Source organism: Candidatus Nanopelagicales bacterium (assembly GCA_041393815.1).
Classification (GTDB): domain Bacteria; phylum Actinomycetota; class Actinomycetes; order S36-B12; family JAWKJK01; genus JAWKJK01.
The window spans coordinates 632,806-690,270 of the sequence record JAWKJK010000002.1; the positions used below are offsets into that span (position 1 = coordinate 632,806).

The following is a 57,465-nucleotide window of genomic DNA, read 5'->3' on the forward strand; positions in this document are numbered from 1 at the left end:
ACCACCTCCGGCAGCACCGCATCACCCGGCAGCCGTACGCCCTCCAGCACCAGTTCCGACGTCACGGAGGCACGCAACGACAGCTTCTTGTGGATCTCGTTCGCCGTGAACCCGGGGGTGTCGGTCGGCACCACGAACCCGCGGATGCCCTCGTCGGTTTGCGCCCAGACCACAGCCACGTCGGCGACGTTGCCGTTGGTGATCCACATCTTGGTCCCGTCCAGGACCCAGTCGTCACCGTCGCGCTTGGCCGCCGTGCGCATCCCGCCCGGGTTGGAGCCGAAGTCGGGCTCGGTCAGCCCGAAGCATCCGATGGCCTCGCCGGATGCCATGCGGGGCAACCACTCCTGCTTCTGATCCTCCGACCCGAACGCGTGGATCGCGTACATCGCCAGCGAACCCTGGACGCTGACCAGCGACCGGATGCCGGAGTCGCCGGCCTCGAGCTCCAGGCAGGCCAGGCCGTACGCGGTGGCGGAGGTGCCGGCGCAGCCGTACCCCTCCAGGTGCATGCCCAGGAGTCCGAGCTCGCCCATCTCGCGGGCCAGCTCGCGGGCCGGGATGCTGCCGGACTCGAACCAGTCGGCCACGGCCGGGCGGATCCGGTCGTCGACGTACGCGCGGACGACATCCCGCATCGCGCGCTCCTCCTCCGACAGCAGGCCGTCGATGTCGAGCAGGGCGAAGGGGTGCTGCGGGCGGGACACGGATGACCTCCGGGGGACCGGTGCGGGTGGGTGCCGCGGGGAACGCTACCAGCGGATTGGATCCAATGTACAGTTACGCCCGTGACCGTCGACGCCGCTGATCCCGACGCCTCCGTCCCGCACGAGGAAGCCACCGCCGGCCCGCTGTCCGGCCTCCTGGTCGCCGACCTGTCCCGCGTACTGGCCGGTCCCTACGCCACCATGCTGCTCGCCGACCTCGGCGCCGAGGTGGTCAAGGTCGAGCGCCCCGGGGCCGGGGACGACACCCGTGCCTGGGGCCCTCCGTACGGGGCCGACGGGCAGTCCACCTACTTCCAGTCCGTCAACCGCAACAAGCGGTCGGTGGCCCTCGACCTGCGCGACGGGGACGACCTGGCCCGCGCCCGCGAGCTCGCCCTGGCGGCGGACGTCCTCGTCGAGAACTTCCGTCCCGGCGCGCTGGACCGGATGGGGCTGGGCTACGAGGCGCTCGCGGCGGAGAACCCGCGCCTCGTCTACTGCTCGATCAGCGGGTTCGGGCGCGGCGCCGGGGCGGACCTGCCCGGTTACGACCTTCTGGTGCAGGCCATGGGCGGGCTGATGTCGATCACCGGCCCCGGGCCGGGAGAGCCCACCAAGGCCGGGGTGGCGGTGGTGGACGTGCTCACCGGGCTGCACGCCACTGTGGGCATCCTGGCCGCGCTGCGAGAGCGCGACCGGACCGGGCTCGGCCAGCGGGTCGAGGTCACCCTGCTCACGTCCCTGCTGTCCGCGCTGGTCAACCAGGCGTCCGCGTACGTCGGCGCCGGTGTGGTGCCGGGCATCCTGGGCAACGCGCACCCGTCGATCTCGCCGTACGAGGTCTACCCCGCGTCGGACCGACCACTGGTCGTGGCCGTGGGCAACGACGGGCAGTTCCGCGCCCTCGCGGGGGTCCTCGGGGTCCCGGGGCTGGCGGACGACGAGCGGTTCGCGACCAACCCGGCCCGGGTGACGCACCGCGCGGCGCTGAAGGCCGAGCTCGACGCGGTGCTGGCGACGCGGACCGCGGACGAGTGGCAGGCGGCGCTGACGGCGGCGGGGGTGCCGTGCGGTCCCATCAACGACCTGGCGTCGGCGTTCGCGCTGGCGGAGCGACTGGGTCTGCAGCCGGTGGCGTCGATCGCGGACCCGCGGCGGGACGAGCCGGTGCCCACGGTGGCGCACCCCGTCCGGCTGTCGCGCACCCCGGCGACCTACCGAACGGCGCCGCCCCGGGTGGGGGAGGACGGGTGAGCAGCCCGGCCCGCGCCGCCGCTCCGCGGGCGAAGGCGTTCCGCCGGCCTCCGACCGCGCAGGAGGCCGTACTGGGTGCACTGCGGGACGAGATCGCCACCGGCGTGCTGGCCCCGGGGGAGCGGATCGTCCAGGACGCGCTGGCCGAGCGGTACGGCGTGTCCCGGGTGCCGCTGCGCGAGGCGCTGCGGATCCTGGAGGGCGAGGGCCGGGTGGTCTACCACCCGCACCGCGGGTACGTGGTGGCGGCGCTGTCGCTGGACGACCTGCGCGAGGTCTACCGGCTGCGCGAGCTGCTGGAGGCCGAGGCGCTGCGGTCGGCCGTACCGCGACTCACCGATGCGGATGTGGGGGCCCTGGCCGGCGTGCTGGCGGAGGTCGAGTCGGCCGACGACCTGCGCGACCTGGCCGAGGCGAATCGGCGCTTCCACTTCGCGCTGTTCGAGGCCAGCGACCGGCCGCGGCTGGTCCGGCTGCTGCACCAGCTGTGGGACGCCACCGACGCCTACCGCGCGGTCTACTTCGCCCAGCCGGCCGCGCGCCGTCGGGTGGACCGGGAGCACCGGGCCCTGCTGCGCGCCATCCGGGCCCGTGACGCCGACGCCGTGGTGGCCGCGCAGTCGGCGCACCGCGAGCACTCGGTGGCCGCCCTCGCCGCGGTCCTCGCCGACCGCGGCTGAACCCGTGTGGTGCCGGTTGCGCGAGCTACAGCTCGCGCAACCGGCACCACAAGACGTGGACGGGTACGGCTAGCCTCCGCGGTATGGGAGTGCTGGTGCGGGAGTACCACGACGACGACCTCGAGGCGGTCGTCCACCTGTGGGACGTGACCTCCGCCGAGCAGGGCTCGGTGTTCAGCGTGGCCGAGTGCATCGCGGCCGTACGCGCCGACGAGCCGGCGGTGGTCGCGGTCAGGGACGGCCGGATCGTCGGTGCGGCGCTGGCGTCGCTGGACAACGAGCGCGCCTGGGTGCTCCGCATCGCCGTGCACCCCGACCACCGCGGCGAGGGGATCGTGTCCGGTCTGCTGGTGGAGCTCGAGCGGCTGAGCGTGGACCAGGGCGCGCGCCGGATGGCGTACGTGCTCCCCGCCGAGGAGCAGCTCGCCGACGGCCTGCTCAACGCGGGCTGGAAGCGCCGGCCGGCGGCCGCGTACTTCGAGAAGGTAGGCGGGCTCGGCCCGGGCGAGCAGGGCCTGCTGGAGTCCCTCGGCGGCCGGGTCATCCCGACCGGCGCGTGGGACCGGATCGCCGGCATGGAGGAGGAGAAGACCCTCATCGACCGCCGGGTCGTGCTGCCGCTGCGGGAGCCGGAGCGGGCCGCCGCGCACGGAGTCCTGCCGCCTCGCGCGATCGTGCTGTTCGGGCCGCCCGGCACCGGGAAGACCACGTTCGCCCGTGGCATGGCATCGCGGCTGCAGTGGCCGTTCGTGGAGATCTTCCCCTCGCGGCTGGCGGCCGACGAGGGCGGTCTGGCCAACGCGCTGCGCCAGGTGTTCGCGCAGGTTGCCGACCTCGAGCGGGTGGTGCTGTTCATCGACGAGGTCGAGGAGATCGCACCGATGCGCGACGGGGTGGCGACGTCGCCGGCGCACGGGGTCACCAACGAGCTGCTCAAGCTGATCCCGGCGTTCCGCGAGCGCGACACCCGGTTGCTGGTGTGCGCGACGAACAGCGTCCGCTCGCTGGACTCGGCCTTCCTGCGACCGGGACGGTTCGACTATCTGATCCCGGTCGGACCGCCGGACGCCGACGCCCGGCGCGCGCTGTGGGCGCGGTTCACCGCCGGCCGGGAGGACGTGGACCTCGACGTGCTGGTGCGCGCGACCGAGGGGTTCACCCCGGCGGACGTGGAGTTCGCCGCCCGGTCGGCGGCGCAGTCCGCGTTCGAGCGAGAGGTCGTGCACGGTGAAGCCGCTGGCCGGCCCGGGGCGACCACGGACGACTACCTGGTGGCGATCCGGCAGGTCCGGCCGACGGTGACGGCGGAGATCCGGCGGGACTTCCAGGAGGACATCGCGCGCTACGCGCGCACGTGACCTCGTGAGCACCGCGCGCTACGCGCGCACGTCGGACCAGAACGCGTCGAGCAGGTGGTGCGCAGCCTGCCGGTGCCCAGCGTCGTGCAGCCGTGCGCCGGAGGTCATCTCCGCGACGACGTCGGGCGCCGCGCCGAGGCCCTCGGCCATCCGGCGCAGGACCGGTTCGTCGACCTCGGGATGGAACTGCACGCCCCAGGCCGTCCCGGTGCGGAACGCCAGCGTGCACCGCGGGCTGCTCGCGAGCACCTCGACCGCGGGGGGCACGGTGAACTCGTCCTCGTGCCAGACCATCCACGGCCCCGTTGGCACCGGGTCGACCGCGTCCACGTCGAGCCAGCCGCGCTCGGTCACGTCCAGCCGGCGTACCTCCCCGCCGACGCACGAGGCGAGCAGCTGCGCGCCGTAGCAGATGCCCAGCAGCGGCGTGCCGTCGCTCAGGGCTCGCGCGACCAGGTCCCGCTCGCGCCGCTGCGACTCGACCACGTCGGCATCCGCGGGAAGCGCGACCGACCACGGAGACCCCATGAGCACCAGCAGGTCTGCGCCGTCGAGCGACTCCGGGGTCGGCAACGACTCGCGGTCCAGCCGTTGCACCGCCGAGCCCCGCGCGCCCAGCCAGTCCCCGAGGTGCCCGAGCTCGTGCGCGATCCAGGTGTGCGCGACGACGACGGCGCGCATCCCGTCGTCCGCTCAGCCCCGGGTCACGGGTTCATCGTGTAGACGCCGTCGTACGACAGCGCCTCCCCGACGAACGCGTGCTCGAGCGACGGCTCCACCACCGGGCGCGCGACCAGGGCCAGCGCCCCCTTCTGCTGCTCGGGAGTCGCGGAGGCGCGACCGTGCAGGCGCACCGCGGCGTCCGACACGTCCTGGACGAAGACCGCGAAGATCCGGTCGACGTGGTCCTCGGTGAGGTCGGACAGGTCGCTGACCCCGCCGGTGCGAGCGCCGTCGGGAGCGCCGTCGAGCGCCAGCGCGGCGGCCTCGCAGACCAGCTGGGCGTAGACGACCTGGGTGAAGATCTCGCCCAGCGACAGCATCAGGTCCAGGTCGGACTGCTGCTCCTTCGACGGGGGAGCCGAGGTCACCAGGCCGGCGAAGGCCTCGATCTGGTCGAGGAACACGGCGACGTTCGCCAGGTGCGAGAACCGTGCGAACGCGGGACGGAAGTCCTCGAACCGAATACTGCCGAGCCCGGATGCAGGGCCCTGGGCGAACAGGTATGCGTCGTCCGCGGGGTCGCGACGGACCGGCACCGGCTCGTACGAACCGGCCAGACCCATGGTGGCGCCGAAGTAGGCCGGCAGGAACTTCAGCACCAGCGCGAGGTTCACGTGCACGGTCCCCTCGAGCTTGGGCAGCGCGCGGATGTGCGCGACCGCCTGCTCGAAGTACATGTCCTTCTCGAAGCCGCGCGCCGCGATGACCTCCCAGAGCAGGTCGATCACGCGCTCGCCCTCGCTGGTCACCTTCATCTTCGTGATCGGGTTGAACAGCAGGAAGCGACGGTCCTCCGGGGACGCCGAGCGCAGGTAGTCCGCGCTGCGGGCGGCGTACATCTTCATCGCCAGCAGGCGGGCGTACGCGTCGCCGATCATGCGGCGCACGTGCGGGAAGTCGGTGACCCGAGTGCCGTAGAGGATCCGGTTGTGCGCGTGCGCGACGGCCTCGTAGAAGGCGTGCTCGCTGATGCCGATGCTGGCCCAGCCGAGGTTGACCTTGCCGACGTTGACGGTGCCGAGCGCCGCGTCCCAGGCCGGCTTCCCGATGTGCAGCAACGCATCCGGAGCGACGGGGTAGGCGTCGAGGGCGAACTGGGCGACGAACATCTGCGAGTGCACGACGTTCTTGATGAGGCGGTACTCGTCCCGTGACGGGTCAACGAGGAAGAACACGTACTCGCCGGGGTGCTCGGGGTCGTCGTCGGCGAACCGGCCGAAGACCGACAGGCGGCCGGCGGCGTTGCCGTTGCCGATGTAGTACTTCTCCCCGGTGGCGGTCCAGCCCCCGTCCTCGCTGCGGGTGAGCACCATGTCGGTGGAGTAGATGTCGGCGCCGTGGGTCCGCTCGGACAGCCCGAAGCCGAAGATCGCCCCGTCGGCGAGCAGCCGGCCCACCTCGGCGCGGGCCTCGGCGTTGTCGCTGATCCAGACCGGCCCGAGGCCGAGGACTGTCACCTGCCAGGCGTACCAGTGCGACAGCGAGTAGAAGCCGAGGATCTCGTTCAGCTCGTTGATGCGCGCGGTGTCCCACGCGGCGTCCTCCGCGCCGATGGCCGCGCCCACCGACGCTGGGGTGCCGAAGCGGGCGAACAGGCCCTCCTTCGCGAGGAAGTCCAGGAAGTCGGTGTACCAGGACGCGGCGTGGTACTCGTCCTTGACCTCGGCCAGGCCCTTGGCCTCGAAGAAGTCGACCAGCGCGCGCAGCTGGCGGCGCGACTCGGGGTCGAGGTGCGTCGGGTCGTACGTGGCCGGGTCGAACAGCAGCATTCCGGGCTCCCTCGCGTCGGTGTGCAGGGGATGTTACCGACCGGTAACAGCAGTCGTCCCGTGGACCCCGCTCCTGGCCAGGGACACGCCGCTGGCCAAGGACCTGCTACTGGCCCAGGAACCGGCCGAACGCGCGGGCCCGCAGGCTCGGCCGGCCGGTCCTGCCCTCCACGTCGTCCGCGGTGCCCATCGCCCACAGCCCGGCGTTGGCCCCCATCCACCGCAGCGGCTCGGGCTCCCAGCGCCGCGACCGGTGCCCCACCCACGGCAGCGTCGTCAGGTCGGTGTCGCGGCGCAGGATCAGGTCCGCCAGGGTGCGGCCTGCCAGGTTCGACGTCCCCACCCCGTCCCCGACGTAGCCACCGGCCTGCGCCACCCCGGTGACCGGGTCGAAGCTGCAGGAGGAGTACCAGTCCCGGGGCACGCCCAGCGGTCCTCCCCAGGTATGCGTGACGGCGTGCGGCCGCAGCACCGGGAACAGGTCGCACAGGACCTGCCACAGGCCGGCGTAGACCGCGGCGTCGCGGTCGTGCTCGGGTCGGATCGACGAGGCGAAGTGGTACGGGGCGCCGCGGCCGCCGAACGCCAGTCGGTCGTCGGCGGTCCGCTGGCCGTAGATGATCAGACGGCGGCCGTCGCTGAACGTCGGCCGGTCGGAGAGGTGGATCCGGTCCCACACCTCCGCCGGCAGCGGCTCGGTCGCCAGCATCAGCGAGTACACCGGGAGCAGGTCGCGCTGGTAGCCGGGCAGCGTGGCGGTGTAGCCCTCGGTGGCGCGCACCACCACCGGGGCGCGGACGTCGCCGTGCTCGGTCCGCACGATGCCGGGCTCCAGGGACGTCACCCGGGTGGACTCGTGGATCACGCCCCCGCGCCGCTCGACCGCGTCGGCGATCCCGCGGACCAGCCGGGCCGGGTGGATCGCTGCACAGTGCGGCGTGAAGACCGCGCCCAGGACGTCGGTGGCGCCGACCCGCTCCTGGGCCTCCTCCGGGCCCAGCAGCGCGTAGTCCTGCGGGCCGAACCCCCACGAGCGCCACTCCTCGACCTCGGCGCGGGCCTGCTCGCGCTGCAGGCCGGTCCGGGCCAGCACCACGGTGCCCGCCTTGGCCCACTGCACGTCGAGGCCCTCCGCGTGCGCGACCCGGCCGACCTCGTCGACCGTGTCGTGCATGGCGCGCTGCATGCGGACGGCCGCGTCGCGCGAGGAGCCACGGGCGATCTTGGCCAGGCTGGCCGGGAACAGCGCCGAGCACCACCCGCCGTTGCGGCCGCTGGCCCCGAAGCCCGCGGTCTCCGCCTCCAGGACCACGACGCGCAGGGTCGGGTCGAGTCCGAGCAGGTAGTACGCGGTCCACAGCCCGGTGTAGCCGGCGCCCACGATGGCCACGTCCGCGTCCCGGTCGCCCGGCAGCGCGGCGCGGGTCCGGACCGGGCCGGGCAGGGTGTCCCACCACAGCGACAGCCGTCGCAGCCGGGTCTCCTCGGTCACGTCGCCTCCGCTCGTCGCAGCGGGTGGTCCAGCACGTAGTCCGGCACCGGCCGGACCGGGTCCAGGTCGGGGGCGTCGACCGGATCGCCCGCGACGGTGCGCAAGGGCAGCACGCCCGCCCACACCGGCCGGCCGAGGTCCTCCGCCGCGTCGTCGGGCGGACCGGCCGCGGCCTTCACCGACGTCTCGGTGAGCGGGAGGCGCACGACCAGGGTGGCCGCGAGCTCCTTGCGGCTGGGCCCGCGGGCCTCGTCGACCCGGCCGGGCAGGAGACGGGCCGACAGCGTCAGCAGGGCCGCGACCTTCTCCTCCTCGGGCACGGGGACGGCTCGCCCCAGCACCATCGCGCTGCGGTACTGCATCGAGGACTCGAACAGGCTGCGGGCGTAGACCAGCCCGTCCAGCAGGGTCACGGTCACGCACACGGGGTCACCGTCCGCCAGCCGGCGGAACAGCCGGCTGCCGGTGGACCCGTGCAGCAGCAGCGTGTCGCCGTCGCGCGCGTAGGCGCACGGCAGCGCGTACGGCTGACCGTCGTCGGCGAGCGCGACGTGGGCGACGAGACCGGCGTCGAGCACGTCGTAGAGCGCCTGCCGGTCGTGGACGGCCTTCTCCGGAAGCCGTCGTACCCGCGTCCGGGCCGTGGAGCCGGGTACGACGGCGTCGACGGACGCCGTCGACGCGTCGGGGGTGGGGGCGGTCACGCGCGGGGAGCCCGGCGTCCGGCTAGAGGATCTTGAGGGCGCCCTCGAGGACGCTCCGCAGGATCTGCTCGATCTCGTCGAACTCCCGCTGGCCGATGATCAGCGGCGGGGCCAGCTGGATGACCGGGTCGCCGCGGTCGTCGGCCCGGCAGTACAGACCGTGGTCGAACAGCGCCTTGGACAGGTAGCCCCGCAGCAGGCGCTCGGACTCGTCGTCGTCGAACGTCTCCTTGGTCGCCTTGTCCTTCACCAGCTCGATGCCGTAGAAGAACCCGGCCCCGCGTACGTCCCCGACGATCGGGAGGTCCAGCAGGCGCTCCAGCGTCGAGCGGAACGCGCCCTCGTTGTCCCGGACGTGCTGGTTGATGCCCTCGCGCTCGAAGATGTCCATGTTGGCCAGCGCCGCCGCAGCCGAGACCGGGTGCCCGGCCCAGGTGTATCCGTGCAGGAACGCGGTCGTCCCCGTGCGGAACGGCTCGAACAGCTTGTCGCCCACCACCATCGCGCCCATCGGCGCGTAGCCGGAGGTGAGGCCCTTGGCGAAGGTGATGATGTCGGGCTCGACGCCGAAGCGGCGGGTGGCGAAGTAGTCGCCGATCCGGCCGAACGCGGTGATGGTCTCGTCCGCGACGAACAGCACGTCGTAGCGGTCGCAGATCTCGCGCACCCGCTCCAGGTAGCCGGGCGGCGGCGGGAAGCAGCCGCCGGAGTTCTGCACCGGCTCGAGGAACACCGCGGCCACCGTGTCGGGGCCCTCGAACTCGATCGCCTCCGCGATCCGGTCCGCGGCCCACCGGCCGAACGCCTCGATGTCGTCGCCGTGCTCGGTGGCGCGGTAGAAGTTGGTGTTGGGCACCTTGATCGCCGACGGGACCAGCGGCTCGAACGGCGCCTTGGCCCCGGGGATCCCGGTGATGGACAGCGCTCCCTGCGGGGTGCCGTGGTAGGCGACCGAGCGGCTGATGACCTTGTGCTTGGTGGGCTGGCCGGTGAGCTTGAAGTACTGCTTGGCCAGCTTCCACGCGCTCTCGACGGCCTCGCCGCCACCGGTGGTGAAGAACACCCGGTTGAGTCCGCCCGGCGCGACGTCGGCGAGCCTCTCGGCCAGCTCGATGGCCTTGGGATGGGCGTACGACCACAGCGGGAAGAACGCCAGCTCGCTGGCCTGCTTGGCCATCGCCTCGGCGATCTCGGTGCGGCCGTGACCCACCTGGTTGACGAACAACCCCGCCAGGCCATCGAGGTAGCGGTTGCCCTGGTCGTCCCAGATGTACGCGCCCTCACCGCGGACGATGACGGGGACGTGGTGGCCCTCGTCGTAGACCGAGTGGCGGGTGAAGTGCATCCACAGGTGGTCGCGGGCGCGGTCGGCCAGGTTGTCGTCGCCGGGCTCGGTGACGTACTGCGGAGTGACGGTCATCGGGTTCCCCAGGTGTAGATCTGCTTGCGGAGCTTGAGGTAGACGAAGGTCTCAGTGACGCGGACCCCCGGGATGGAGCGGATCCGGCGGTTGACGATCTCGAGCAGGTGCTCGTCGTCCTCGGCGACGACCTCGGCGAGGATGTCGTAGCCGCCGGCAGTGATCACCAGGTAGTCGATCTCGGGCATCGACTCCAGCTTCTCGGCGACGATCTCGATGTCGCCCTCCACCCGTACGCCGATCATCGCGGCGCGCGGGAAGCCCACCTGGAGCGGGTCGGTGACCGCGACGATCTGCATCACGCCGGAGTCGAGGAGGCGCTGCACCCGCTGGCGCACCGCGGCCTCGGACAGGCCGACCGCCTTGCCGATGGCGGCGTAGGGGCGCCGGCCGTCCTCCTGCAGCTGCTCGATGATCGCCTTGGAGACGTCGTCCAGCGGCACGGAGCCGATGCGTTCGCGGGATGCCACCCGGGCATCGTGGGGGATCGATCGGCGGAAAGCAAGCGAATCCGTAGGTTGAAGGGGGATATTGCGCGGATTCGGTGGCAATCTACCGTCAGACCTGTCGAGAACGGCACCTGAATGGATAGGGTGACGGCCGCGCCGACCGGCGCCCTCGACCCCACACCACCGACCGGGAGTCCCGCGTGAGCGACAAGCGCGCCGTACGCAACTTCGTGGGCGGCCAGAGCGTCGACGCCGTCGACGGCCGCACCACCGACCTGTTCAACCCCACGACCGGCGAGGTCTTCGCGTCCGCCGCGCTGTCCAGCGCCGAGGACATCGACCGCGCGTACCAGACCGCCCTGCGCGCCTTCGAGGGCGACGGGGAGACCAAGGGCTGGCGCGACTCCACCCCGTCGGAGCGCCAGAAGGCGCTGCTCACCATCGCCGACACGCTCGAGGCCCACGCCGACGAGCTGGTCGCGCTGGAGAGCGAGAACACCGGCAAGCCGATCCCGGTCACCATGTCCGAAGAGATCCCCCCGATGATCGACCAGATCCGCTTCTTCGCGGGGGCGGCGCGGGTGCTCGAGGGCCGGGCTGCCGGGGAGTACATGGAGGGCTTCACCTCCATGATCCGGCGCGAGCCGATCGGCGTCGTCGGCCAGGTGACGCCGTGGAACTACCCGATGATGATGGCGGTCTGGAAGTTCGCCCCCGCCATTGCCGCGGGCAACACGGTGGTGCTCAAGCCCAGCGACACCACGCCGGTGTCGACGGTACGGATGGCCGAGCTGATCGCCGAGTCCGGCGCGCTGCCCGACGGCGTCATGAACGTGGTGTGCGGCGACCGCGACACCGGTGCCGCGATGACGGCGCACAAGATCCCGCAGATGCTGGCCATCACCGGCTCCGTGCGGGCGGGCATGAGCGTCGCCGAGGCCGGCGCCCGCGACGTGAAGCGGGTGCACCTGGAGCTGGGCGGCAAGGCGCCGGTCGTCATCTTCGACGACGCCGACCTCGAGGCCGCCGCCGAGTGGCTCGCCGTGGCCGGCTACTTCAACGCCGGCCAGGACTGCACCGCGGCCACCCGCATGCTGGTCGCCCCGGGCGTGTACGAGGACTTCGTCACCGTGATGTCCGAGGCCGCCAAGGGCACCGCGACCACGTTCGAGGAGGGTCCGGCCGGCGAGGGCCTGGTTCCCCCGGTCAACAACGTGCACCAGATGGAGCGGGTCCTGGGCTTCCTCGACCGCGCCCCCGCGCACTCCGAGATCGTCGTCGGCGGCAAGCGCCTGGGCGACCGGGGCTTCTACGTCGAGCCGACCGTCGTCGCGCACCTGATGCAGGACGACGAGATGATCCAGAACGAGATCTTCGGGCCGGTCATCACCATCCAGAAGTTCTCCGACGAGGACGAGGCCGTGCGCTGGGCCAACGGCGTCAACTACGGCCTGGCATCGTCGGTGTGGACGAAGGACTTCGGCCGGGCGATGCGGATGGCCAAGCGGCTGGACTTCGGATGCGTGTGGATCAACACCCACATCCCGCTGGTCGCCGAGATGCCGCACGGTGGCTTCAAGCACTCCGGCTACGGCAAGGACCTGTCGATGTACGGGTTCGAGGACTACACCCGGATCAAGCACGTCATGGCCAGCCTCGACAGCTGACCCCCGGTCGGGCCGGGGCCCCCGTCCCCGGGTTCCCCGGCCCTTCCCGCGAGTGGAGGGTTGTGGTCGAAGTCGATCGATCGACTTCGACCACAATCCTCCACTCGCGCGTTGGAGGGACGCGTGGGGGGTCTGCGACGTGCGATCGTCCCCTGCGACCGGCCCCAGGGGCTAGGACTTGGCGAGCAGGTGCTCGCGGACGGCGGGCATCACCCGGTCGCCGTACGCCTGCAGGGTCGCGTCGTTGTCGTCGTGCTGCAGGTACAGCGCGAACTGGTCCGCCCCGAGTGCCTGCAGCTCCTTGAGCCGCTCGACCTGGGTCTCGACCGGGCCGATCAGGCAGAAGCGTTCCACGATGGAGTCCGGCACGAAGTCGGTGTGGGTGTTGCCGGCCCGGCCGTGCTCGTTGTAGTCGTAGCCCTGCCGCCCCTGGATGTAGTCGGTGAGCGCCTGCGGCACCGCGGCGCCGTCCGCGCCGTAGCGCGCGACGATGTCGGCGACGTGGTTGCCCACCATCCCACCGAACCACCGGCACTGGTCGACCGCGTGCGCGTGCGACTCGGCCGAGCCGTCGGTGACGTAGGCGGGTGCGGCCACGCAGATCCGCACCGAGTCCGGGTCCCGGCCGGCCTCCGCGGCGGCACGCCGCACGGCGGCGATGCTCCACTCGGCGATGGCGGGGTCGGCCAGCTGCAGGATGAAGCCGTCGCCCACCTCGCCGGCCAGCGCGAGCGCCTTGGGGCCGTAGGCGGCGACGTAGATGGGCAGCCGGCTGTCGGGGTTCCAGGTGAACCGCAGGTGCGAGCCCTTGTACTCCGCGGCCTCCCCGTTGGCCAGCGCGTGGATCACGCCGACCGCCTCGCGCAGCTCGGCCAGCGTGACCGGCTTGCCGTTGGTCACCCGCACCGCGGAGTCACCGCGCCCGATCCCGCACACCGTGCGGTTGCCGTACATCTCGTTCAGCGTCGCGAACACCGACGCGGTCACCGTCCAGTCCCGCGTCGCGGGGTTGGTGACCATCGGGCCCACCGTCACCTTGCGGGTGGCGGCGAGGATCGCGCTGTAGATGACGTACGGCTCCTCCCACAGCAGGTGCGAGTCGAACGTCCACACGTGCGAGAAGCCGAGCAGCTCGGCCTGGCGGGCGTACTCCACGACGCGCGCGGCCGGCGGGTTGCACTGCAGAACGACGCCGAAGTCCATCGCCGGCCTCCTGGGTTCGGATGGGTTCAGATGGGTTCAGATGAGGTACTGCGACAGCCCGCGCCGCAGGAAGCGGCCGTGGCCCTTGCTGCCGAGGTACTCCCCGCCATCCACGACGACGCGCCCGCGGCTGATCACGGTGTCGACGTGGCCGTCGACCTCGAACCCCTCGTAGGCCGAGTGGTCCATGTTCATGTGGTGGGTCTTGCCGTAACCGATGCTGGTGTGGCCGTTGGGGTCGTAGACCACGACGTCGGCGTCGGCCCCCGGCTGCAGCGCGCCCTTGCGCGGGTAGAGCCCGAACATCCGAGCCGGTGTGGTGCAGCAGATCTCGACCCAGCGCTCCAGGCTGATCTCGCCGGTGACCACGCCCTGGTAGATCAGGTCCATCCGGTGCTCGACCGTGCCGATCCCGTTGGGGATCTTGGTGAAGTCACCCAGACCGAGCTCCTTCTGCTCCTTGAAGCAGAACGGGCAGTGGTCGGTGCTGACGATGGACAGGTCATTGGTGCGCAGGTACGTCCACAGCGCGTCCTGGTGGCCCTCGGCGCGCGCGCGCACCGGGGTGGAGCACACCCACTTGGCCCCTTCGAAGCCCGGCTGCGAGAGGTGCTCCTCCAGTGAGAGGTACAGGTACTGCGGGCAGGTCTCCCCGAACACGTTCCAGCCCTTGTCGCGCCCGACCTGGACCGCCTCCACGGCCTGACGGGCGGACATGTGCACGACGTAGAGGGGCGCTTTGGCGATCTGCGCCAGCATGATCGCCCGGTGGGTGGCCTCCTCCTCGGTCTGCCACGGCCGGGTGATGGAGTGGTAGCGCGGGTCCGTCTCGCCGCGCGCGATGGCCTGCTCCCGCAGCACGTCGATCGCGATGCCGTTCTCCGCGTGCATCATGACCAGCGCACCGTTGTGGTGCGCCTGCTGCATGGCCCGCAGGATCTGCCCGTCGTCGCTGTAGAGCACCCCGGGGTAGGCCATGAACAGCTTGAAGCTGGTGATGCCCTCGTCCACCAGCTCGTCCATCGCCTTGAGCGAGTCGTCGTCGACCCCGCCCATGATCTGGTGGAAGCCGTAGTCGATGTGGCAGTTGCCTTCGGCCTTCGCGTGCCACAGCGCGAGCCCGTCCTGCACGCGCTCGCCGGTGTTCTGCACCGCGAAGTCGACGATGGTCGTGGTGCCGCCCCACGCCGCCGCCCGCGTGCCGGTGTCGAAGGTGTCGGAGGCGTACGTGCCGCCGAAGGGCAGCTCCATGTGGGTGTGGCAGTCGACCCCGCCGGGGATGACGTACTTGCCGGTGGCGTCGATGACGGTGTCGGCGCTCGACGCCAGGTCGGCGCCGAGGGACGCATCTCCCGGCGTGAGCAGCGCGACGACGGTCTCGCCGTCGATGAGGACGTCCATCGGTGCCGACCCGGTCGGGCCGACCACGGTTCCGTTGCGGATGAGCATCGTCATGTCGGGTTCCTCCCGGCGGTGCGGGTGGGTCGTGGGGCCTGGAACGGGGTGAGTCAGGGCCGGGTCAGGTCGCCGTACGCGTCGGGCCGACGGTCGCGGTAGAAGGCCCAGCGGTTGCGGACCTCGGTGAGCAGGTCCATGTCGAGGTCGCGCACCAGCAGCTCCGGCTGGTACGCGTCACCCTCGCTCCCGACGAACTTGCCCTCCGGGTCGACGAAGTAGCTGGTGCCGTAGAAGTCGTCGTCGCCGAGGTCCTCGATGCCGACCCGGTTGATGGCGCCGACGAAGTACTCGTTCGCCACGGCGGCCGCGGGCTGCTCCAGCTTCCACAGGTACGCCGACAGCCCGCGCGAGGTCGCCGACGGGTTGAACACGATCTCGGCGCCGTTGAGCCCGAGTGCGCGCCAGCCCTCGGGGAAGTGCCGGTCGTAGCAGATGTAGACGCCGACCCGGCCGACCGCCGTGTCGAACACCGGGAAGCCGAGGTTGCCGGGACGGAAGTAGAACTTCTCCCAGAAGCCCTTCACGTGCGGGATGTGGTGCTTGCGGTACTTCCCCAGGTACGAGCCGTCGGCGTCGACGACGGCCGCGGTGTTGTAGAGGACCCCGGGCTGCTCCTGCTCGTACATCGGTAGCACCAGCACGATGCCGAGCTCTCGCGCCAGCGCCTGGAACCGCTCGGTCGTCGGCCCGGGGACGCTCTCCGCGTAGGAGTAGAACTCCGCGTCCTGCACCTGGCAGAAGTACGGGCCGTAGAACAGTTCTTGGAAGCAGACGACCTTCGCGCCCTGCGCGGCCGCCTGCCGCGCGTAGCCCTCGTGGGCGACGATCATCGACTCCTTGTCGCCCGTCCACGACGTCTGGACCAGTGCCGCGCGCACGACCGTCATGGCCGCCTCCTGCCCTCCGGGACCCCGTCTTCGCACAGTAGGCCCGCGGGCGGTGCGAACGGAGGGGTTCCGCCGGACTCGCGCGAGGCCCCCCGGCTGCGGACGCACGAGGTCCGCCGTACGGTCGGTCCCGTGGAGGGGACGCGCACCGTGCACCGGTCGTGCAACCTGTGCGAGGCCAGCTGCGGCCTGACGATCGAGGTCCGCGGCGACGAGGTGCTGTCGGTCCGCGGTGACGAGGACGACCCGTTCTCCCGCGGCTACGTCTGCCCCAAGGGGATCGCCCTGCAGGACCTGCAGCGCGACCCCGACCGGCTGCGCCGTCCGGTGCGACGCACCGCGGACGGGTCCTGGCAGGAGATCGGCTGGGACGAGGCCCTCGACCTGGCCGCCGAGGGCCTGCTCGCCGCCCGCGACCGTGGCGGCCCGGACGCCGTCGGCCTCTACCTGGGCAACCCGATCACGCACGGCTGGGCGCCGGTCACGCTCATCCCGCTCCTGCTGAAGGCGCTCGGCACCCGCAACCGCTACTCCGCGGCCAGCGTCGACCAGCAGCCGCAGCACCTGCTGTCGTACCTACTCTTCGGCTCCCCGCTCCTGCTGCCCGTTCCCGACCTGGACCGGACGGACCACCTGCTCGTGGTCGGTGGGAACCCCGCGGTGTCCAACGGCAGCATCATGACCGCGCCGGACGTCCGACGCCGACTGGCCGCCCTGCGTCGGCGCGGCGGTCGCGTGGTCGTCGTCGACCCGCGTCGCACCGAGACCGCGCGACTGGGTGACGAGCACGTCTTCGTGCGACCGGGCACCGACGTGTTCCTCCTCGCGGCGATGGTGCACGTCCTCGACGCGGAGGGGCTGGTCCGTCCGGGCCGCGCGGCGGCGTACGTCGACGGGATCGACGCCGTGCTGGAGCTGGTCCGCCCGGTGACCCCGGAGCGTGCCGCGGCGGTGACCGGCGTCCCGGCGGACACGATCCGGCGGCTGGCCCGCGACCTGGCCGCGGCTCGGAGGGGCGCGGTCTACGCGCGCGTGGGTCTGTGCCAGAGCGAGTTCGGGACGACGGCCTACTGGCTGGTGCACGTGCTCAACGTCCTGACCGGCCGGCTGGACGAGGTGGGCGGCTGGATGCTGGCCACGCCCGCGTTCGACCTGCCCTTCCTGGGGGAGCGCACCACGGACCTCGTCGGGTACGACCGCTGGCGGTCGCGGGTGCGGGGCATCCCCGAGTTCGCGGCCGAGTTCCCGGTGGCCACGCTCGCGGACGAGATCCTCGAGCCCGGGGACGGGCGCATCCGCGCGATGCTGCTGGTCGCGGGCAACCCGGTGCTGTCGGCGCCGGACGGCCGGCGGATGGACGCCGCCCTCGCCGCCCTCGACTTCCTCGTCGCGGTCGATTACTACGTCACCGAGTCGAGCCGGCACGCCGACCTGATCCTCCCGCCGCAGACCCCGCTCGAGCGCGACGAGTTCGACGTCGTCTTCCCCGCCGTCAGCGTGCGCAACTGGGTTCGGTGGAACCCGCGCGCGGTCGACCCGGATCCGGAGACCCGCAGCGACGCGGACATCCTGCGGGAGCTGCTGTACCGGGTGGAGCGGGGGACCCCGCGGCTGCGGGCGGCGGCGGCCGCCCGGCGCGCGGTGTTCGCACGCGCGTTCCCCCGTCGCTTCGTCGACCTCGCGCTGCGTGTCGGGCCGTACGGGTCGTTACCGGTGGGGCCCGGAAGGCGACGGGGCCGCGCGCGGCGCGGGGGCCTGACGCTGGCCGAGGTAGAGCGCCACCCGCACGGCCTCGACCTGGGACCGCTGGAGCCGTGCCTGCCGGAGCGGCTGATGACGGCCGACCGGCGGGTCCGGCTGGACCACCCGGTCGTGGTCGGGGACTGGCCGCGCGTCCTGGACTCGCTTGGGTCCGCCGAGGCCGACGCAGGGACTCGCGACCCCGACACCCTGCTGCTGATCGGCAGGCGGCACCTGCGCAGCAACAACTCCTGGATGCACAACCTGGACCGGCTGGTGAAGGGCCGGGACCGCTGCACGGCACAGGTGTCCGAGGTGGACGCGCATCGCCTCGGCATCGCCACCGGCGACGTCGTCCGCGTCTCGTCGGGGACCGGCGCCATCGAGGTCCCCGCCGAGGTGACCGCCGACCTGATGCCGGGCGTGGTGTCGGTGCCGCACGGCTGGGGGCACGACCGTCCGGGGACGGGGTGGAGCCGGGCGGCCGCCACGCCGGGGGTGAGCGTCAACGACGTCACCGACGCGACGCGCTTCGACCCGCTCAGCGGCAACGCGGCCGTCAGCGGCGTGCCGGTCCGGGTCGAACGGGCGGCGCCGGCGGCTACGTGAGACCGGGGCGGCGAGCGGAGGTCGCCGCTGTCCGGGTCAGTCTGCGCGGCGGCACCGCCGACCCGGGCACGCGAGGTGTCCCCGCGGCTGGGGCTCAGGCCCTTGGCCGGGAACCCGGGTCTGCCCGCCGAGCGGCGCGGGACTCCCCGGCGCTGAGCGGCGGACGTCGCAGCGCGTCCAGCGCGAGCAGGGCGACGTGCAGCGACAGGCAGGACTCCACCGAGTCGAGGTCGACCGACAGGATCCGCTCCACCTTGTGCAGCCGCTCGTAGAACGACGGGCGGGACAGGTGCGCGGCATCCGCCCCGGCGGACTTGTTGCGGCCGTGGTCGAGGTAGGTCCGCAGCAGCCCCACCAGGTCCGTGCCGTGCCGCGAGTCGTACGCGAGCAGCGGGCCGAGCTCGCGCTCGACGTACGTCTGCACCCGCTCGTCGTCGCGCAGCAGGTGCAGCAGCCCGCGCAGGCGGACGTCGGGCAGCCGGTAGTAGGGCCGGCCCGGCTCGTACGCGGCGGCGTCCGCCACCTGGGCGGCCTCCTGGAACGACCGCCGGGCGTCGCGCACGCTGTCGACGGGCGAGCCGACCGCCATCACGAACGGCGCGACGTCGGCCGCTCTCCCGCGTCGCTCGAGCGCCGTGGACAGCCGGTCCAGCACCAGGTCCACGTCCTGCGGGCGGGCCAGCGACAGCAGGACCCCGACCGCCGAGTCGTCCACCGCACCGACGAGCGCGGTGGCGCTGGCCTCGCGGGTGGCCGCAGCGACCAGCTCGGCGAAGTCGCGCAGCCGCGACTGCGACTCCAGCGTCGCCTCGCCGGGAACCTCGGTGAGGCGGACGACGACCGCGACCAGCGTGCGCCCCTCCAGCGGCACCCCGAGGGCGCGGGCTCGCAGCGCGGTGTCCGACGACGGCACCGAATGGGTGAGGATCCCGTCCAGCAGGGTCCGGTGTCCCTGCCGTTCCAACGACTCGCGGTCCCGCTCCACAAGCCGGTTGAGGGCGAGCGTCGCGGCACTGCGCTCGACCAGCATCACCTCGCGGCTGGACGGCGGGCCGTCCGCCAGCAGGACCAGCCGGCCCCAGTCGTGGCCTCGGGCCCCGACCGTGGTGACGACCCAGCCCGTGCGCGGGTCGCGCCCGGTGCGGCCCTCGGGCCGCACGGCCCGGGAGCGGGCCTCCCAGCCGACCAGCAGGTCCTCCGGGGACATCGTCACCGCCTCGTACGCCAGCACTTGGTGCGCGAGGTTCTCCAGCACGACCGGCCGCCCTGCGATCCGGGCCGTCTGCCGCACGATCTCGGCCGGGCTGGCGCCCTCGACCGACAGCTCGGTGAAGGTCTGGTGCAGCTCCTCGCTGGCCCGCAGCAGGGCCAGCTGGGCGTCCACGATCCGGGCGTGCACCTGCTCGGTGACCGCGACGAAGCGGCACTCCTGCTGCAACTCCACCAGCGGCAGGCCGCGCCGCTCGGCGGTGCGGACCATCGCCCGGGGCAGCCGGTCGTAGCGCCGGCCGAGCTCCACGCACACGCCCGAGGCCCCGACGTCGGCCAGCTCGTCGACCCAGCGCACCAGCGCGTCCTCGTCATCCGGCAACGCGATCCCGGTGGTGAAGAGCAGCTCGTCGCCGGACAGCAGCCGGGCGACGTCCAGGACCTCGCTGACGTGCGTCCACCGGACCGGGCGGTCCAGGCCGGCGGCACCGGCGACCACTCGCGGACGGCCCTCCCGCAGCGGGTCCAGCGCGAGCACGTCGCCCACGGTCGGCATCGACGGCGGGGGGATCGCCGCCGCACCCGCGGTCGCCGACGTCGACTCGGTCACGGCGGCGACCGTACCGGCACCGCCGACAGGTCGTAAACCGGACCGCGTCCTCGCCAGCAGGGTGTTCGAACCCAGGCCTACTCGCCGGGATGGATCGACGTGGTCCGCGCGTGATTCCTCGCCCCGACGGTCACAGAACTGTCGCAATCCGCAGAAAATGCGCCTGCAATCGACGGATTCGCTTGTCAATCATCGTACGCGCATGTGAGTATCGGCCGTCACACCGCCGGCGGTGGGTCCCCGTGCCCCGCCACCGAGTCTGGGAGGAAGCGTGGGCGAGGGCCATCAGTTCATCGGGGGCCGGCTGCGGCCGGGGACCTCCGGCGTCGAGCACGACCTCATCAACCCCGCCACCGGCGCGGTGCTGGACACCCTGGAGCTGGCCGGACCGCAGGACGTCGAGGCGGCCGTCTCCGCCGCGGCCGCCGCGCTGCCCGGCTGGGCCGGTGCCACCCCGGGCGAGCGCGCCGCGGCCCTGAACCGCCTGGCGGCTCGGCTGGAGGAGCGCGCGGAGGACTACGCGCAGGCCGAGACCGCGCAGACCGGCAAGCCGATCAAGCTCACCCGGGAGTTCGACGTCCCGGGGTCCATCGACAACGTGTCCTTCTTCGCCGGCGCCGCCCGGATGCTCGAGGGCCTGGCCAGCGGCGAGTACGACGGCGCGCACACCTCGTCCATCCGGCGCGAGCCGGTCGGGGTCGTCGGCTCGATCGCGCCGTGGAACTACCCGCTGCAGATGGCGATGTGGAAGGTCCTGCCGGCCATCGCCGCGGGCAACACCATCGTCCTCAAGCCCGCCGAGCTGACCCCGCTCACCTCCCTCATGCTGGCCGAGGACTGTGTCGCTGCCGGGATCCCGGACGGCGTCGTCAACGTGCTGGTGGGGGCCGGTCGGGTGGCGGGCGAGGCCCTGATCTCGCACCCGACCGTCCGGATGGTCTCGTTCACCGGCTCGACCGGCGTCGGCCGCCGGGTCATGGAGCTGGCGACCGGGACGATCAAGCGGGTCCACCTCGAGCTCGGCGGCAAGGCCCCCTTCGTCGTCTTCGACGACGCGGACCTCGAGGCCGCGGTGCACGGTGCCGTCGCCGGTGCGCTGATCAACACCGGCCAGGACTGCACGGCCGCGACCCGGGCCTACGTGCAGCGGCCCCTCTACGACGCGTTCGTCCAGGGCGTCGCCGACCTGATGGCCACGGTCCGGATGGGGGACCCGACCGACCCGACCACCGACCAGGGCCCGCTGATCTCCCGTCGGCAGCAGGAGAGCGTCGCCGGGTTCGTCGACCGTGCCCGCGGCTACGGGGCCAAGGTCATGGTCGGCGGTGAGGTCCCCGGGGGAGAGCTGGCGGCCGGTTCCTTCTACGCCCCCACCCTGGTCGTGGACGTGACGCAGGACTCCGAGATCGCCCGCGAGGAGATCTTCGGCCCGGTGCTGGTCGCGCTGCCCTTCGACTCCGACGACCAGGGGCTCGAGCTGGCGAACGACAGCGTCTACGGCCTGGCGGCCAGCGCCTGGACCCGGGACGTGTTCCGCTCGCTACGTGCGCAGCGGGAGATCGCGGCGGGCTGCGTGTGGATCAACGACCACATCCCGATCATCAGCGAGATGCCCCACGGGGGCTACAAGCAGTCCGGCTTCGGCAAGGACATGTCCCGCTACTCGCTGGAGGAGTACACCCAGGTCAAGCACGTGTCGCAGGACATCACCGGAGAGGCCCGCAAGGACTGGCACCGGACGATCTTCGGAGACCGCTGACAGGTCACCGTTCCGCATCGGGTCGCTCCCGGTGCGGTCCCCGGGGTGCATGATCGCCCCACGGCAGCACCGCCCTGACCCAGAACGAGAGGACGCACCAACCATGGCGAACCGCCCGATCGACCCGATGACCGCGTCGCTGGTCGCGCGCATGCGTGGACAGGTGTCGCGCCGGCGCGTCCTGCAGGCCGCGGGCCTGAGCAGCGCGGCCATGCTGGCCGCCGCCTGCGGCGGTACCGGGGGGGACGACGCGGGCGGCGACTCGTCGGGCGCGCCCTCCGCGGCGACCCAGCCGGACCTGTCCGACACCGAGAAGGTGCTCGCGTGGTCGAACTGGCCGCTGTACATCGACGTCAACGACGACACCGGTGAGCGGCCCACGCTGAAGGCCTTCGAGGAGGAGACCGGGATCAAGGTCACCTACAACGAGGACATCAACGACAACAACGAGTTCTACGCCAAGGTCCGCTCGCAGCTCGAGGCCGGGCAGGCCATCGACCGCGACCTGGTCGTCCTCACCGACTGGATGGCCGCCCTGTGGATCCAGAACGGCTTCGCCCAGATGCTGGACAAGGCCAACATCCCGAACTCCGGCAACATCATCCCGCGGCTGCAGAGCGTGTCCTTCGACCCCAACCGCGACTACACGCTGCCGTGGCAGTCCGGCTTCGGTGGCCTCGGCTACAACGTCGAGCTGCTCCAGCAGGCCACCGGCTCCGACTCGATCACCACGGTCGAGCAGCTGTTCGACCCGCGCCTGGCCGGCCGCGTCACCGTGCTGTCCGAGATGCGCGACACGATGGGCGTCATGATCGCCTCCCAGGGCAACGACCCGTCGAACTTCACCGAGGACCAGTTCAACCAGGCCATCGACGAGCTCACCAAGCAGGTCGACAGCGGCCAGATCCGCCAGGTCACCGGCAACGACTACATCGCGGCTCTCGAGAACGGCGACGTGATCGCGGTCATCGGCTGGTCCGGCGACATCTTCGCCCTCGGCGACGGCTATGGCTTCTCCCTGCCGGAGACCGGCGGCACGCTGTGGACCGACAACATGCTGATCCCGGCCATGGCGGCGCACAAGAAGAACGCTGAGACCGTCATGAACTACTACTACGACCCCGAGGTCGCGGCCCAGGTCGCCGCCTACGTTCAGTACATCTGCCCCGTCGAGGGCGCGCAGCAGGCGATGGAGAAGGTCGACCCCGAGCTGGTCGACAACCCGTGGATCTTCCCCACCGAGGAGCAGCTGAACAAGGGCTACGTCTTCATGGAGCTGACCCCGGAGCAGAACGAGGCCTACGAGCGGCAGTTCCAGGCCGCGATCGGCAACTGATCGCGATAGCGGGCCGCGCCGAGGCGCGGCCCGCTATCGTGCGATCCCCCAGCAGCGCGAGAGGACACGCCCGTGGCCCAGCAGGACAAGAGCGGCCAGGTCGAGGACCTGCACTTGGTCCACCTGACCAAGCGCTACGGCGACATGGCCGCCGTCGACGACCTGTCGCTCACGATCCCCGCCGGATCGTTCTTCGCCTTGCTCGGCCCCTCGGGCTGCGGCAAGACGACGACCCTGCGGATGGTCGCCGGACTGGAGGACCCGACCGAGGGCCGGGTGCTGATCGGCGAGCAGGACGTGACGACCCTGCGCGCGTTCCAGCGCCCGGTCAACACCGTCTTCCAGTCCTACGCTCTGTTCCCGCACCTCGACATCTTCGAGAACGTCGCCTTCGGCCTGCGTCGCCGCGGCATCAAGGACGTCGACTCGCAGGTCAACGAGATGCTGGAACTGGTCGAGCTCGGGCCGATGGCGCGGCGCAAGCCGACCCAGCTGTCCGGCGGCCAGCAGCAGCGCGTGGCGGTCGCTCGCGCGCTGATCAACCACCCCGACGTGCTGCTGCTGGACGAGCCGCTCGGTGCCCTCGACCTGAAGCTGCGCCGTCAGATGCAGATCGAGCTCAAGCGGATCCAGGTCGAGGTCGGCACCACCTTCGTGCACGTGACCCACGACCAGGAGGAGGCCATGACCATGGCCGACACGGTCGCGGTCATGAACAAGGGCAAGATCGAGCAGATGGGTGCCCCCACGGACATCTACGAGCTGCCCCGTACGGTCTTCGTGGCGAACTTCCTCGGCCAGTCCAACCTGATCGAGGGCAAGACGGCCTCCAGCGACGCCGAGAACGAGTACATCGAGGCGCACGGCATGACCTTCGGGGTGCCCAAGGAGCGCTGGTTCGCCACCCCCGGCACCGCCATCGTGGGCGTCCGCCCGGAGAAGCTGACGATCGTCCCCGCCGCCAACGCCGACGCGGTCCCCGAGCACCACAACCGGATCTCCGGGCGGGTCACGGATGCCTCGTTCACCGGCATGTCCACCCAATACCTGGTGGCGACCCCGTGGGGCCAGGAGCTGATGGTGTTCGAGCAGAACCTGGCCGTGGGCGACCGGGTGCGCACGGGTGACTCCGTCATCGCGCACTGGTCGCCGCGGCACTCCTTCGGCCTCGACGCGGCCTCCGGCCGGGATGCCGGCCTGGACGAGGAGTTCGTCCAGGCGGTCAACTTCGACCGGAAGCTGGCAGCCCAGTCCGGCGACGCATCCGTGGGGGGCTGACCGGTGCCCGCCGTCGTCCCCACCGCGGGAGGCGGGCCTGCGGCGCCCCCTTCCCAGGTGTCCGGCACCGCGAGGAAGCGGACCGGCTACCTGCTCCTGCTGCCCGGCATCGCCTGGCTCGCCGTCTTCTTCGTGGTCCCGCTGATCTCGCTGTTCATGACGAGCCTGCAGGCCCCCGCCGGCGGATCGGGCAAGTACAAGCCGGCCTTCCAGATCTCCAACTACGCAGACGCCATCACGGAGTACTGGCCCCAGTTCGTCCGGTCGTTCATCTTCGCCGGGATCGCGACGGTGCTCGCGCTCGTGATCGCCTACCCGCTCGCGTACTTCATCGCCTTCCGGGCCGGCAAGTGGCGGGCGCTCATGCTGGTGCTCGTCGTCGCCCCGTTCTTCGCGTCGTTCCTGCTGCGTACCTATGCCTGGCGAACGATCCTGGCCGACGAGGGCTTCATCACGTCCCTCTTCAACGCCCTGCACCTGCTGCCCGAGGGGCGGATCCTCAACACGCCGCTGGCGGTCATCGCCGGTCTGACGTACAACTTCCTGCCGTTCATGATCCTGCCGCTGTACGCAGCGCTGGAGAAGATCGACCCGCGCCTGATCGAGGCCGGCAGCGATCTGTACGGCTCGCCGTTCACGGTGTTCCGCAAGATCACCTGGCCGCTCTCGCTGCCCGGCGTGGTCGCCGGAACCCTGCTCACGTTCATCCCGGCGTCCGGCGACTACATCAACGCCACCCTGCTGGGCTCGGTGAAGGACCGGATGATCGGCAACGCGATCCAGATCAACTTCATCCAGTTCCGCGACTACCCGATGGCCAGCGCGCTGTCGTTCATCCTGATGGCGATCATCCTGGTGCTCGTCTTCGTCTACATCCGCCGGGCCGGAACGGAGGACCTGGTCTGATGTCGACCGCGACCGCAACCACTGCCTCCGCCGCGGACCGCTCCGCGGTCCCGCCCAAGCCGTCGCTCGGCTACCGCGCGCTGCGCTGGTGGCGCGAGCACGTCATCGGGATCATCGCGGTCCTGGTGTTGGTCTACCTGTTCATCCCGATCGCCGTGGTCGCGGTGCTGAGCTTCAACAAGCCGGCCGGCAAGTACAACACCGCGTGGAACGAGTTCTCCCTCGACGCCTGGAAGAACATCTGCGGCGTACCCGGCGTGTGCTCGTCGTTCGTGACCAGCATCGAGATCGGTCTGATCGCGACCGCCGTCGCGACGGTCCTCGGCACGATGATCTCGTTCGCGCTGGTGCGGCACCGCTTCCGCGGCCGCGAGGCGACCAACCTGCTGATCTTCCTGCCGATGGCGACCCCCGAGGTCGTCATGGGTGCCAGCCTGCTGGCGCTGTTCCTCAACCTGAAGTTGCCGCTGGGGTTCTGGACGGTGACGATCGCGCACATCATGTTCACGATCAGCTTCATCGTCGTGACCGTGAAGGCGCGGCTGCAAGGTCTGGACCCGCGGCTGGAGCAGGCCGCCCAGGACCTGTACGCCAGCCCGCGTGAGACGTTCCGCTACGTGACCTTCCCGCTGGTGCTGCCCGGCATCATGGGTGCCGCGCTGCTCGGCTTCTCGCTGTCGTTCGACGACTTCATCATCTCGTTCTTCAACGCGGGCACCCTGGTCACGTTCCCGATCTACATCTGGGGTGCGGCGCAGCGCGGCATCCCGGTGCAGGTCAACGCCCTGGCCACGCTGGTGTTCGCCATCGCGCTGGTCATCGTGCTCGGCGGGCAGTACCTGAACCACCGCCGGCGCAAGAAGCTGGAGGCGGCCGTCTAGGCCTGATATCCGTGCCGTTCGCCCGACACCCGCGACCGCAGACGCTGGCCGCGCTCGCCGACCTGACGCATGTCCCGTTCTGGCTGGACAACCCGTCCCGCCCTGACGCGCGGGCTGCCCTGGTCGGCCCCACCGACGCCGACCTCCTCGTCGTCGGCGCCGGGTTCACCGGGCTGTGGACCGCGCTGCTGGCAAAGGAGGCCGACCCCGGCCTCGACGTCGTGCTGGTCGAGGGCGGTCGGGTCGCTGACGGCGCCACGGGGCGCAACGGCGGGTTCGTCGCCTCCTCGCTGACGCACGGGTTCCACAACGGCGTCGACCGGTGGCCGGGGGACATGCGGACCCTGGTCGCGATGGGGCACGCGAACCTCGACGCCCTCGAGGAGACGGTCACCCGGCTGGGCATCGACTGCGACTTCCGTCGCTCCGGGGAGATCGACGTCGCGACCGAGCCGTACCAGGTCGAGCACCTGCGCGGCGTGCCGGACGAGGCCGCCCCGTACGGCGAGAAGCTGGAGTGGCTGGACCGCGACCAGGTCCGCGCACTGGTCGACTCGCCCACCTACCTCGGCGCGGTCTACGACCGCGAGGGCGTGGCGATGGTGGACCCGGCCCGGCTGGCCTGGGGTCTGCGCGACGCCTGCCTCGCCCTCGGCGTGCGGCTGTACGAGCGCACCCCCGTGACGGGTCTGTCCGACGAGGGCGCCGCGGTGCGCGCGACGACGCCGTACGGATCGGTGCGCGCGGCCCGGGTTGCCTTGGCCACCAACGCATTCCCGCCCCTACTGCGCCGACTGTCGCACTATGTGGTCCCGGTGTGGGACTACGTGCTGGTGACCGAGCCGCTCACCGCCGAGCAGCGCGACTCCATCGGCTGGTCCGGGCGGCAGGGGGTCGGCGACTCCGGCAACCAGTTCCACTACTACCGGACCACCGAGGACGGCCGGATCCTGTGGGGTGGCTACGACGCCATCTACCACTGGAACAACGGCTTCGACCCGCGGATGGAGACCGACCCCGAGTCGTTCGGCCGGCTCGCGGAGCACTTCGTCGAGACGTTCCCGCAGCTGGAGGGCGTCCGCTTCACCCATGGCTGGGGCGGCGCCATCGACACCTGCTCGCGATTCAGCGCCTTCTGGGGCCGGGCGCACCGCGGGAAGACCGCCTATGTGATCGGCTACACCGGCCTGGGCGTGGGTGCCTCGCGCTTCGGGGCGCAGGTGGTGCTGGACCTGCTGGCCGGCCGCGCCACGCAGCGGACCGCCCTGGAGATGGTCCGGGACAAGCCGCTGCCGTTCCCGCCGGAGCCGGTGCGCTCGATCGGCATCGGCATCACCCGCCGGTCGCTGGACAAGGCGGACCGGCGGGAGGGCCACCGGGACCTGTGGCTGCGCACCCTGGACCGGCTCGGTCTCGGCTTCGACTCCTGAGGGACCCGTCGCCTGCGGCGCTCGACGTGTGCTCCGGAAGCCTTGCGAGGTGTAAGGCTGCGGGCGACCGACCCGTCACTGTGCGGGTGGACGGTTCCGGGCGGGGTTCGGAGACTGGTACCCGAGCAGAAGACCCGACCAGCCGACCGGGTCGCCCGTGGGCGACCCGGCAACTCCCACGGACGAGAGGTCCCGGCATGACCGCGCACATCACGCACTGGATCGACGGCAAGCCCTTCGGGGGAGTGGCGGAGCGCCAGGGGGAGGTCTTCGACCCGGCGACCGGTGAGCTCACCGCCCGCGTCGACTTCGCCACCGTCAGCGTGATGGACGAGGCGGTAGCGGCGGCCAAGGCGGCGTTCCCTGGCTGGCGCGACACGTCCCTGACCAAGCGCTCGCAGGTGCTGTTCGCGTTCCGCGAGCTGCTCAACTCCCGCAAGGAGGAGCTGGCCGCGATCATCACCTCGCAGCACGGCAAGGTGCTGTCGGACGCCCTGGGCGAGGTCACCCGCGGCCTGGAGGTCGTCGAGTTCGCGTGCGGCATCCCGCACCTGCTCAAGGGCGGCTTCTCCGAGGGCGTGTCCTCCGGCGTGGACGTCTACTCGATCCGGCAGCCGCTGGGCGTGGTGGGGATCATCTCGCCGTTCAACTTCCCGGCGATGGTGCCGATGTGGTTCTTCCCGATCGCGATCGCGACGGGCAACACGGTGGTGCTCAAGCCGAGCGAGAAGGACCCGTCGGCGGCGAACTTCATCGCCGAGCTGTGGGCCGAGGCCGGCCTGCCCGCCGGCGTGTTCAACGTGGTGCACGGGGACAAGGTCGCCGTCGATCGGCTGCTGGAGCACCGCGACGTCAAGAGCGTCTCGTTCGTCGGCTCCACCCCGATCGCGCAGTACGTCTACGAGACCGGCACGAAGAACGGCAAGCGGGTGCAGGCGCTGGGCGGGGCGAAGAACCACATGCTGGTGCTGCCGGATGCGGACCTGGACCTGGCCGCGGACCAGGCGGTCAACGCCGGGTACGGCTCGGCGGGCGAGCGGTGCATGGCCATCTCGGTCGTGCTCGCCGTGGACCCGATCGGCGACGAGCTGGTCGCGAAGATCGCGCAGCGGATGCCCGAGCTGAAGACCGGCGACGGTCGCCGCGGCTGCGACATGGGCCCGCTGGTCACCAAGGTGCACCGGGACAAGGTCGCCTCCTACGTCGACGCCGGCGAGGCCGCCGGGGCGTCGCTGGTCGTCGACGGCCGTGACCCGCAGGTCGACGGTGAGCCGGGCGGCTACTGGCTCGGACCGACGCTGTTCGACCACGTGACGACCGACATGACGATCTACTCCGACGAGATCTTCGGCCCGGTGCTGTCGGTGGTCCGGGTGCCCTCGTACGAGGCCGGCGTCCAGCTGATCAACGACCACCCCTACGGCAACGGCACCGCGATCTTCACCAACGACGGCGGCGCCGCGCGGCGGTTCCAGAACGAGGTCGAGGTCGGCATGATCGGCGTCAACGTGCCGATCCCGGTGCCGATGGCCTACTACTCCTTCGGCGGCTGGAAGAACTCCCTGTTCGGCGACACCCACGCGCACGGCACCGAGGGCGTGCACTTCTTCACCCGCGGCAAGGTCGTCACCTCGCGCTGGCTGGACCCCAGCCACGGCGGCCTCAACCTGGGCTTCCCGACCCAGAGCTGACGCGCCCGGTCCCGCATCCGCGGCCCCCGATCCGACGTCCTCGCGGCGCCGGATCGGGGGCCGCGTCACTTCCGGGCGTCCGCCGCCTACGCGGCGCTAGCCTGCGCGCATGGCACGCTACGGCGCTCAGTTCGGTCCGGACCTCACCTTCCTGGGCGTCGAGCCCTGCGACCTCGACGAGCCGGAGTCTTACGCGGACGCCGACGTGGTCATCCTCGGGGCACCGTTCGACGGCGGGACGTCGTACCGCTCCGGCGCCCGCTTCGGCCCGAAGGCATTGCGGGAGACCTGCTATCTCGCGCACGACGGGTCGCGCCCCTCGCTGGCGCTCCGGGTTGACGGCCTGCAGGACCTGTGCGTGCTGGACGCGGGCGACGTGGAGATGTTCAGCGGCGACGCCGCCCGCTCGTGCGCGGACCTCGAGGCTGCGGTGGAGAAGGTCGCGCGCTCCGGGGCGATCCCGCTGATCCTCGGCGGCGACCACACCGTCACCTGGCCCGACGTGACCGGTGTGGCCCGGGGCGGGGATCGTTGGGGGAGGGTCGCGGTCATCCACTTCGACGCGCACGCGGACACCGGCAACATCGAGTTCGGCTCGCTGATCGGCCACGGCCAGCCCATGCGCCGGCTGATCGAGTCCGGTGCTGCCCGCGGCGACCGGTTCCTGCAGATCGGCCTGCGCGGGTACTGGCCGCCGCCGGACATCCTCGCCTGGATGGCCGAGCAGAGGATGCGGTCGTACGAGATGACCGAGATCGTCACGCGCGGGCTCGACGAGTGCCTGACCGAGGCGTTCGCCATCGCGATGGACGAGTGCGACGGGGTGTTCCTGTCGGTCGACATCGACGTGTGCGACCCGGGGCACGCGCCGGGGACGGGCACCCCGGAACCGGGCGGGCTGTCGGCGCGGCAGCTGCTCGATGCCGTGCGCCGCATCTGCTACGAGCTGCCCGTCCTCGGCATGGACGTGGTCGAGGTGTCGCCCCCGTACGACCACGCCGACATCACCGCGCTGCTCGGCAACCGGGTGGTGCTGGAGGCGCTGTCGGCGCTGGCCCGCAAGCGCAAGGACGCGCGCGACGGCACCGTCTGGGACCCCCGCCAGCCCCTCCTGGCCGACCGCATCCCCGGCGAGTAGCCCCGCCCACCTCGCCCGCCATTTCACGACGGAATGAGTCGGGGCGTTGCTTTGGGGGCCATTTCCGGCTGGTAAGCGACGTGGGGACTCATTCGGCCGAGGTAGTGGGCGGGTTGTCGCGGGACCTGGCGGGGGCGTCGGGGACGCCGTAGCCGGTGCCGCGGCGGTGCGGTGGTGTCGGCACGGCCTGCTCCACCGGGCAGCGTGCGTCGGGGCAGGCGAGCTCGTCGCACAAGCGGCACATGTACTCGCTGGTGAGCAGGTCGTCCGCCAGCGCCTCCAGCATCGCGTCCGCGGCGTCGGCGAGGGCGCGGACCTGGTCGTCGTCGAGGGCGTCGACCGCCCGGGTGAGGACGTCGCGGCGGGCCGCCAGCACCGCCAGGGCCATCCGCTCGCCGACGGCGGTCAGGGCGAGCAGCCGGGTGCGCCCGTCCTCGCCGGGAATCCGCTCGACCAGACCCTCGGCCGCCAGGCGTTCGCTGAGCTGGACGGCGCCCGGGTGGGTGATCCGCAGCCGGGCTGCCAGGAACGTGATGGGGCGGTCGGGGTACCACAGCAGCGTCACCAGGGCCGCCGGCGTGGCTGCACCGTGGTGCGCCGCAGCCTCGGTGCCCAGACGTACGCGGTCACTGATGGTCTGCGCGAGCGTGCCCAGGACGTTCGCGGTGAATGCGCGGTCGGCGCGGATGCCGGTGCGTGGTGGCCGAGGGGCGCGAGCGGGCAGCGCGATGCCGTCGACGGGGTGGAAGCGGCGTTCGGGCGAGGCCATGGCGGCGGTCCTCCGTACGAGGAGGGATCCCATATAAGGGGCTTATGCCTTACTGTGCCGAGCACCAGCCGGTGCCCGCAACCCGCGGGGGCCGCGAACCACAGAGAGCCAGGTCATGCGCATCCTCATCGTCGGCGCCGGTGGCGTCGGCACCTCCGCCGCCCTGATCGCCGCCCGCCGCGACTTCTTCGAGCACGTGGTGGTCGCCGACTACGACGAGGCCCGGGCCCGCGCCGTCGTCGAGCGGGTCGCGGACCCGCGCTTCTCGGCCGCCCAGGTCGACGCGTCCAGCGCCGAGGCCGTCGCCACGCTCTGCCGCGAGAACGGCATCACCCACGTGCTCAACGTGGTCGACCCGCGCTTCGTCATGCCCATCTTCGAAGGTGCGTTCGCGGCGGGCGCCGACTACCTGGACACCGCCATGAGCCTGTCGCGCCCGCACCCCGAGCAGCCGTACGAGCTGTCCGGCGTGAAGCTCGGCGACGAGCAGTTCGCGAGGGCGGGGGAGTGGGAGTCGGCCGGCCGGCTGGCCCTGGTCGGCATGGGCGTCGAGCCCGGGCTGGCCGACGTCTTCGCGCGCTACGCCGCGGACCACCTCTTCAGTGAGATCGACGAGCTCGGCGTGCGCGACGGCGCCAACCTGGTCGTGCACGGCTACGACTTCGCCCCGTCCTTCTCCATCTGGACGACCATCGAGGAGTGCCTGAACCCGCCGGTGATCTGGGAGAAGGACCGCGACTGGTTCACCACCGCGCCGTTCTCCGAGCCCGAGGTGTTCGACTTCCCCGAGGGCATCGGCCCGGTCGAGTGCGTGAACGTCGAGCACGAGGAGGTCCTCCTCATGCCGCGCTGGGTCGACGCCAAGCGCGTGACGTTCAAGTACGGCATCGGCGACGAGTTCATCGAGGTGCTCAAGACGCTGCACAAGCTGGGCCTGGACCGCACCGAGAAGGTGAAGGTCGGCGGGGTCGAGGTCAGCCCCCGCGACGTGGTGGCCGCGTGCCTGCCCGACCCGGCGACGCTCGGCGACAAGATGACCGGCAAGACGTGCGCCGGCACCTGGGTGACCGGCCGCGGCAAGGACGGTCAGCCGCGCGAGGTGTACCTGTACCACGTCGCCGACAACGAGTGGACGATGGCGGAGTACGGCACCCAGGCCGTGGTCTGGCAGACCGCGATGAACCCGGTGGTCGCGCTGGAGCTGCTGGCCACCGGTGCGTGGTCCGGTGCCGGGGTGCTCGGCCCGGAGGCGTTCGACGCCGTGCCGTTCCTCGACCTGCTCAAGGACGGGTACGGCCAGCCGTGGGGTCTGCAGGAGCGCACCCCCGCCGCCCGCTGAGGTTGTCCGGCCGGTGGCGGCGGGCCGCGGCGCGATCCGCCCCACCCGCGAAACCCGTTGGTGTGGTGCCGGTTGCGTGAGCTACAGCTCACGCAACCGGCACCACAAGCCGTTCGACTCAGCCGGCGGGCTCGGCGTGCATCTCCTTGAAGGTGAGCAGGCTGGGCGCGAACTTGTGCGCGGTGCGGTCCACGTCGACGTGGATGACCGCGGGCCGCCCGGAGGCCAGCGCCGCCTCGAGGGCCGGCCGCAGCTCGTCCGGGTGCGACACCCGCGCGCCGTACGCCCCCATACTCTGCGCCATCACGTCGTAGCGGATCTCGTCGAGGTCGGTGTTGATCCGCTCCTCGTCCGGCAGCCCGCCCTCGGCGACCAGCTTCTCCGGGTTGAGCGCAAACTCCTGGTTGACCTTCACCATGCCCCACGCCCGGTCCGCGAGCACGAGCACGATGACCGGCAGGTCGTTGCGGACCGCAGTCTCGATCTCCTGCGGGTGGAAGCCGAACGCACCGTCACCCGTGATGCAGTAGACGGTCCGGCCGGGGCAGGCCACCTTCGCACCGAGCGCCTGCGCGACACCGGCGCCGAGCATGCCGAACTTGTACGTCGACAGCAGCGAGTGCGGCTCCCGCACCTCGTGGTAGAGCTGGCCCCAGATGGCGGTGTTGCCGCCGTCGGCCACCATGACGGCGTCGTCGCCGAACACCTCCTGGCAGGCCGGTGCGACGTGGGCTGAGTGCATCGGGTCGCCGACGACCGACAGCGCCCCGTCGAGCGCCGCGCGACCGGCCGCCTTCTCGGCCGCATACGTCGCGAGGCGCTCCTGACGGGCCGGCAGCACCGCGGACAGGTCCGACTTCTCCAGCACGTCACCGAGGGCGGCGAGGAACTCGCGCACGTCGGCCAGCACCGGCAGGTCGACCGGCTTGTTCAGCCCGAGCATCTCGTCGTCGACGTCGACCTGGATCAGCCGCTGGCCGGAGCCGTCGGCCTCGGAGCCTCTGCGCCAGTACGGGGCCTTGCCCCACCAGTCGGTCTCGCCGAAGCGGGTGCCGAGCGCCAGCACGACGTCGGCCTCGTTGCGCACCTTGTTGTTCAGCTCGGTGTGGACCATCGGCACGGACACGTCGAGCCGCTCGTCGATGACGTCGCGGGCCGCCCAGCTCGTGGTGACCGGGGCACCCAGCAGCTCCGCGACGCGACGCAGCTCGGCCTCTGCGTGGGCGTGCAGCACGCCGGAACCGGCGTGGATCATCGGCGCCTGCGCAGCGACCAGCATCTCCGCGGCCTCGGCCACGTACTCGGGGGCCGGGACGACCGCGTCCAGCCGGCGGTAGCGCTCGGGCTCGACGTCCGGCCGCACCGGCTCGTCGAACTGGCCGTTCATGATGTCCTCGGGCACGGTCAGGTGCACGACACCGGGACGACCGTCCCAGCACCGGCGCAGCGCCTTGTGGAACAGCTCGGGGATGCGGTCGAACGACGGCACCGCCTCGCTCCACTTGGCCATCGGCCGGATCACGGCCGGCTGGTCGAAGTACTGGTACGTGCCGCCGCGGTCCGGGCCCACGATCTGGTGCCGGCGCCAGGACGTGATCAGCAGGATGCGGTTGCCCTCGCCGTTCTCGACCGCGACACCGGGCAGCGCGTTGGCCACGCCGGGGCCGTTGCTGGCGATGGCGACGCCGAGCCGCCCGGTGAGCCGGGCGTACGCGCCGGCCATGTGCAGGGCGGTGGTCTCGTGCCGCGGGGTGACCAGGCGGATGCCGTGGTCGCGCAGGTGCGAGTAGAGGCCGAAGTAGGTGCCGTCGATGATGCCGAAGACGACCTCGACGCCCTCGGCGGCGAGCATGCGGGCGAGTCGCTCGCCCCCGGAGATCTGGGCCATGGGTATGTGCTTCCTCGTGTGTCGGTGTCGGTGGGGCGATGTGTCGGTGCGGGATCAGCGGCCGGAGCCGGTCAGCGCGCGGTAGCGCTGCACCAGGCCGTCGGCGATGGGTGCGTGGTCGAAGGCGCCGGCCGCGACCCGGCCGGCGAGGGTCTTCAGCACGATGCGGTCGGTGAGGGCGGGCAGGTGCCGGCCGAGGAAGAACTCGACGCGGCCGCGCGGTGAGGTGGGCATGTCACGGCGAGGCCGCCGGGCGGCGCAGGCGGTGACGATCGTGTCGACCACCCCCTCCAGCGGCTCGTAGTGCGACACGCCCTCCAGGGACAGCCCGGCCGCGGCGGTCGAGTCGTGGATCGGGCTGCGCACCATGGACGGGTACACCGTCGTGACCGTGACGTACGGCGCGTACTCCAGTCGCAGCGCGTCGGCGTAGGCCACCATCGCGCGCTTCGAAACGCCGTACGCGGCGGCCAGCGGCAGCGGCATGACCGCCATCCGCGAGGCCACCATCACCACCCGCCCGCGGGACTCGACCAGCGCGGGGAGCAGGGCGGCGGTGACGCGCCAGGTGCCGAGCAGGTTGATCTCGAGCTGGCGCGAGACGACCTCGTCCGGCGCCGAGCCCGCCGGCGCTGGGCCGCCGATGCCCGCGTTGTTGACCAGCAGATCGAGCCCGCCGAGGAGCTCGACCGCGGCGGCGCAGGCGGACTCGACCGAGGACTGGTCGGTGACGTCGCAGGCCAGCACGGGTGCGTCGGGGTCCTCGGACGGGACCAGGTCCAGTCCCACCACCCGCGCGCCGCGGGACCTCAGCGCGGCGGTGATGGCCTGGCCGAAGGTGCCGGAGGCACCGGTCACGATCGCGCGGCGGCCGGTCAGGTCGGCGTCGGTCATCGGGCGGCTCCCGGGGTCGTGGTCGTCATCGGCGTCGTGGTCGGCAGGGTTGTCGGGCGGGCGTACAGGGCGTTGAGCCACCGGTGGGCGTACGCGCGGAAGGCCGCGCGCTCCTCGTCCGCGTGCTCCGGTCGGGCGGCCAGCGCGGTCACGTGCCCGTGCACGGCCCAGGCCACGCTGCGGACAGCGACGTGAGGGGTCGGCTCGTCGACCAGGCCGCGGGCGTGCGCGTCGGTGAGGTACGCCTCGACCAGGCGGTAGAGCGGCGCGGCGAACTCGTCGTCAAGGTCGTGGTGGGTCGTCGGCGTCAGCCAGCGACGCAGCCACAGGTACGTGGTGGCCGGCTCGGACTCCAGCAGGTCCAGGTAGGTGTCCAGCAGGTCGTGCAGCCCGGTCAGCGCGGACTCCGGGGAGTCCGGGGCGTGGGCCCGCACTCGGACCGCCGCCGCCTCCAGCGCCTCCTGCTCGGCCAGGAACACCCGCTCGAACACCGCGGCGTAGAGGTCGGACTTGCTGCCGACGTGGTGGTGGACCGTGGCCACGGTGAGGTCGGCGGCGGCGGCGATCTCCCGCATCCCCACCGCGTCGTAGCCGCGCTCGGCGAACAGCCGGGTGGCGGCTGCCAGGATGCGCTCGGTGCTGGTGGGGGCGTCGTCGTCGCGGGGCGGGCGACCGGGACCACGACGCGTCGGTGCGGCGGGGACGCTGCGCAACCGGGGGGCGACGGGCATGCGGCGTAATCTATCATACGTTCGATTGATTGGGAGCGGGCCGGCAAGACCGGGCCGCGGACGGCGGATGGGGCGGATGGACCTGAGCGCGCTGCTCGCGCTGGCGGTGGTGGCGGTGGCGTTGGGCGCCGTCGCGCAGGCCGTGACGGGCATCGGGTTCGCCCTGGTGAGCGCCCCGTTCGTGATCGCCCTGCTCGGCCCGCGCGAGGGGGTCTCGGTCGTCTGCGTGCTGGCGACGCTCGCCTCGGTGCTGCCGCTGCTGCGCGAGGGACGCTCGACCCGCTGGCGCGACGTGTGGCTGCTGCTCGCCCCGATCGCGATCGCGACCCCGATCCTCGCCTGGCTGCTCTCGGGGGTGCAGACCCGGGTGCTCGCCGCGGCCGCCGGGGTGGCGATCCTGCTCGCCGTCGTGGTGCTCGCGCGCGGAGTCCGGCTGCGCCACCTGACCGGGATCCCGGGAGTGGTCGGCGCGGGGGTCGCCAGCGCCGCGATGAACGTCGTCGGCGGTGTGGGCGGCCCACCCGTCGCGCTCTACGGCGCCAACGCCGGGTGGTCGGTGCCGGAGAGCAGGGCGACGCTGCAGTGGCTGTTCGCGTTCCAGAACGCCATCACGGTCGCCGCCCTCGGCTGGGCCTTCCCGTCGTGGGAGCTGCTGGCCGGGCTCCTCGTCGGCACCGTGCTCGGCACCCTGGTCGCGATCCGGCTGCCGCTGGCGTGGGCGCGTACGGGCGTGCTGCTCGTGTCCGCCGTCGGCGGCTTGGCCCTCCTGCTCGGCTTCGGCTCGTAGCCCTCGACGCCGGCCCCGTGCCGGCCCACCCATCCCTCCATGCGACGGAATGAGTCCCCACGTCGCTTGGGGCCGAGAATTCGGCCTGTAAGCAACGCCCGGACTCATTCCGTCGAGAGCGGGACGGTGGGTGCCCCTCGGTCGGGGTGGGCGGGCGGAGGGCGCTTGCGTCAGGAGGCGTGGGCGACGAAGGCCTTCTCCAGCACCGTGAGCGCCTCGTCCAGCAACTCGTCGCCGATCACCAGCGGCGGCAGGAAGCGCAGCACGTTGCCGTAGGTGCCGGCCGTCAGGACCAGCACGCCCTCGGCGTGGCAGGCCTTGGCCACGGCACCGGTGGTGTCGGGGTCCGGGTCGGTGGTGCCGGGCTTGACGACCTCGACCGCCAGCATCGCGCCGCGGCCGCGGACCTCGCCGATGACGCCGGTGCGCTCCGCGATCGCCTGCAGCCGGGGCACCATCACCGACTCGATGTGCCGCGCCCGCGCGGCCAGGTCCTGCTCCTCCATCGTCTGGATGGACCCGAGTGCCGCGGCGCAGGCGACCGGGTTGCCGCCGTACGTGCCACCGAGACCGCCGGCGTGCACCGCGTCCATCACCTCGGCGCGGCCGGTCACGGCCGCCAGCGGCAGGCCGCCGGCGATCCCCTTCGCGGTGGTGATCATGTCCGGGACGACGCCCTCGTGCTCGCACGCGAACCACGAGCCGGTGCGGCAGAAGCCGGTCTGGATCTCGTCGGCGATGAACAGGATCCCGTTGTCGTTGCAGAACTTCTGCAGCGCGGGCAGGAAGCCGGGTGCGGGCACGACGAAGCCGCCCTCGCCCTGGATCGGCTCGATGATGACGGCCGCCACGTTGGACGGGCCGACCTCCTTCTCCAGCTTGAGCAGCGCATCGCGGGCGACCTGCGCGCCGTCCTTGCCGCCGTCGCGGAACGGGTACGACGTCGGGACCCGGTAGACCTCGGGGGCGAACGGCCCGAACGAGTGCTTGTACGGCATGTTCTTCGCCGTCAGCGCCATCGTCAGGTTCGTCCGGCCGTGGTAGCCGTGCTCGAACACCACGACGGCCTGGCGCTTGGTGTAGGCGCGGGCGATCTTGACGGCGTTCTCGACCGCCTCGGCGCCGGAGTTGAACAGCGCCGACTTCTTGGCGTGGTCGCCGGGCGTCAGCCGGTTCAGCTCCTCGCAGACGGCCACGTAGCCCTCGTACGGGGCCACCATGAAGCAGGTGTGGGTGAACTCCGCGACCTGCTTCTGCACGTTCTCCACCACGTGCGGGGCGGCGTTTCCGACGCTGGTCACGGCGATGCCGGACCCGAGGTCGATCCAGGAGTTGCCGTCGACGTCGACGAGCACACCGCCGCCCCCGGCCTCGACGAACGCGGGCAGCATCCCGCTCACGCCGGCGGAGACCGCGGCCTGGCGGCGGGCCAGCAGCGCGGCCGACTTCGGACCGGGGATCTCCGTGACCAGGCGGCGTACCTGGGGCAGGTCGGGGCCGCCGACGAGGTTCTCGCTCATCGTCTCGCTCTCAGGGTGAGGGGAGCCCGCGGGTCCGGGCGCCCCCGAGCCTAGGCCGGTGCGCCCCTCCGCGCGCGTCCGTGTCGTCCTTTCGGGGGCCTACCCTTGTCCGGTCCGGACAGTGCCCTGGCAGGGGCAACCGCCGAGGAGGATCCATGCCGCTGCGGCTGCGCGACGTCGTGGCACTCCCCGACCTCGGTCTGGCCCTGCGCGGGGATCCTCCGCCGGGGGCACTGGACCGTCCGGTGCGCTGGGTCGCGGTGTCCGAGCTGGACGACCCGGGCCCCTACCTCGAGGGCGGCGAGTTGGTCCTCACCACCGGCCTGCGCTACGTCGACGACCCGGACGCGGCCACGGCGTACATCGGCCACCTGGTCCAGGCCGACGTGACCGCGCTCGGCTTCGGCGTCGGCGTCAGTCACGACGAGGTGCCGCCGCACCTGGTTGCCTCCGCCGCCCGTGCCGGGCTGCCCCTGGTGGTCGTACCCGCCCCGACGCCGTTCATCGCGGTGACCAAGGCCGTGACCCGACAGCTGGCCGCGGAGGAGTACGACGAGGCGGCGCGCGGCTTCACCGCCCAGCGCGATCTGATCCGGGCCGTGCTGGCCCCGGACGGCAGCGGGGCCGCCTCGGTCGTGACCCGGCTGGCCCGGCACCTCGGTGGCTTCGCCCTGCTGCTGGACCCGGCGGCGTCGGTCGTGCACGCCGCACCCCCGGAGGCGGCCCGCCGGTCCGCGGACCTGGTGGAGGAGGTGGCCCGGCTGCGGCCGCGCGGACTGCTGGCCTCGTCGGTGGTCGCCACGGCGGACGAGTACCTGGTGCTGCAGCCCCTGGGCGTCGACGGCCGGGCCCGCGGCTTCCTGGCGGTGGGCGCCGGCGGTCCGCTCGGCCCGCACGACCAGGCCGTGGTGAACCTCGCCGTCTCGCTGCTGTCGCTGGAGCTCGGCCGGGCCGACGGGCGTTCGGCCGCCGACCGCGGCCTGCGGTCCGTCGCCGTGGGCCTGCTCCTCGACGGCCGCGCGGCCGAGCTGCCGATGGACGCGCTGGGCTGGGGGGCGCTGCGTCGTGGCCGGGTACGGGTCGCCCTGGTCCAGCCGGGCGCCGACGGCGCCGCCGCGGCGGAGGATCGCGTGCGCGAGGCCGCCCCGGGCGCGGCGGTGGCAGTACGAGCGGCCGGGGCCGAGCCGCGGGTCGTCGCGCTGCTGCCGGAGGACTGCACGCTGGAGGGCGTCGACCTGGGGGCGGGGGTGGCCGTCGGGCTGTCCGAGCCCGCGCCGGCCCTCACCGGGGCGCCGGGCGAGACGGCATCCGCCCTCGCCCGTGCCGCGGGCCAGGCGGCGCAGGCGCTCGCCGCGTCGGTGGCCTCCGGGTCCGGGTGGACCCCATACGCGGCGCTGCGGTCGCGCGGCCTGGAGGCACTGCTGGAGCCGGAGGCGACCGACGCCTGGGCGCGGGCCCTGCTGGAGCCGCTCGACGCCCCCGACGAGCGGTCCGACCTGCGCACGACGCTGCGGGTGTGGCTGGAGCAGCACGGCCAGGTCGACGCCGCCGCGGGGCGGCTGGGTGTGCACCGGCACACCGTCCGGCACCGGCTGCGCCGGGCCGAGGCGCTGCTGGGCCGTTCGCTCGACGACCCCGCGGTGCGCGCCGAGCTGTGGGTGGCCCTGGGCCGTACCACCGGCCCGGACCCGTCGTAGCCGGCGGACCCTCCGGGTCGGTGGCCGAGGCCTGGGAGGAGCGCCGAGATGGACGGGTGTGCCGCTCGCGGTCGTCCGTACCGTCGCCGCCATGGCGACTCCGGCTCCTCCCCGCACCCCGCTATCCGCCTCGACCGACCCCGTGCCGTTCTGGCTGGCCGGGCGCCCGGCCGGCTCCGACGTCACCGCGGAGGTGCGCCACCCCGACGACGGGACGCTGGTGGCGGCGTACGCGGTCCCGACCGCGGGCCAGGTCGAGGAGGCCGTGGCCGCCGCCTGGCGGTCCCGGCACGCTGCCCAGGCGCTCAGCGCAGCCGCCCGCGCGGATGCGCTCGCGCACGTCTCTCGGCGGTTGACCGAGCGCGCCGACGAGGTCGCGCACCTCATCACCGCGGAGAACGGCAAGCCGCTGATGTGGGCCCGCGCGGAGGCCGCCCGCGCCGCGTCCACGTTCCGCTGGGCCGCGGAGGAGGCCCGGCGGTGGGGAGGTGACCTCCAGCGCCTCGACACCGATGCGGCGATGGCCGGCCGCGCCGCCGTGGTCCGGCGCTTCCCGCACGGTCCCGTGCTGGGCATCGCGCCGTTCAACTTCCCGCTCAACCTGGTCGCCCACAAGGTCGCCCCCGCGCTGGCGGTCGGGGCGCCGATCGTGCTCAAGCCCGCGCCCGCGACCCCGCTGTCCGCGCTACTGCTCGGCGAGCTACTCGCCGAGACCGGCCTGCCCGAGGGCATGTGGTCGGTCCTGCCGGTGGGCAATGACGCCGCCGCGGCGCTGGTCGCCGACGAGCGGCTGCCGATCGTGTCGTTCACCGGCTCCGAGGGAGTCGGATTCGCCATCCAGGCGGCCGCACCCCGCAAGCACGTCACGCTCGAGCTCGGGGGCAACGCGGCGGCGATCGTGCTGTCCGACTGGTCCAGCGACGATGACCTGGAGTGGGCCGCGATGCGGATCGCGACGTTCGCCAACTACCAGGCCGGGCAGTCCTGCGTATCGGTGCAGCGCGTCCTGGTCGACCGAGCCGTGCACGACCGCTTCGTACCCCAGCTGGTGAAGAAGGTCGAGGCGCTGCGCACCGGCTCCCCGTGGGACGACGACGTCGTCGTCGGCCCGCTGATCTCCGAGGCGGCGGCGCGCCGCGTCGAGGACTGGGTCGACGAGGCTGTCGCCGCGGGCGCCACCCTGCTCACGGGCGGCGTCCGCGACGGCGCGTCGTACGCACCGACCGTGCTGGCGGACGCCCCCGCCGACGTCCGCATCTCCTGCGAGGAGGTGTTCGGGCCGGTTATGACGGTGCAGGTGTTCGACGGGGTGGACGAGGCGTTCGCCGTGGTCAACGACTCCCGTTTCGGTCTGCAGACCGGGGTGTTCACGCATGACCTGCGTACGGCGTTCCGCGCGCACCGCGACCTCGAGGTCGGCGGCGTGATCATCGGGGACGTGCCCAGCTTCCGGGCGGACCAGATGCCGTACGGGGGAGTGAAGTCGTCCGGCGTGGGCCGGGAGGGGCTGCGGGCGGCGATGGAGGACTTCACGCACGAGCGGGTCCTCGTCCTTACGGGCCTGGAGCTGTGACACCCTCGTCCCCGCCCGCCGCCTGGGCCCAGGGGTGCCGGAAGGTGTCCTTCGGCCACAGCAGGTAGCCGGCCAGCAGCGCCAGTCCGCAGCCGACGGCGGTGTCGAGGAGGCGGAAGCCGCCCCACTCGGCCACGGCGCCGGTGGGTGCGCCGACGAGCAGGGCGGCGGCCGCCGCGCTCATGGCCGCGCTCAGCGTCGGCTGCCGCTGGCTGTACAGCAGCGCGCCCAGCAGCGCGACGACGGCCAGGGCCACCAGGGCCCCGACGGGGACGACCAGGGACAGCAGCCCGATGGCGATGACCCCGACGAGGGTGCCGGCGACCCGCACGAAGGCGGTCTGGACCGGGTCCCGGCCGGTCGGCAGCAGCACGATGTAGGCACCCAGGAAGATCCACATCGCGTTGCGGCCGGTGTCGAGCTGGAACAGCAGCATGGCCAGGCCCAGGGCGATCGCGCGCCGGATCCCATCGCGGGTGTAGGCGTCGACGGTCCGCAGCGACGTCCAGATCTGCCGCCACGGCCCGGGGCCGCTGGGCCGCGGAAGGCGGTCGGCCCCCGCACGGCGACGCCTCAGGACGCCCACGACCACGGCGACGACGACGCCCGCGGCGGCACCCGCGAGGACGGCCAGCACGATGTCGGTCGCGGGTACCTCGGCCGCGCGCAACAGCATGCCGACGATCGCCGCGATCAGGTAGGAGATCGAGCCCAGCAACCCCAGGACCGGGCCGACCTTGCCCGCCGCGAAGGCCGCGGACGTGAGGACGGCGACCACGGCCATCGACGCCGCGGCGGCCAGCGGCTGCCCCGTCGTCAGGCCGGCCAGCAGCGTCCCCGCCGTCGCGGCGACCACCGCGAGGACACCGGCGCCCGCTGCGGCTGCGGCGGGGGCGGAGAACGCGACCGCGCCCGCCAGCGCGGAGACGATCGCGGCGAACGCGGTGCCCACCGTGGACCCCAGGGGCCAGCCCGCCGCTGCCCCGGCGGCACCGCCCACCACCGCGCCCAGCCCGAGGGGCCACTGCAGCGGTGCTCCGGTGGAACCCAGGGCGCGCCGCCACGCCGGCCTGGGGTCCGCGCTCGGATCCGGCCGCGTCGGGCGGTCGTCGTCGGCGTGGTCCGCGGACGCGTCCAGCGGGGGCATGGCGGCAGCGTAGGCACCGTCGCGGCCGGGGGACGCGGGCCTGCCCCGGTCGCGGCGTCGCCGTCGGCGTTCCGGTCGGCGACAATGTCCGCGTGACGGTGCGCGAGGTGGTGCTGCTGGGCAGCACCGGGTCCATCGGGACCCAGGCGCTGGACATCGTGCGCCGCAACCCCGACCGGTTCCGCGTGGTCGGCCTCGCCGCCGGCGGGTCCGACGTCGCGCTGCTCGCCGCCCAGGCCCTGGAGTTCGGCGTCGACGTGGTCGCGGTGGCCCGCGCCGGTGCCGCCTCGGACCTGCAGCTGGCCTTCTACGCCGAGGCCCAGCGCCGCGGGTTCGCGTCCGGCGAGTTCGCCGTACCCAAGATCCTGGCCGGCCCGGACTCGGCAGCCGAGGTGGCCGCCTGGCCGTGCGACGTGGTGCTCAACGGCATGAGCGGGTCGGCCGGACTGGTCCCGACGCTGCGCGCGCTGGAGGCCGGGCGCACCCTCGCACTGGCCAACAAGGAGTCCCTCATCGTCGGGGGACCGCTGGTGAAGGACCTGGCCCGGCCCGGGCAGATCGTGCCGGTGGACTCCGAGCACTCCGCGCTGGCCCAGTGCCTGCGCGGTGGGACGGCCGCGGAGGTCCGGCGGCTGGTGCTCACGGCCAGCGGCGGCCCCTTCCGCGGCTTGGATCGCGACGCCCTCGCCGACGTCACGCCCGAGCAGGCGCTGGCCCACCCGACCTGGGACATGGGACCCCTGGTGACGGTCAACTCCGCGACCCTGATGAACAAGGGGCTCGAGGTCATCGAGGCGCACCTGCTGTTCGACCTGCCGCTGGAGCGGATCGACGTGGTCGTGCACCCCCAGTCGGTCGTGCACTCGATGGTGGAGTTCACCGACGGCTCGACGCTGGCGCAGGCCAGTCCGCCGGACATGCGACTGCCGATCGCGCTTGGGCTGTCGTGGCCGGATCGGGTCCCGGACGCGGCGCCGGGCTGCGACTGGACGCGGGCCACGTCCTGGGAGTTCTTCCCGCTGGACGAGGGCGCGTTCCCCGCGGTGGCCCTGGCCCGGCGCGCGGCCACGGTCGGGGGCACCGCGCCCGCGGTGTTCAACGCTGCCGACGAGGAGTGCGTGGCTGCCTTCCTGTCCGGTCGCATCCCGTTCCTCGGCATCGTGGACACCGTGGCGCGGGTGCTCGAGGAGCACCTGGCCGACGTGGGTCCGAGCGGTCGGGACGGGAACCGGGTGACACTGGCGGACGTCCTCTCCGCGGAGGACTGGGCCCGGCGCCGCGCTCGCGAGGTGACCGGGCTGGACTCGACCGCCATGACCCGCACCCGAGTACCGGGGGAGGACGGCTGATGCTCACCGTCATCGGCATCGTGCTGTTCGCGCTGGTGATCATGCTGTCGATCGCGCTGCACGAGGTCGGCCACCTGGTCCCCGCGAAGCGCTTCGGGGTCAAGGTCACCGAGTACATGATCGGCTTCGGCCCGATGGTGTGGTCGCGGCGCCGCGGCGAGACGGACTACGGCGTCAAGGCGATCCCGCTGGGCGGCTACATCCGGATGATCGGGATGCTGCCGCCGCCGAAGGACGCCCCGCCCGGCACCGCCCGGGCCGCCACCACCGGCCGGATGGCGCTCCTGGTCGAGGAGGCCCGCCGCCAGTCGCTGGAGGAGGTCGCGCCCGGAGACGAGAACCGCGTCTTCTACAAGCTCCCCGTGCGCAAGCGGATCGTCATCATGCTGGGCGGACCGCTGATGAACCTGCTGCTGGCGTTCGTCCTGTTCGCCGGCGTGCTGGTCGGGATCGGCCTGCCCGAGCCGACCCTGCAGGTCACCGCGGTCACCGCCTGCACTCCCACGTCCGCAAACCCGTCCGCCGACGCGACCGAGGCCGGCGGCTGCCCGGCCGGCTCGCAGCCCTCGCCGGCCTCGGCGGCCGGGATCCAGCCCGGCGACACGATCGTGTCGATCGACGGCCGGGAGTTCACCTCGTGGGACGAGATGACCGCCTGGGTCCGCGCCGCGGGCGCCGTACCCGTGACGATCGTGCTCGACCGGGGCGGCAGCCAGGTCACCACCGAGACGACGCTGGCCACCGCGGAGCGTCCGGTCACCGACGAGACCGGACGGCCTACCGGGGAGACCGAGTCGGTGTCCTACCTCGGCGTCCGCCCCGAGATCGCGTACGTGTCCCAGCCGTGGTCGGCGGTGCCGCAGCAGATGTGGGACCTGACGACGGCATCGGTGAAGGCGCTGGTGTCGCTGCCGGTGCGGCTGTACGAACTGCTCACCGACACGCTGATCGGCGGCGGGGAGCGGCAGATCGACGGGCCGGTGTCGGTGGTCGGAGTCAGCCGGCTCGGCGGTGAGATCGCTGCGCTCGACGAGCCGATCGAGGCCAAGGCCGCGACGTTCCTGGGTCTCGCGGCCTCGCTGAACCTGTTCCTGTTCCTGTTCAACCTGCTGCCGGTGCTGCCGCTGGACGGCGGTCACGTGGCCGGTGCCCTGTGGGAGGGGACCCGGCGCCGGCTGGCGAAGTGGCGCGGGAAGCCGGACCCCGGGCCGGTCGACCTGGCCCGGCTGATGCCGGTCGCGTACGGCGTCGCCGCCGTGCTCATCGGGATGAGCCTGATCGTGATCTGGGCCGACCTGGTCAAGCCCATCACCCTGGGCTGACAGACCGCCGTGCTGCGCCGAGTCCGGGCCACCCACTACGTCACGCCGCTGCGCGAGGGCGGCTCGCTCCCCGGGCTGGTGGAGGCCGACGACGACGGGATCTACGTCGCCAAGTTCCGCGGCGCCGGCCAGGGCACGGCGTCGCTGGTGGCCGAGGTGGTGGTCGGCGAGCTCGGCCGCCGGCTCGGCGTGCGGGTGCCCGAGCTGGTCGTGGTCGACCTGGACCCTCGGATCGCTGCGCGGGAGCCGGACGAGGAGGTCCAGGACCTGCTCGCGGCCAGCGCGGGCGACAACCTGGGCATCGACTTCCTGCCCGGGTCGGTCGGGTACGACGGCGTGGGCTGGCGGCCGTCGCCAGAGGACGCCGCAGCCGTCCTCTGGCTGGACGCGTTCACCGGGAACGTGGACCGCTCCTGGCGCAACCCGAACCTGCTGGTGTGGCACCGCCTTCTGTGGGCCATCGACCACGGCGCCGCGCTGGTGTTCCAGCACGCCTGGCCCGACCCGCACGAGTGGGCGGCGCGGTCGTACGACGTCGGGGACCATGTGCTGTCCGGGGTCGCCCGGAGCCTGGGGGCGCCGGGGCGGGCGCAGGTGGACGAGCGGCTGACCGCCCAGATGACGCCCCAGTTGCTGGAGGAGGTGCTCGCCCTGGTGCCGGACCCGTGGCTGGAGGGGACCAATGCGGCGCTCGCGGGCGCGCTGCCCGACGCGGACGCCGACCGGTGGCGGCGGCGGTACGTCGAGATGCTGCTCGCCCGCCTGGCGCTGCCGTCGGCGCCCTGGCGGGAGGTGGTGGTCGGATGATCGACGGTGACCGGCCGGGCACCGAGCAGCCCTTCCAGTACGCGGTGATCCGCGCGGTGCCGCGGGTGGACCGGGGCGAGTGCATCAACGTCGGCGTCGTCGTCTACTGCCAGGCGGCGGACTTCCTGCAGGCGCGGACTCACCTCGACGAGGAACGGCTGCGGGTCCTCGACGCCGGCGTGGACGTCGAGGCGGTCCGGGCCGCCCTGGACGCCGTCGTCGCGGTGTGCGCGGGTGACCCCGCCGCCGGACCGGCGGCCACCGGCTCGCGAGGCGAACGGTTCGGACGACTGACCGCGCCGCACAGCACCGTGGTCCAGTGCGGCCCGGTGCACTCGGGGGTCACCGACGACCCCGCCCGTCGGCTGGCCCGGCTGCTGGAGCACCTGGTCCGCTGACGTCGCCCGCCGACCGTCCGTCGGGGGTGCGCGAGCGAGGGGCGAGGGATACCGGGTCCCGCGGTCGGGGCTGGTCGTGCCCTAGGCGGGACCGCAGACCGCGCCTGCCTCCGCGGACAGCAGCGTGTTGATGAACAGCGCGAGCAACCACGCAGCAGAGACGCAACTGCCGGAGTGCCTCAGTGCCGTCGCGTCAAGACAACCGCGACCTCGTGGTCCGAAACCGGATACTCGGCGTATCCGAGAGAGGGACTGTCTCGATAGGCGAGGCGCACCCAGTCGGGGCGGTCCTCGAACTGTGGGTACTCCGGATTCTCGCTGGGCGTGAAGTCGTCGATGACGGCGACGCCACCGACACGGAGCAGCCTGAGAACTCCTTCGGGAGTCGGCTTCGGGCCGCCGTCGAGAAACACGAAGTCGAAGGGACCGAAGTCCAGCAGGGCCTGTTCGTTCCCGGTCACCACCTGCACCCGGGCATCGTCTGCGAACAACTCGCGGGTCTGCTGAGCGCGCTCAGCGTCGAGCTCCACACTGACCAAGGTGCCCCCCACGGGCAGCGCGGCTGCTATGGCGGCAGTTCCTACCCCGTACCCGGATCCCACCTCACCTGCACGCACGTCCCCGGACAGCGTGCGGACAAGATTCCCCAGCAGGTCTGCGGTGCCCTCCGAGCACGAGAAGGAGAACCCGGCGGCGTAGGCACGGGATCGAGCCTCGGACACCCACGTCATGGATGAAGTATCGGGCGGCGCACGGGATTGCCGCCGTTGATGCCCACGTGTGGCGTCGTGGTAGAGCGGCTACCCAGGCGCGAAAGTCGTTGGGATTGTTGGCCTTCGGACTTCCCTCGCCATTCGAACTGGTGTACGATAATGGGCATGGGGGACGACGGGGTGGCGCCGCGCAGCGGTGGCTCGCTGGGCGCGGACGTCGCCCTGCTGCTCGAGGTCGCGGAGCGCATCGGCACCCGCGTCGCGGACGGCGAGCACCGGCAGCTGGACGGGGCCGCGCACGCCGGGCTGGCCGCGGAGCTGGTGCGCGCGACCGGTCTCGGGGAGGCCGCGGCGGCCGAGCTGCTGCGGGCGGCGTACCTCACCGGTGACCTGCGCAGCGCGGGCTTCTTCAGCGTGCGCGGCTTCGTGGCCGACGGCCTCGGGGTGAGTCGCGGCCAGGCGGGGCGGATCAGTGGTCTCGGCGTCGGGCTCGAGCGGCATCCGAGGCTGCGCGACGGAGTCCTGGCCGGGCGCATCTGCGCCGACGCCGCGCGGGCGGCCGCGCAGGGCATCGCCTCGGCGGTCGCGGACCTGCGCGGCCCCGAGCGCGAGGACGCGCGGACCAAGGGAGAGGCGATCATGCTGCCTGTCTGCGAGGCGGGCACGGTGGCCGACGTCGAGCGGGTCGCGGCCGCACTGGTGTTCCACCTCGATCCCGAGAGTGCGGCCCGACGCGCACTCGAAGCACTGGAGCGCCGGCACGTGCGCGTCGGCCGAGTGGGCGCCACGGCGGTAGTGACCATGGTGCTCGACGCGCTCACCGCGGCCCAGCTCGTCGAGCTGCTCGAGGCCCGCGTCGACCGGTGGTTCCGCACCGGCTCACTGCCTGAGGACCTGCTCCCCACCGGCGACGAGGAGGAGGACGAGCGGCGCCGTACGGTCGCCCGCCCGCGCCTGCTCGCCGACGCGTTCGCCGAGATCCTGACCGAGCTCGTCGGATCGCAGTCGGCCGGCACCCGAAACGGCGCCCCGGTCTCGGCGTCGGTGCTGGTGTCCGCGGACCACCACCGCGACGGCGCTCCTGGCCAGTTGCTCCTGCCGGGTCGAGAGCCGGTAACCGTTGCAGCGGAGACGGTCGAGCGGGTGCTGTGCGACGCCGAGGTCACCGAGGTGCACGTCGACGGGCTGGTGCCCGACCGCTCGTCGCTGGGTCAGATCGCCCGCAGCGACCGGCGGACCCGCGATGCAGCGGCCGGCGTCGACCCGCACGACCTCACCGGGCAGTGCTCGCACGTGCACTGCATCGCGCGGCGCTACCGCACCGCCACCCGTGACCAGCGGACTGCGCTCGCCGTTCGGGACCGGCACTGCCGGTTCCCCGGCTGCCGGGTGGGTGCGGAGCGCTGCGAGGCCCACCACGTCCGGGAGTGGGAGCGGGGCGGCGCCACCTGCCTGTCGAACCTGGTCCTGGTGTGCTCGCGGCACCACCACCTGCTGCACGAGGGCCGGTGGCGCATCCTCGCCGACGCCGACCTCGACCCCGGGCATCCCGACCGATGGCGGTTCACCCCACCGGACCACGGCTACGTCGGGGTCGACGGCGCCACGGTCGCCGAACGGCTCCGACGAGGACACCCGCCGGAACCGCAGGGCGGCCCGCCGCCTCGATCCGTCGCGGCCTGATCGACCGGACCGCGGGCATTCCGTCCGCGCCGGTCCTGAGGTTCCATGGAGGCTCCGACCGCGGGGAGGGCCGATGCCGAGCGAGGACGAGATCCTGCGGGCCCAACGGCGCACCTGGGCCGCGCTGGCCGCGGGCTGGGAGAAGTGGGACGGCGTGATCATGGATCAGCTGGCCCCTGCCAGCGCCGCGATCATCGGCAGCCTCGGCCTAGCCGACGGGCACCGGCACCTGGACGTGGCCAGCGGGACGGGGGAGCCCGGGCTGACCGTCGCCGGCCTCGTGCCGAGCGGCCGGGTCGTCCTCACCGACCTCTCCGCCGAGATGCTGGCGGTGGCGATGCGACGGGCGCGGGCGATGAACGTGACCAACGTCGAGACGCGGGTGTGCGGCGTCGACGCGCTGCCGTTCGAGGACGCCGCGTTCGACAGCGTCTCGGTCCGGTTCGGCTACATGTTCTTCCCGGACCTCTACGCGGCGACCGCCGAGCTGGCGCGGGTGCTGCGTCCCGGTGGGCGCCTGTGCTCGTCGGTCTGGGCCGGGCGCGACGTCAACCCGTGGACCACGCTCGTGCTGGACGCCATCGGGGCCGAGGTCGAGCTCCCCCCGGCCCCGCCCGGTGCGCCCGGCATGTTCCGCTGCGCCGAGCCGGGTCAGCTGTCCCGCGTGTACGACGCGGCCGGCCTGCGCGACGTCTCCGAGTGGGACGTGCCGGTGGAGCTCGTGACGGACTCGCCCGAGCAGGCCTGGGAGATGCTCAGCGAGCACGTGTCACTGGCGGTGGCGGCGCTGGCCCATCTCGACCCGGGCGCACGCGAGCGGGTCGCTCGCGCGGTGGTCGATCGGGTGAGCGAGTACCAGAGCGACGGCAGGATCAGGCTCCCCGGAGTGGCGCGCTGCGTCGTCGGCACCCGGTAGACCCACCCTCCGCGGCCGCGACGTCCGCCGACGGGTGGTGCGGCCGCGGCCGGGGGATACTGGACTCCGCGATCCCGGACCCGGGTCGCATCGCGCCAGAGCCCGTACGGAAGAGGCGATCACCGCATGTCCGTGTCCCTCGGGATGCCGCCGCTGCCCCCGCCCACGCTGGCGCCGCGCCGGAAGTCGCGGCAGATCCTGCTGCGGCACCCGCACCACCCGGTGCCCGTCGGCGGCGACGCCCCCATCAGCGTGCAGTCGATGACCACCACGCTGACGGCGGACGTGAACGCGACGTTGCAGCAGATCGCCGAGCTGACCGCCGCCGGCTGCCAGGTCGTCCGGGTGGCCGTACCCAGCCAGGACGACGCGGAGGCGCTGCCCGCGATCGCGCGGAAGGCCGACATCCCGGTCATCGCCGACATCCACTTCCAGCCCAAGTACGTCTTCGCGGCCATCGACGCGGGCTGCGCGGGCGTTCGGGTGAACCCCGGCAACATCAAGCAGTTCGACGACCGGGTGGGGGAGATCGCGAAGGCCGCGGCGGACGCGGGCATCCCGATCCGGATCGGCGTCAACGCCGGGTCGCTGGACAAGCGGCTGCTGGAGAAGTACGGCAAGGCCACGCCGGAGGCGCTCGTCGAGTCGGCGCTGTGGGAGTGCTCGCTGTTCGAGGAGCACGGCTTCCGCGACATCAAGATCTCGGTGAAGCACCACGACCCCGTGGTGATGGTGCAGGCCTACCGGCTGCTGGCCGAGAAGTGCGACTACCCGCTGCACCTCGGGGTGACCGAGGCCGGCCCCGCGTTCCAGGGCACCGTGAAGTCGGCGGTGGCCTTCGGTGCGCTGCTGTCCCAGGGCATCGGCGACACGATTCGCGTCTCCCTGTCGGCGCCGCCGGTCGAGGAGGTCAAGGTCGGCAACGCGATCCTGGAGTCCCTCAACCTGCGCCAGCGCGGCCTGGAGATCGTGTCCTGCCCGTCCTGCGGGCGCGCCCAGGTCGACGTCTACACACTGGCCGAGCAGGTCACCGCCGGGCTGCAGGGCCTCGAGGTCCCGCTGCGCGTCGCCGTCATGGGCTGCGTGGTCAACGGACCGGGGGAGGCCCGTGAGGCCGACCTCGGCGTGGCCTCGGGCAACGGCAAGGGCCAGATCTTCGTCCGCGGCGAGGTCATCAAGACCGTCCCCGAGGCGCAGATCGTCGAGACCCTGATCGAGGAGGCCCTCAAGCTGGCCGAGGCCGAGGGCCTCGAGCCCGGCGACCCGGTGGTGACCACCCCGGCCTGACCCGGCCTCCCGCGCGGGACCGGGTGACGTCGCGGCGTGTGACGCGGCGCCTCGACCCCCGGCTTCGGCAGGATGGCCGCCGTGCCGGGCGTGCTGCGGGTCCTGACCTCGCGCGAGGTCGAGTCACTGCGCCGTCTGCTGGCGCACGACCCGGTCACCCACTGCTTCGTCTCCGCCCGCCTCGACGCCGCTGGCATGGACCTGTGGCGGCTCGGCGGGGAGGTGTGGGGCTACGTCGACACCGGCCGGCTCACTTCCGCGCTGTACGTCGGCGCCAACGTGATCCCGATCGACACCGGGCCGGCCGCGCGGGCCGCGTTCGCCGACCGGGCCCGTCGGGTCGGGCGGCGCTGCTCGTCCATCGTCGGGCCCGCGTCGGAGGTGCTCGACCTGTGGCGGCTGCTCGAGCCCGCCTGGGGCACCGCCCGCGAGGTCCGCACGCGCCAGCCGCTGATGGTCTGCGACAGCGAGCCCCGGATCGCGGCGGACCCGTTCGTCCGTCCGGTGCGCCTCGACGAGCTCGACCTCCTGCTTCCCGCCTGCATCGCCATGTTCACCGAGGAGGTCGGCGTCTCGCCGGTGGCCGGCGGGGCGTACGAGTCCTACCGGGCCCGGATCGGCGACATCGTCCGGGCCGGGCGGGCGTTCGCGCGGATCGAGGACGGCCGGGTCGTCTTCAAGGCCGAGGTGGGGGCCGCGACCGACGCGGCCTGCCAGGTCCAGGGGGTCTGGGTCGATCCCGCGGACCGCGGCCGCGGCCTGTCCGCCCCGGGCATGGCCGCCGTCGTGCAGGCGGCCCGCGAGCGGATCGCCCCGGTGGTGTCGCTGTACGTCAACGACTACAACACCGCGGCCCGCAAGTCGTACGTCACCGTGGGGTTCCGCGAGGTCGGCACCTTCGCCACCGTGCTGTTCTGAGGCACCCCGTTCCGTTCCGAGGCCCCCGGTGCCGTCCTGAGGCGTCGTCCGCGCCCGGATATCCTGCGCGGGCCCCGCGGGCCACCGCGCCGGGCCGTCGGACCGAAGGAGAACCCCGTGCTGCTGCGGATGTCGACCCTGTTCCTGCGCACCCTGCGCGAGGACCCGGCCGACGCCGAGGTGCCCAGCCACAAGCTGCTGGTGCGCGGCGGCTTCGTGCGACGGGTCGCTCCCGGGCACTACTCCTGGCTGCCGCTGGGCTACCTCGTCTACCGCAACGTCGAGCGGATCGTGCGCGAGGAGATGGACCGCGCCGGCTTCCAGGAGGTGCACTTCCCGGCGATGCTGCCTCGGGAGCCGTACGAGCTGACCAACCGCTGGACGGAGTACGGGCCGGACCTGTTCCGGCTGAAGGACCGGCGGGGCAACGACTTCCTGCTCGGCCCCACCCACGAGGAGATGTTCACGCTGCTGGTGAAGGACCTGTACTCGTCGTACAAGGACCTCCCGCTGTGCATCTACCAGATCCAGACGAAGTACCGCGACGAGCCGCGACCCCGTGGCGGCCTGCTGCGGGGACGCGAGTTCGTCATGAAGGACTCGTACTCCTTCGACGTCGACGACGCGGGGCTGGCCGAGTCCTACGCCCGGCACCGCGCGGCCTACATCAACACGTTCGAGCGCTTGGGGCTGCAGTACCTCATCGTGTCGGCGATGTCCGGCGCCATGGGCGGCAGTGCCAGCGAGGAGTTCCTGGCGCCGACCGACGCCGGCGAGGACACCTACGTGCGCTGCGTGAACGGTGACTTCGCGGCCAACGTCGAGGCGGTCGTCACCGTGGCGCCGCCGGCGTTGGCGTACGACGACGTGCCGGCCGCGCACGTCCACGACACCCCGGACACGCCCACCATCGAGACGCTGGTCGACCTGTCCAACGCCCGCGACGACCTGCGCCGAGCGGACCGGGCGTGGACGGCCGCCGACACGCTGAAGAACGTGGTGCTCATGGTCGTCGCGCCCGACGGCACCGAAGCCCCCCTGGTCGTCGGCCTGCCCGGCGACCGCGAGGTCGACATGAAGCGGCTGGAGGCGGTGCTGCACCCGGCGCAGCCGCGGCCGTTCGAGGAGGCCGACTTCGCGCGGTACCCGGCGCTGGTCAAGGGCTACATCGGCCCGCAGGCGCTGGGCGAGTCGTCGGCGTCGGGGATCCGCTATCTCGTCGACCCCCGCGTCGTCGAAGGCACCCGCTGGATCACCGGCGCCAACGAGCAGGGTCGGCACGTCTACGACCTGACCATGGGTCGCGACTTCGGCGCCGACGGCACGATCGAGGCCGCCGAGGTGCGCGAGGGCGACACCTGCCCGGTCTGCGGCGGCGCGCTGGAGATCGCGCGTGGCATCGAGATCGGCCACATCTTCCAACTCGGCCGCAAGTACGCCGACGCGCTGGACCTGAAGGTCCTCGACGAGAACGGCAAGCTCGTCACGGTCACGATGGGGTCGTACGGCATCGGGGTGTCCCGGGCGGTGGCCGCGATCGCGGAGCAGAGCCACGACGACAAGGGCCTGATCTGGCCGCGCGAGGTGGCCCCGGCCGACGTGCACATCGTGGCCACGGGCAAGGAGGACGCCCCGTTCGAGGCTGCGGAGGTGCTCGCCGGGGGCCTGGAGGAGGCGGGCCTGCGGGTCCTGCTCGACGACCGGCGCGGGGTGTCCCCGGGGGTGAAGTTCAACGACTCCGAGCTGCTCGGCGTCCCGACGATCGTCGTGGTCGGCAAACGGCTGGCCGACGGGGTCGTGGAGCTGAAGGACCGGGCGACGGGGGAGCGGACCGAGGTGCCGCTGGACGAGGCGGTGCACCGGATCGCGGCGGCCTGCCGGGCCTGACGGCCGGCCGCTGCGGGGAGCGGTCGGATCCGAGGGCCGAGTGCCCGCGGCGGCCGGATCCGTCGCCCCAGCAGTCCCACCGGTCACATCGCCCGGATCGTGTTCCCTCATCCCCGCGCGACACGCCGCCCCAGTTGGGCACACGATCCGCTAAGCGGATCGTGTGCCCAACTGACGGGGGGGGTTGCGGCGTCGGGGAGAGTGCGAACCGGGACGGGAGGGTGGCGGTGGTGAGCGGACGGGTCGAGGCGGTCGTGTTCGACTGGGGCGGGACGCTCACGCCGTGGCACGACGTGGACCTGGTGGCCCAGTGGTACGCCTACGCCGAGGCCTACGACCCGCCGCGCGCCGGTGAGCTCGCCCGGGCCCTGTACGAGGCCGAGGAGCACCGCTGGGACCGGCAGCGCACCAGCGGCGGCGCCGACGGCACCGGCGGCCTGGAGGCGATGTTCGCCGAGCTGGGCATCGACACCTCCACGGGCCGCCACCTCAACGCGCTGGCCGCCTACCTGGACTTCTGGGACCCGCACACCTACGCCGACCCCGACGCCGTGCCGCTGCTGCGCGCGCTGCGGGGGCGCGGCATCCGGGTGGGCGTGCTGTCCAACACCATGTGGCCGCGCAGCCACCACGAGGAGGTCTTCGCCCGGGACGGGCTGCTGGACCTCATCGACGGCGCGGTCTACACCAGCGAGCTCCCCGTCGCGAAGCCGCACGCCGACGCGTTCCGGATCGCGCTGGAGGCCGTCGGCGGTGTCGACCCGGCGACCACCGTGTTCGTCGGCGACCGGGTGTGGGACGACGTGCACGGCGCCCAGCAGGTGGGGATGCGCGGGGTCCTGGTGCCGCACTCGACGATCCCGCAGCGCCAGCGGGTCGAGGTCGAGGTGACCCCGGACGCGGTCGTCGCCCGACTCGGCGAGGTCCTCGACGTGGTCGACGGATGGAACGCGGCACCGGCCACGCCCGCCGACGGGTCCGGCGCCGGTTGAGCGCCGTGGCCGCCGACCCGTCGGCCCTCGAGCCCCTCACCGTCGCGCTGCTGTGCGCCGCGGCCCTAGTGGCCGGGTGGGTCGACGCGGTCAGCGGGGGCGGCGGGCTGGTCCAGCTGCCCGCGCTGCTGCTCGCGATGCCCGGGCAGCCGCCGGCCGTTGCCCTGGGGACCAACAAGCTCTCCGCCGTCCTCGGGACGTCGGCGGCCGCGGTCACCTACCTGCGCCGGGCGACGCCGGACCTGCGCACCGCCGTGCCGATGGCGGTCGCCGCCTTCGTGGGATCCGCCCTCGGGGCGACCGTGGCCACCCGGGTCCCGCCCGGCGCGTTCCGCCCGGTGGTCCTGGTGTTGCTGGTGGTCGCCTGGCTGTGGACGCTGCTGCGCCCCGCGCTGGGCGAGGAGGAGGCCCGCCGCTTCACCGGCCGCCGCCACTACGCATTGGCGGTCGCCGGCGGCGCGGTCATCGGGACGTACGACGGGATGCTCGGCCCGGGGACCGGGTCGTTCCTGGTGTTCCTGCTGGTGGCCGGACTCGGCTACTCGTTCCTGCGCGCCTCGGCCACGGCGAAGGTCGTCAACGTGGGGACCAACCTCGCCGCCCTGATCGTCTTCGGGGTGAGCGGCTCGGTGCTGTGGGGGCTGGGTCTGCTCATGGGCGCCGCGAACGTCCTCGGTGCCGTCATCGGGGCCCGCACCGCCGTCGCCCGCGGCAGCGGCTTCGTCCGGGTGGTGTTCCTCGCCGTCGTCGGGGTGCTCATCGCCCGGCTCGGCTGGGACGTGCTGGCCGGCTGAGGGAGCGGGGGGATCAGCCGCCGGGGAAGGCCTGCGGTGACCCGCCCCACGCGACCGCGCGGACCGCCGCCTCACGGGCCGTGAGCACGGCCTCGGTGCGCTCGTCCCCGGTCACCGCCGCGGCCAGGTCGGCGTAGACCGGGACCAGCCGGTCCTCCACGTACGCGGCGAGCGCCCGCGCCGACTCGGCGTCGATGACCGGGAACGGCGGGTCGTAGGCGATCGCCGCCGGCGGCGGGGTCCCCCCGAGGGCGACGACCCGGGCGCGGAGCCGGTCCCGGCGCGCGCGGTGCGCGTCCAGCGCGCTACGCGCCCGGCCCTGCTGGTCTGCCGGCAGCCTGCCGCCGACCAGTCCGTACGCGTAGACCGCCGCGTGCTCGCCGGCGACCGCTGCCTCCAGCGCCTCCAGCTCGCTCATGCGGTGCCACCCCCGAGGGCGGCCTGGTGGGAGGCCTCGCTGGCGGCGACCAGCGCGAGCAGACGCGCCAGCCCCGCGCCCGCTGCCGCGGTGCAGGCCTCGGTACGGTCCCGGGCCGCTTCCTGCTCGGCTCGGCGCAAGGCGGCGACCGCCGCGGCGCGGTCGGTCGGGACCGCGGTCGCCGGGCCGCCGGAGCCGCCCGAACCGCCCCCCGCGGGACCTCCCGACGGCGACGGGGACGGGGCGGCGGCACCGCCGTCCGCCACCGGCCCCTCCGCGGTCACGGCCTCCCGGTGGGCCAGGTGCTGGTCGCGCAGCGGCGCGAGCCGCTCGGCCAGCGCGGGGTGCGCGGCGATCGTGGCGTCGTAGCGCGCCACCAGGGCGTCCTCGGCGGCGGTGACCCGGCCCCGCAGCAGGGCGTCCGCGTCGGCCGCGGTGCCGGTCGCCCGGCTCGGGTCCGGCGGCGTGGCGTCGCCGGACGTGCATCCCGCCAGCGGCGCCACGGGCAGGGCCATCAGCCCGGCCAGCAGGGCGCGGCGCGACGTGCGTCTCACGCGCGCCAGGATCGCACGCGGGCCCTCCCCGGCCCGGGGGGCGGGTAGGCTCGCCACCAGTCCCGCGGCCCCACGGACGGACGCCCCGCCGGCAGTCCGGACGTGCCGCGGGCGGACAACCAGGCACCTACAACAGGACGCACGCGGGAGGACCCATGCAGCACGTGTCGCGGGACCGCCTGCGCGAGGTCCTCGGTCCGGTGGTTTCGTCCGCCGGTGCCGACCTCGAGGACGTCGAGGTCCGGACCGCGGGCCGGCGCCGGGTCGTCCGGGTCGTCGTGGACCGCGACGGCGGCATCACCCTCGACGACGTCGCTGCCCTGTCCGAGCGCGTCTCCGCGACCCTCGACGACACCGACGTGCTCGGTGACGCGCCCTACGTCCTCGAGGTGACCTCCCCGGGAGTGGACCGCCCGCTGACCCATCCCCGGCACTGGCGCCGGGCCGTCGGCCGTCTGGTCCGGTGCGACCGGCACGGCCACCCGACCGTCACCGGCCGCGTCGTCAGTGCCGACGAGGCCGGCGCGGTCCTCGACGTCGACGGGACGTCGGTGCCGGTGGCCTTCGCCGACGTCGACCGCGCCGTGGTGGAGGTGGAGTTCTCGCGGCCGGACGCCGCCCAGCCCGACGACGCCGAACCGCACGACGCCCCCGGCGCCGGCTGACGTCACGGCCACCGGCCGCCCACCCGACTCCCTCGATCCCGTACCGAACCCGCCCAGGA

At 72.8% G+C, this 57,465-nt stretch carries 49 protein-coding genes (1 of these 49 only partly in view); 29 read left to right on the forward strand and 20 right to left on the reverse strand.

All coding sequences use genetic code 11. The features are described from left to right. Positions 1-707: the 5' portion of an acyl-CoA dehydrogenase family protein gene (locus R2737_08430; GenBank protein ID MEZ5116280.1), read on the reverse strand. 466 nt of this gene lie to the left of the window's left edge; the window shows 707 of its 1,173 coding nt (coding positions 1-707); it begins with the start codon at positions 705-707; its stop codon lies off the left edge, out of view. A gap of 81 nt (positions 708-788) precedes the next feature. Here R2737_08430 and R2737_08435 point away from each other — a divergent pair, with 81 nt between their 5' ends. The 3 genes from R2737_08435 (at position 789) to R2737_08445 (ending at position 3,999) form a co-directional block, all read left to right on the forward strand. Then, positions 789-1,961, forward strand: a complete 1,173-nt coding sequence (locus R2737_08435) for a CoA transferase (protein MEZ5116281.1) — start codon at positions 789-791, stop codon at positions 1,959-1,961. Beyond that, the gene (locus tag R2737_08440; protein ID MEZ5116282.1) at positions 1,958-2,641 is read left to right on the forward strand and encodes a GntR family transcriptional regulator; all 684 of its coding nucleotides are present in this window, start codon (positions 1,958-1,960) and stop codon (positions 2,639-2,641) included. The genes R2737_08435 and R2737_08440 overlap by 4 nt, the downstream gene beginning before the upstream one ends. An 83-nt stretch (positions 2,642-2,724) precedes the next feature. Continuing rightward, on the forward strand, positions 2,725-3,999 hold the full coding sequence (locus tag R2737_08445; protein ID MEZ5116283.1) for a GNAT family N-acetyltransferase: 1,275 nt from the start codon (positions 2,725-2,727) through the stop codon (positions 3,997-3,999). Positions 4,000-4,017: 18 nt separating this feature from the next. On the opposite strand, the gene R2737_08450 is transcribed toward R2737_08445, so the two are convergent. From R2737_08450 to R2737_08475, 6 genes are all read right to left on the reverse strand, one after another. Next, positions 4,018-4,680: a type 1 glutamine amidotransferase gene (locus R2737_08450; protein MEZ5116284.1), complete on the reverse strand. Its 663-nt coding sequence runs from the start codon at positions 4,678-4,680 to the stop codon at positions 4,018-4,020. Between the two features lie 23 nt (positions 4,681-4,703). After that, positions 4,704-6,491: an acyl-CoA dehydrogenase gene (locus R2737_08455; GenBank protein ID MEZ5116285.1), complete on the reverse strand. Its 1,788-nt coding sequence runs from the start codon at positions 6,489-6,491 to the stop codon at positions 4,704-4,706. A gap of 106 nt (positions 6,492-6,597) precedes the next feature. After that, positions 6,598-7,983 (reverse strand): FAD-dependent oxidoreductase, encoded by a 1,386-nt coding sequence (locus tag R2737_08460; GenBank protein MEZ5116286.1) that lies wholly within the window; start codon positions 7,981-7,983, stop codon positions 6,598-6,600. Next, complete coding sequence (locus R2737_08465) at positions 7,980-8,687, reverse strand: pyridoxamine 5'-phosphate oxidase family protein (GenBank protein ID MEZ5116287.1); 708 nt, start codon at positions 8,685-8,687, stop codon at positions 7,980-7,982. Before R2737_08465 ends, R2737_08460 begins: the two co-directional genes overlap by 4 nt. Before the next feature lie 22 nt (positions 8,688-8,709). Then, positions 8,710-10,107, reverse strand: a complete 1,398-nt coding sequence (locus R2737_08470) for an aspartate aminotransferase family protein (GenBank protein ID MEZ5116288.1) — start codon at positions 10,105-10,107, stop codon at positions 8,710-8,712. Continuing rightward, entirely contained in the window at positions 10,104-10,577 is a 474-nt protein-coding gene (locus tag R2737_08475; protein ID MEZ5116289.1) for an Lrp/AsnC family transcriptional regulator, read from the reverse strand. The genes R2737_08470 and R2737_08475 overlap by 4 nt, the downstream gene beginning before the upstream one ends. A 179-nt stretch (positions 10,578-10,756) precedes the next feature. Between R2737_08475 and R2737_08480 the strand changes: the two genes are divergently transcribed. After that, positions 10,757-12,223, forward strand: a complete 1,467-nt coding sequence (locus R2737_08480) for a gamma-aminobutyraldehyde dehydrogenase (protein ID MEZ5116290.1) — start codon at positions 10,757-10,759, stop codon at positions 12,221-12,223. Positions 12,224-12,394: 171 nt separating this feature from the next. Here R2737_08480 and R2737_08485 read toward each other — a convergent pair whose 3' ends face one another. Genes R2737_08485 through R2737_08495 form a run of 3 tightly spaced genes read right to left on the reverse strand, consistent with a single transcriptional unit; the run spans position 12,395 to position 15,771 of the window. Further along, positions 12,395-13,426, reverse strand: coding sequence for a TIGR03842 family LLM class F420-dependent oxidoreductase (locus R2737_08485; protein MEZ5116291.1), 1,032 nt, complete (start codon positions 13,424-13,426; stop codon positions 12,395-12,397). 36 nt (positions 13,427-13,462) lie between these two features. Continuing rightward, positions 13,463-14,881, reverse strand: coding sequence for a dihydropyrimidinase (hydA, locus tag R2737_08490; protein ID MEZ5116292.1), 1,419 nt, complete (start codon positions 14,879-14,881; stop codon positions 13,463-13,465). A 53-nt stretch (positions 14,882-14,934) separates the two neighbouring features. After that, positions 14,935-15,771 (reverse strand): nitrilase-related carbon-nitrogen hydrolase, encoded by an 837-nt coding sequence (locus tag R2737_08495; protein MEZ5116293.1) that lies wholly within the window; start codon positions 15,769-15,771, stop codon positions 14,935-14,937. Between the two features lie 132 nt (positions 15,772-15,903). Between R2737_08495 and R2737_08500 the strand changes: the two genes are divergently transcribed. Next, positions 15,904-18,120: a molybdopterin oxidoreductase family protein gene (locus R2737_08500; GenBank protein ID MEZ5116294.1), complete on the forward strand. Its 2,217-nt coding sequence runs from the start codon at positions 15,904-15,906 to the stop codon at positions 18,118-18,120. 94 nt (positions 18,121-18,214) lie between these two features. Here the strand turns inward: R2737_08500 and R2737_08505 are convergent, their stop codons facing one another. Continuing rightward, positions 18,215-19,939: a PucR family transcriptional regulator ligand-binding domain-containing protein gene (locus R2737_08505; GenBank protein ID MEZ5116295.1), complete on the reverse strand. Its 1,725-nt coding sequence runs from the start codon at positions 19,937-19,939 to the stop codon at positions 18,215-18,217. A gap of 271 nt (positions 19,940-20,210) precedes the next feature. On the opposite strand from R2737_08505, the gene R2737_08510 reads away from it, so the two are divergent. The 8 genes from R2737_08510 (at position 20,211) to speB (ending at position 30,358) form a co-directional block, all read left to right on the forward strand. Continuing rightward, positions 20,211-21,698, forward strand: coding sequence for a gamma-aminobutyraldehyde dehydrogenase (locus R2737_08510; GenBank protein MEZ5116296.1), 1,488 nt, complete (start codon positions 20,211-20,213; stop codon positions 21,696-21,698). A gap of 103 nt (positions 21,699-21,801) precedes the next feature. Further along, positions 21,802-23,034 (forward strand): spermidine/putrescine ABC transporter substrate-binding protein, encoded by a 1,233-nt coding sequence (locus R2737_08515; GenBank protein MEZ5116297.1) that lies wholly within the window; start codon positions 21,802-21,804, stop codon positions 23,032-23,034. A 72-nt stretch (positions 23,035-23,106) separates the two neighbouring features. Continuing rightward, the gene (locus tag R2737_08520) at positions 23,107-24,312 is read left to right on the forward strand and encodes an ABC transporter ATP-binding protein (protein ID MEZ5116298.1); all 1,206 of its coding nucleotides are present in this window, start codon (positions 23,107-23,109) and stop codon (positions 24,310-24,312) included. A gap of 57 nt (positions 24,313-24,369) precedes the next feature. Continuing rightward, positions 24,370-25,218, forward strand: coding sequence for an ABC transporter permease (locus tag R2737_08525; protein ID MEZ5116299.1), 849 nt, complete (start codon positions 24,370-24,372; stop codon positions 25,216-25,218). After that, the gene (locus R2737_08530) at positions 25,218-26,099 is read left to right on the forward strand and encodes an ABC transporter permease (GenBank protein ID MEZ5116300.1); all 882 of its coding nucleotides are present in this window, start codon (positions 25,218-25,220) and stop codon (positions 26,097-26,099) included. Before R2737_08525 ends, R2737_08530 begins: the two co-directional genes overlap by 1 nt. An 11-nt stretch (positions 26,100-26,110) precedes the next feature. Continuing rightward, positions 26,111-27,529, forward strand: coding sequence for an FAD-dependent oxidoreductase (locus tag R2737_08535; GenBank protein ID MEZ5116301.1), 1,419 nt, complete (start codon positions 26,111-26,113; stop codon positions 27,527-27,529). Between the two features lie 197 nt (positions 27,530-27,726). Next, positions 27,727-29,220: a CoA-acylating methylmalonate-semialdehyde dehydrogenase gene (locus tag R2737_08540; protein ID MEZ5116302.1), complete on the forward strand. Its 1,494-nt coding sequence runs from the start codon at positions 27,727-27,729 to the stop codon at positions 29,218-29,220. A 109-nt stretch (positions 29,221-29,329) separates the two neighbouring features. Continuing rightward, a complete protein-coding gene (gene speB, locus R2737_08545) occupies positions 29,330-30,358 on the forward strand; it encodes an agmatinase (protein MEZ5116303.1) in 1,029 nt (342 codons plus the stop codon). 88 nt (positions 30,359-30,446) lie between these two features. Here speB and R2737_08550 read toward each other — a convergent pair whose 3' ends face one another. Then, entirely contained in the window at positions 30,447-31,127 is a 681-nt protein-coding gene (locus tag R2737_08550) for a MarR family winged helix-turn-helix transcriptional regulator (GenBank protein ID MEZ5116304.1), read from the reverse strand. Positions 31,128-31,242: 115 nt separating this feature from the next. On the opposite strand from R2737_08550, the gene R2737_08555 reads away from it, so the two are divergent. Then, a complete protein-coding gene (locus tag R2737_08555) occupies positions 31,243-32,466 on the forward strand; it encodes a saccharopine dehydrogenase C-terminal domain-containing protein (protein ID MEZ5116305.1) in 1,224 nt (407 codons plus the stop codon). A 118-nt stretch (positions 32,467-32,584) separates the two neighbouring features. On the opposite strand, the gene R2737_08560 is transcribed toward R2737_08555, so the two are convergent. Genes R2737_08560 through R2737_08570 form a run of 3 tightly spaced genes read right to left on the reverse strand, consistent with a single transcriptional unit; the run spans position 32,585 to position 35,979 of the window. Then, a complete protein-coding gene (locus tag R2737_08560) occupies positions 32,585-34,354 on the reverse strand; it encodes a thiamine pyrophosphate-binding protein (protein ID MEZ5116306.1) in 1,770 nt (589 codons plus the stop codon). Positions 34,355-34,408: 54 nt separating this feature from the next. Next, entirely contained in the window at positions 34,409-35,248 is an 840-nt protein-coding gene (locus tag R2737_08565; GenBank protein MEZ5116307.1) for an SDR family NAD(P)-dependent oxidoreductase, read from the reverse strand. Further along, positions 35,245-35,979 carry a helix-turn-helix domain-containing protein gene (locus tag R2737_08570; GenBank protein ID MEZ5116308.1) on the reverse strand — a complete coding sequence of 245 codons (735 nt, stop codon included), beginning with the start codon at positions 35,977-35,979 and terminating at the stop codon, positions 35,245-35,247. Before R2737_08570 ends, R2737_08565 begins: the two co-directional genes overlap by 4 nt. A gap of 76 nt (positions 35,980-36,055) precedes the next feature. On the opposite strand from R2737_08570, the gene R2737_08575 reads away from it, so the two are divergent. After that, entirely contained in the window at positions 36,056-36,766 is a 711-nt protein-coding gene (locus tag R2737_08575) for a TSUP family transporter (GenBank protein ID MEZ5116309.1), read from the forward strand. 170 nt (positions 36,767-36,936) lie between these two features. On the opposite strand, the gene gabT is transcribed toward R2737_08575, so the two are convergent. Beyond that, positions 36,937-38,286, reverse strand: coding sequence for a 4-aminobutyrate--2-oxoglutarate transaminase (gabT, locus tag R2737_08580; protein MEZ5116310.1), 1,350 nt, complete (start codon positions 38,284-38,286; stop codon positions 36,937-36,939). 155 nt (positions 38,287-38,441) lie between these two features. Between gabT and R2737_08585 the strand changes: the two genes are divergently transcribed. Both R2737_08585 and R2737_08590 read left to right on the forward strand, forming a co-directional pair. Then, complete coding sequence (locus R2737_08585; protein ID MEZ5116311.1) at positions 38,442-39,983, forward strand: PucR family transcriptional regulator; 1,542 nt, start codon at positions 38,442-38,444, stop codon at positions 39,981-39,983. Between the two features lie 91 nt (positions 39,984-40,074). Then, a complete protein-coding gene (locus R2737_08590) occupies positions 40,075-41,556 on the forward strand; it encodes an aldehyde dehydrogenase family protein (GenBank protein ID MEZ5116312.1) in 1,482 nt (493 codons plus the stop codon). On the opposite strand, the gene R2737_08595 is transcribed toward R2737_08590, so the two are convergent. Beyond that, positions 41,537-42,703, reverse strand: coding sequence for an FUSC family protein (locus R2737_08595; GenBank protein MEZ5116313.1), 1,167 nt, complete (start codon positions 42,701-42,703; stop codon positions 41,537-41,539). The two genes, R2737_08590 and R2737_08595, sit on opposite strands and share 20 nt — an antisense overlap. Positions 42,704-42,795: 92 nt before the next feature. On the opposite strand from R2737_08595, the gene dxr reads away from it, so the two are divergent. Genes dxr through R2737_08615 form a run of 4 tightly spaced genes read left to right on the forward strand, consistent with a single transcriptional unit; the run spans position 42,796 to position 46,579 of the window. Next, positions 42,796-44,052, forward strand: a complete 1,257-nt coding sequence (gene dxr, locus R2737_08600) for a 1-deoxy-D-xylulose-5-phosphate reductoisomerase (GenBank protein ID MEZ5116314.1) — start codon at positions 42,796-42,798, stop codon at positions 44,050-44,052. Continuing rightward, positions 44,052-45,374 carry a site-2 protease family protein gene (locus R2737_08605; protein ID MEZ5116315.1) on the forward strand — a complete coding sequence of 441 codons (1,323 nt, stop codon included), beginning with the start codon at positions 44,052-44,054 and terminating at the stop codon, positions 45,372-45,374. Before dxr ends, R2737_08605 begins: the two co-directional genes overlap by 1 nt. Positions 45,375-45,383: 9 nt before the next feature. Continuing rightward, on the forward strand, positions 45,384-46,181 hold the full coding sequence (locus R2737_08610; protein ID MEZ5116316.1) for a HipA family kinase: 798 nt from the start codon (positions 45,384-45,386) through the stop codon (positions 46,179-46,181). Further along, positions 46,178-46,579, forward strand: a complete 402-nt coding sequence (locus R2737_08615; protein MEZ5116317.1) for a DUF3037 domain-containing protein — start codon at positions 46,178-46,180, stop codon at positions 46,577-46,579. Before R2737_08610 ends, R2737_08615 begins: the two co-directional genes overlap by 4 nt. A gap of 179 nt (positions 46,580-46,758) precedes the next feature. Here the strand turns inward: R2737_08615 and R2737_08620 are convergent, their stop codons facing one another. Further along, complete coding sequence (locus R2737_08620) at positions 46,759-47,310, reverse strand: class I SAM-dependent methyltransferase (GenBank protein MEZ5116318.1); 552 nt, start codon at positions 47,308-47,310, stop codon at positions 46,759-46,761. A 147-nt stretch (positions 47,311-47,457) separates the two neighbouring features. On the opposite strand from R2737_08620, the gene R2737_08625 reads away from it, so the two are divergent. The 7 genes from R2737_08625 to R2737_08655 all read left to right on the forward strand — a co-directional run bounded on the left by R2737_08625 (position 47,458) and on the right by R2737_08655 (position 55,769). Further along, positions 47,458-48,975 (forward strand): hypothetical protein, encoded by a 1,518-nt coding sequence (locus tag R2737_08625; protein MEZ5116319.1) that lies wholly within the window; start codon positions 47,458-47,460, stop codon positions 48,973-48,975. Positions 48,976-49,048: 73 nt separating this feature from the next. Continuing rightward, positions 49,049-49,891, forward strand: a complete 843-nt coding sequence (locus R2737_08630) for a class I SAM-dependent methyltransferase (GenBank protein MEZ5116320.1) — start codon at positions 49,049-49,051, stop codon at positions 49,889-49,891. Between the two features lie 126 nt (positions 49,892-50,017). Continuing rightward, positions 50,018-51,178, forward strand: coding sequence for a flavodoxin-dependent (E)-4-hydroxy-3-methylbut-2-enyl-diphosphate synthase (ispG, locus tag R2737_08635; protein MEZ5116321.1), 1,161 nt, complete (start codon positions 50,018-50,020; stop codon positions 51,176-51,178). Positions 51,179-51,250: 72 nt separating this feature from the next. Continuing rightward, positions 51,251-52,096 (forward strand): GNAT family N-acetyltransferase, encoded by an 846-nt coding sequence (locus R2737_08640; protein ID MEZ5116322.1) that lies wholly within the window; start codon positions 51,251-51,253, stop codon positions 52,094-52,096. A gap of 117 nt (positions 52,097-52,213) precedes the next feature. Beyond that, a complete protein-coding gene (locus R2737_08645; protein ID MEZ5116323.1) occupies positions 52,214-53,983 on the forward strand; it encodes a proline--tRNA ligase in 1,770 nt (589 codons plus the stop codon). Between the two features lie 230 nt (positions 53,984-54,213). Continuing rightward, positions 54,214-54,975, forward strand: a complete 762-nt coding sequence (locus tag R2737_08650; GenBank protein ID MEZ5116324.1) for an HAD family hydrolase — start codon at positions 54,214-54,216, stop codon at positions 54,973-54,975. Next, the gene (locus R2737_08655) at positions 54,927-55,769 is read left to right on the forward strand and encodes a TSUP family transporter (GenBank protein MEZ5116325.1); all 843 of its coding nucleotides are present in this window, start codon (positions 54,927-54,929) and stop codon (positions 55,767-55,769) included. The genes R2737_08650 and R2737_08655 overlap by 49 nt, the downstream gene beginning before the upstream one ends. 13 nt (positions 55,770-55,782) lie before the next feature. Here the strand turns inward: R2737_08655 and R2737_08660 are convergent, their stop codons facing one another. Both R2737_08660 and R2737_08665 read right to left on the reverse strand, forming a co-directional pair. Next, a complete protein-coding gene (locus R2737_08660) occupies positions 55,783-56,187 on the reverse strand; it encodes a ferritin-like domain-containing protein (GenBank protein MEZ5116326.1) in 405 nt (134 codons plus the stop codon). Then, entirely contained in the window at positions 56,184-56,741 is a 558-nt protein-coding gene (locus R2737_08665) for a hypothetical protein (GenBank protein MEZ5116327.1), read from the reverse strand. The genes R2737_08660 and R2737_08665 overlap by 4 nt, the downstream gene beginning before the upstream one ends. 155 nt (positions 56,742-56,896) lie before the next feature. Here R2737_08665 and rimP point away from each other — a divergent pair, with 155 nt between their 5' ends. Then, positions 56,897-57,406 (forward strand): ribosome maturation factor RimP, encoded by a 510-nt coding sequence (rimP, locus tag R2737_08670; GenBank protein MEZ5116328.1) that lies wholly within the window; start codon positions 56,897-56,899, stop codon positions 57,404-57,406. Positions 57,407-57,465 lie beyond the last annotated feature (59 nt).

Excerpts from the sequence above, each read along its gene's own strand:
- R2737_08445 (MEZ5116283.1), top strand. The coding sequence starts at position 2,725 with ATGGGAGTGCTGGTGCGGGAGTACCACGACGACGACCTCGAGGCGGTC.
- R2737_08450 (MEZ5116284.1), bottom strand. The coding sequence starts at position 4,680 with ATGCGCGCCGTCGTCGTCGCGCACACCTGGATCGCGCACGAGCTCGGG.
- R2737_08455 (MEZ5116285.1), bottom strand. The coding sequence starts at position 6,491 with ATGCTGCTGTTCGACCCGGCCACGTACGACCCGACGCACCTCGACCCC.
- R2737_08470 (MEZ5116288.1), bottom strand. The coding sequence starts at position 10,107 with ATGACCGTCACTCCGCAGTACGTCACCGAGCCCGGCGACGACAACCTG.
- R2737_08485 (MEZ5116291.1), bottom strand. The coding sequence starts at position 13,426 with ATGGACTTCGGCGTCGTTCTGCAGTGCAACCCGCCGGCCGCGCGCGTC.
- hydA (MEZ5116292.1), bottom strand. The coding sequence starts at position 14,881 with ATGACGATGCTCATCCGCAACGGAACCGTGGTCGGCCCGACCGGGTCG.
- R2737_08495 (MEZ5116293.1), bottom strand. The coding sequence starts at position 15,771 with ATGACGGTCGTGCGCGCGGCACTGGTCCAGACGTCGTGGACGGGCGAC.
- R2737_08515 (MEZ5116297.1), top strand. The coding sequence starts at position 21,802 with ATGGCGAACCGCCCGATCGACCCGATGACCGCGTCGCTGGTCGCGCGC.
- R2737_08530 (MEZ5116300.1), top strand. The coding sequence starts at position 25,218 with ATGTCGACCGCGACCGCAACCACTGCCTCCGCCGCGGACCGCTCCGCG.
- R2737_08540 (MEZ5116302.1), top strand. The coding sequence starts at position 27,727 with ATGACCGCGCACATCACGCACTGGATCGACGGCAAGCCCTTCGGGGGA.
- speB (MEZ5116303.1), top strand. The coding sequence starts at position 29,330 with ATGGCACGCTACGGCGCTCAGTTCGGTCCGGACCTCACCTTCCTGGGC.
- R2737_08550 (MEZ5116304.1), bottom strand. The coding sequence starts at position 31,127 with ATGGCCTCGCCCGAACGCCGCTTCCACCCCGTCGACGGCATCGCGCTG.
- R2737_08555 (MEZ5116305.1), top strand. The coding sequence starts at position 31,243 with ATGCGCATCCTCATCGTCGGCGCCGGTGGCGTCGGCACCTCCGCCGCC.
- R2737_08560 (MEZ5116306.1), bottom strand. The coding sequence starts at position 34,354 with ATGGCCCAGATCTCCGGGGGCGAGCGACTCGCCCGCATGCTCGCCGCC.
- R2737_08565 (MEZ5116307.1), bottom strand. The coding sequence starts at position 35,248 with ATGACCGACGCCGACCTGACCGGCCGCCGCGCGATCGTGACCGGTGCC.
- R2737_08570 (MEZ5116308.1), bottom strand. The coding sequence starts at position 35,979 with ATGCCCGTCGCCCCCCGGTTGCGCAGCGTCCCCGCCGCACCGACGCGT.
- R2737_08575 (MEZ5116309.1), top strand. The coding sequence starts at position 36,056 with ATGGACCTGAGCGCGCTGCTCGCGCTGGCGGTGGTGGCGGTGGCGTTG.
- gabT (MEZ5116310.1), bottom strand. The coding sequence starts at position 38,286 with ATGAGCGAGAACCTCGTCGGCGGCCCCGACCTGCCCCAGGTACGCCGC.
- R2737_08585 (MEZ5116311.1), top strand. The coding sequence starts at position 38,442 with ATGCCGCTGCGGCTGCGCGACGTCGTGGCACTCCCCGACCTCGGTCTG.
- R2737_08590 (MEZ5116312.1), top strand. The coding sequence starts at position 40,075 with ATGGCGACTCCGGCTCCTCCCCGCACCCCGCTATCCGCCTCGACCGAC.
- R2737_08595 (MEZ5116313.1), bottom strand. The coding sequence starts at position 42,703 with ATGCCCCCGCTGGACGCGTCCGCGGACCACGCCGACGACGACCGCCCG.
- R2737_08605 (MEZ5116315.1), top strand. The coding sequence starts at position 44,052 with ATGCTCACCGTCATCGGCATCGTGCTGTTCGCGCTGGTGATCATGCTG.
- R2737_08615 (MEZ5116317.1), top strand. The coding sequence starts at position 46,178 with ATGATCGACGGTGACCGGCCGGGCACCGAGCAGCCCTTCCAGTACGCG.
- R2737_08620 (MEZ5116318.1), bottom strand. The coding sequence starts at position 47,310 with ATGACGTGGGTGTCCGAGGCTCGATCCCGTGCCTACGCCGCCGGGTTC.
- R2737_08625 (MEZ5116319.1), top strand. The coding sequence starts at position 47,458 with ATGGGGGACGACGGGGTGGCGCCGCGCAGCGGTGGCTCGCTGGGCGCG.
- R2737_08630 (MEZ5116320.1), top strand. The coding sequence starts at position 49,049 with ATGCCGAGCGAGGACGAGATCCTGCGGGCCCAACGGCGCACCTGGGCC.
- ispG (MEZ5116321.1), top strand. The coding sequence starts at position 50,018 with ATGTCCGTGTCCCTCGGGATGCCGCCGCTGCCCCCGCCCACGCTGGCG.
- R2737_08640 (MEZ5116322.1), top strand. The coding sequence starts at position 51,251 with ATGGCCGCCGTGCCGGGCGTGCTGCGGGTCCTGACCTCGCGCGAGGTC.
- R2737_08655 (MEZ5116325.1), top strand. The coding sequence starts at position 54,927 with ATGGAACGCGGCACCGGCCACGCCCGCCGACGGGTCCGGCGCCGGTTG.
- R2737_08660 (MEZ5116326.1), bottom strand. The coding sequence starts at position 56,187 with ATGAGCGAGCTGGAGGCGCTGGAGGCAGCGGTCGCCGGCGAGCACGCG.
- rimP (MEZ5116328.1), top strand. The coding sequence starts at position 56,897 with ATGCAGCACGTGTCGCGGGACCGCCTGCGCGAGGTCCTCGGTCCGGTG.